Raw genomic sequence first — 57671 nt, forward strand, 5'->3', positions numbered from 1 at the left:
CCGAGCCCGAGACGAGCACCGGGAACGACGGAGACCAGAGGTTCACCACGTAGCAGGCCATTTCCAGGTCGTTGGTGGCGTCCACGATCTCGAACCAGTTGTCGGCCGCGTCGAACCGCGACATCAGCCACCGACAGTCGGTGTCCTCGACGGTCTCCGGACGGACCCGGACATGGGTGGACCTGGGCACGGATTCGATCTGCGACAGACAGTCCCGCTCAATCAACTCGTACAGTCCGTGCAGCACGGCCTCATCAAGACAGTTGCCGCTGGCGAGCCCGTTCGTGGAGGTCTCGAACAGTGGCGGCGCCCATTCCCGGCGGAACTCGTTGGACATCTCGACATACTGCTTCGGAACCGGCACCGGTCGGGCACCGAGCACGGTGTGTCCCTCGACCCAGTCGAACAGAACGGCGTCGGAGACCAGCGAACCGGCGACGAGTTGGAGTTCCCGCAGCCCGTAGGAGCCGTCCAGCACCTCGTGTGCCGGACCCCGGACCGTGGGCAGGGTCACCCGCTCGGCGTGTGCGAACTCGATCATCTCCATCGCCGCCGACACCCGGGCCAGGTCGTGTGTCACACCCTTGCCCTGAGAGACCGCCAGGGTGGCCGAGGCCGGACGAATCGCCTGGTGGACCGGGATACCCAGGTCGTCCAGGTCGGTCACATCCGCGACCCGGGTGATCCCGAACAGCGGCAGCAGGGGACGGATCGCCGCCCATGTCTGCTCCGGCGGCACCAGCCGGTGCGTACCGCGAAGGTGGCCCTTCCTGGCGGTTCCCGCCATCGCCGCGACACCCATCCAGTCCTCCCTGGTTCAGGCTGGTTCCGGCTGGTTCCGGGGGGCTGATGCCCCCCGGAACGTCATGCCAGCCGGCTGCTACTTCGTGGTTCTAGAACGTCACTCGTCCTCGAAGGAGAGCGCCTTCGTGCAGGAGAACGCGAGGATCTCGCCCTGGATCTCGCTCTCGAACAGGTCTTCCACCAGCTCAAGCATCGCCATATGAATCACCTCCCTCGCCACGGACCGGCCACACGTGACCCGCGATCGAGGCGCCATCGATCGATCAACGTGCGACAGTCGAATGGTCGAAGGATGTGAACAGTTGGTTCCGGGAAAGTTCCACAAATTCACCGACGACGAGCCGACCGGGGCCAGACCCGGTGACGAAACCCTCTCCTTCTCCGCTCCCATCAGGGCTTCCTTACCGAATAAACCACCGGGCGGGGCTCGCGACTTTCTCCTACCGGAGCCCTGCTCGTGGTGATCTCCTCCTCCACCGCACCGTCCTGTCCCGTCACGGCCAGGGCCGGACCGGACCTGTGCCGACAGGAACCGGCACGGGTCCTCATCCGACCAACCAGCCAGGAGAAACACAGAATGATCGGACCGAGGACACCCGACGGCTCGCCCCGCCGACCCACCTCGTGCCCCGTCAGCACGGTTCTCCCGACCGGGAGGAGGAGACAGGGTGAGGGCTCTCGGCGGCGACTACCCGGAAGCGTTGGCGGATCTGGTGGACCGGGTCAGGATCATCGCTCAGCAGACCGGGAACAGGCTGCCGCTGTACGCGGATCCAGCGGCCGGCCGGTGGACGACACGCTGCCGGGGTACCTGGTCGGGGGGATTCTGGACAGGCTGGTGGTGGTTACGGGCCACCGCGACCGGCGACCCGGAGGACCGCAGGACCGCACGTCGCTGGAGCAGGGAACTACTCCCCCGCGCAGACCACGACGGCATGACCTGGGCCACGACCACCTGGTACGGGACAGGTATCGCTGATGGCGCCCGCGACCCCGCCACCCGACAACTCGCCCTGGCCGGCGCCGCCGCTCTGGTCGATGCCTTCGACGACCGCTACGGGCTGATACCAGCGGCTGCCGTGCCCCGCTCGGGATTCGGTGCACGGGTGGGGGTCGAGGGGCTCGGATGCACGGTCCGGCTGCTCGGGTTCGCCGCCGACGAGGGACACCACGAGTTCGATGTCTTGGCCGGTTGGCACGTCGACCGCCTCGTGGGTCTCCTGCTCGACCCGGACGGCCGGGCACGACGCGAGGTACGACTGCCTCCGGTGGCGTCCCGGACCTCGACACGCTCCGACGTCGACGCGGGGCCGCACGCCCAGGCGTGGGCCCTGCTGGGTTTGACCGCCGCCGCGAGCCGGTGGGGCCGGTTCGTCCTGCCCGCCCGAAGGGCCGGCCTCTGGTGGCTCGAGCACTTCGGCACCCGGGTACCCGCGGTGCCTCTGAAGGACTCCGCCGGGGCGGTGGACACCTCGGCGGCCGTCGTGGCGGCCGCCGGGCTGCTGGAACTGTTCCAGGTCACCGGCGACCGACAGTGGGACACCGCAGCCCGAGCGCTCGTCGACGACGTGGTTGGCCGGTACCTCGACGGCGGGATACTCCGCGACGGATGGTACGAACCCGGTTCCCCGACCCGGAGCCGGGGCGAGGTGGTGCGGGGGAGCTTCTTTCTGACGGCAGTGCTGATGGTGCTCACCGGAAGGATCCGCCGCCCGCTCTGGTGACCGGTGACGGCCCTGGCGAGGGGACCTATCCGTGCGCCCGCAGCAACTCCTCAACGACCGTCGCGGGAGCGGTGGCCGGCGATCCTGCGTCGTACGGTGGCTGTGGCGCGTACTCCACGAGCAGCTGGATGGTCTGCGCGACCTCGTCTCCGGCGATCAGGCCGGCGAGGGTGAGCGCCATGTCGATGCCGGCCGACACCCCGGCCCCGGTCGCGTAGTGGCCGTCGATGACCACACGCTCGGTCGTCGGGACCGCGCCGAAGCCGGCGAGGTTGTCGAGCGCGGCCCAGTGGGTCGTAGCCCGACGCCCCTTGAGGAGGCCCGCGGCGGCGAGCAGCAGGGAGCCGGTGCAGACCGAGGCGGTCCAGGTGGAGGTCAGGTCAACCGTCCGCAGCCACGAGTGCAACGTGTCGTTGGCCATTTGCTCTGCCTGCCCAGGTCCGCCTCCGACGAGCACCAGGTCCGGAGTCGGCACGTCAGAGATGGTCGCCCCGACGTCGATCGTCAGGCTACCGAGGTCGTTGCCGACCGGACCGGCGTGTTCGGCGACGAAGACCACCTCGGTGTCCGGGAGGCGGCCCAGGACCTCGTATGGTCCGAGGACGTCCAAGGCGGTGAATCGGGGATAGACAACAATCGCGATCTGCATGCACGGGCTCCTTCAGCGTGTCGGTTCCAGGTGCCGGATGCGGCCGCTGTTGCCTGCACGACGACCACCAGATCCGGACGGCCGTCGGCGGCGGACGCCTCGGGAAGCGGTGATGACACCTGGCGTGCGGTGGAGCGCCGGGACACGGCTGAGGAGGATCGGCGTCGCGCGCACAGTCAGTTGGTCGTCACCGGACCGCCATCGGTTCCGCCCGCTCGACCTGGCCCTCTCACCGGGCCGACGCCACACCGCATCCACTCAACAGCAGGGAGTCCCCAGACCGGCTCGGTGGTATCGACGGTCGGCGCAGGATTCCCGAGTCCGGGGCGGATGGCACGAGTGCCGGCGCCCGCTCGTAGAGTCCCAGACGGCAAGACGCTGCGCGCCGCCCGCCTGCGCGAGGGCTGGCAGGTCCATCTGTTGTCCACACTGGTGACATGATGGAGGCCCCATGGCCGCCGATCCCGGCCGTGATCCCGATCGTATCCGGCACCCCGGCGAAAGGATCTTCGCGATGGGCAGACGCTGTCCCGGCCGGGTCCTGCTGGCCGCCGTCGTCGGCGCGGCGATGGCGGCGCTACCGGCCGGTCCCGCGCAGGCACACGTCTCGGTCACGCCCAGCCAGGTCGCGCCCGGCTCGTTCACCACTCTGACCTTCCGGGTACCAAACGAGCGGTCCGACGCCAGCACCGTCGGCCTGCGACTCGTTCTGCCCTCCACGGCACCGGTCAGCTCCGCCGCCGTACACAAGCTCGCCGGATGGCGGGCGGAGGTCGAACGCACGGCACCGGGCACCGACGACACCGCAACGGCCACGAGTGCGGTCTCCGCCGTCACCTGGACGGCGCTGAGCGACGAGGCCGCAGTCGACGGCGACCAGTTCCAGGAGTTCCGGGTGTCGCTGGGCCCACTACCGACCTCCGGTGATCGGATGGTCTTCAAGGCGCTGCAGACATACTCGGACGGCCAGGTCAGTAGGTGGATCGAGGAGCCCGCCGAGGACGGGACGGAGCCGGCCAACCCTGCTGCGGTCGTCTACCTCGACCGGTCCGCCGTGGCGGCGGTCGACGAGCACGGCATGCCGATCCCGGGTGAAGCCTCGTCCGGGGACGGCCGCTCCTCTACCGCTGCCCTGGGCGTCGGGATAGCCGCCCTGGTGGTCGCCGTCGCCGCGCTGCTGCTGGGCCTGCTCAACAGGACACTCACGACCCGCCGGACCCGCTGAACGTCGCTCGTGTCCGGGCGCTTGCCCACCATGGCACCTCCATCGTTGGTCGGGCCACCGGACCACCCGGTTCCCGGCACCGGTGATATGCGCACAGGTCCGCAAAGGAACGTGCGCGCAGCGACCAGGACGCGGATCCGGCTCTAGCGTGGCGGTCAGTCAAGCCTTGGGAGGGCAGACATGGCGCAAGAGAACCTCGTGCACATCCTCACTCTCTGCGGCAACTGCAATTGCGGCTGTCCCGAGCTGTACGTCGACCCGAAGGCACCGGCGGAGCAGCGGGTCGTCATCACCGACGACTTTGGCAACGCCATCCGCCTCAGCGGCGGGCAACTGCGGGACATCGTCGATCTGGCGCGGGCCGGAGCGCTCGACGACGCGGCCAACGCCTGAGCGGCGACAGCCTGGGCGCGACCTCAACGGTGTCCTGGTGGGTACGCACCCACCGACCCGAGCAGGGTGCCGTCGCGACGGCCACGACGGATCGGGTCGTGCGGGACCCGGTACATGGCGCGCCTTGGCTCACCGGTCGGTGGCCACGGCGCGCCCTGCGTCAGGTGGACGTTGGTGGCTTCCGGGTGGTGCTCCTGGGTGTCTGCCCCTTGTCGCAGCGGACCCTGACCGAGCAGATGAACCGCGCCGTTCGTCACTATGATCTGGGTGCGCTGCCCCGGCTGCCGGGCAGCTTCCTGACCTTCGTGCGCACTCCCTACAGCACATACGCTGCCGGTGACGTCACAGGAGTCCAGCGGCTGCATCTGTCCCCCGCCGGCGTGGCCGACTCCCGTCCGGGACAGACCACGACACCACTTGCCGAGGCGACCGGGGCCCACCTGCATGACGACGGGGCGATCCGCGTCGAACCGTACTGGTCACCGCCGTTGCCCCAGGTGCCGGCGACGCTGACCGGTCCCCTGCTGGGTATGCGGCTGCGGATGGCGGTCGCGGCCCGTGCGGACCTGCTCGGCGCGAGCGAGGCAGTCGTCGACGAGGCGGTGGCGGCACTGCTGCGGGACCGGCCGACAACCCTCTCGGGCCCGCGCGGCCGGATCGAGCTCGCGTCTGCCGGCTTCGACGCCCTGTTCCGCGCCCTACCAGCCGCCACCACCCGCCGGTCTTCTCCTCGTCTGTGCCTCGCCCGCGCCGAGGCCGCGCGCCAGGCCGGTGCCGTGTGCACAGCGTCCTGTCTGCGTCTGCCGATGCTGGACGCGCATGTGGTGGCGGCCGCTCTCTCCACCCGCGAGCGGGACATCCGCCGCGGGCGGCTACAGGAGCAGGTCCAGCGGGCACACAGAGCATGACGACTTTGCGCAATATGCGATGAACCGATCGGGGCTTCTGGTCGTACCATGAGCGGGAGCCGGACACGTCCGCCCCTCAGGGTTGCAGCGATCGTCCACCGACGGCACAGGGCAAGTGCCGCCGAGTAGCTTCTCGCCTGCTGTGCGAGCTCATTCACTCGAAAGAGGTTCTTCCGTGCGTTCGACGTATCACGTCCTCGGCATGACCTGCGGTCACTGCGTGCAGTCCGTCACCACCGGCCTGACGGCGCTACCCGGTGTCCTGGCGGTCGAGATCGACCTGGCCACCGCACAGGTGACCATCAGCAGCGACAGCGCCCTGGCCACCGCCGACGTCCGGCACGCCATCGACGAGGCGGGCTTCGATCTCGCGGGAGTCGTCTCGTGACCACCGCGGAACTCGTGCTCACTCGCCTGACGGTCGGTGGAATGACCTGCGCGGCGTGTGCCAATCGGATCGAACGGAAACTGAACCGGATCGACGGGGTGCAGGCAACGGTCAACCTCGCCACTGCCACCGCCTCCGTGACGCACCCACCGTCGCTGCCCGCCTCGGATCTCGTCGCGACGATCGTGGCCATGGGCTACAGCGCCCGCCCGCCACAGGCAGACGGACCGGCCTCGGCGGGCGACCACTCCGATGACGTGCTGCGTCGCCGGCTGGTCGTCGCCGGGCTACTCACCACGCCCGTGCTCATCGTGTCGATGGTGCCGGCATGGCAGTTCACCGGGTGGCAGTGGGTCGTCGCCGTGCTGGCCGGACCGGTCGTCGGGTGGGCCGGCTGGCCGTTCCATCGGGCGGCGCTGCGCAACGCTCGGCACGGTAGCGCCACCATGGACACGCTCGTCTCGCTGGGCGCCCTGGTGTCCTACCTGTGGAGCGGGTGGGCACTCGTCGCGACTCCTGCCGGAGGGCCCGAGGTCCGGATGTCCTTCGCCTTTCTGGGTGGCCACGACCACGCGCTGTACTTCGAGGTGGGCGCGGCGCTGGTGACGTTCCTGCTGACCGGGCGTTGGCTGGAGGCGCGGGCGCGATCGCGGGCCGGGTCGGCGCTACGCGGAATCGCCGAGCTCGCGGCCCGCGACGTCGCCGTCCTCGACACCTCCGGTCACGATCACCGGGTGCCGCTTGCCGACCTCCGGGTCGGGGATCGCTTCGTGGTGCGGCCGGGAGAAAAGGTCGCCACCGACGGAGTGGTGGAGGCCGGTGTCAGCGCAATCGACGCTGCGCTACTCACCGGGGAGAGCATTCCGGTGGAGGTGGGCCCCGGTTCGGGGGTTACTGGTGCGACGGTCAACACTGGGGGTCGGCTCGTGGTCCGCGCGACCAGAGTGGGTGAGGACACCCGGCTGGCGCAGATCGGCAGGTTGGTGGCACAGGCCCAGGCAGGCAAGGCCCGAGTGCAACGCCTCGCGGACGAAGTCGCCGGGGTCTTCGTTCCGTTCGTGCTGGTCTTGGCGCTGGCCACCTTCGCCGGCTGGCTGGCCCTCGCACCGGCGGCCACCGCAGTGGGTGTGGCGGTCGCGGTGCTGATCGTCGCCTGTCCCTGCGCTCTCGGGCTGGCCACCCCGACGGCACTGCTGGTCGGCACCGGGCGCGGGGCGCAGCTCGGCGTTCTGATCCGCGGTGCCGCCGCGCTGGAGTCTGCCCGCCGTATCGACACCGTCGTCTTCGACAAGACCGGCACGCTGACCACTGGGCGGATGCGGGTTAGCGACGTCCATCCGGTCGACGGTGTCAGCCGCGACGAGGTCCTCCGAGCCGCGTCCGCCGTGGAGACGTACGCCGAGCATCCGGTCGCCCAGGCCGTCGTTATCGCCGCCGGACAGCACGGTGGCGCCGCCGTCCCGACCGTGGCCGACTTCCGTGTCGTACCAGGCCGGGGTGCCAGCGGAGTGGTGGACGGCACGCGGATCGTGGTCGGCAACACCCTTCATCTGGCCGATGCGGGCGTCAGCGTGGACACGCCGACGGGGGTGACGGACACCGTCGTCCACGTCGCCCGCGACGGGCGATGGCTGGGCTGGATCGGCGTGTCCGACAGTCTGAGGGACACCGCGGTACCGGCGGTTGCCCGGCTGCGGGCATTGGGCCTGCGCCCCGTCCTGCTTACCGGGGACACCCCTGCCGCCGCCGAGGCGATCGCGAAGCAGATCGGGTCGATCGAGGTCATCGCTGGGGTTACCCCCGAGGTCAAGGCCGCCACCATCCGCCGACTACGCGATGCCGGGCACACTGTGGCGATGATCGGCGACGGCGTCAACGACGCCGCCGCGTTGTCCGAGGCCGATCTGGGCATCGCCGTAGCCACCGGCAGCGACATCGCGATCGAGGCCAGTGACGTGACACTGGTACGCGCCAACGCGGGCACGGTCGACCTGACTGCGGCTGTCGACGCGCTCGCCCTGGCCCGGGCCACTCTGCGCACCATCAAGGTTAATCTCTTCTGGGCCTTCGCCTACAACATACTGATGATCCCGCTGGCGGGGATCGGCCTGGTCAACCCCATGCTCGCCGCAGCCGCGATGGCCTGTTCCAGCCTGCTCGTCGTCCTGAACAGCCTGCGCCTGTCGCGGTGGCGGCCCACCATGCAGGCACCGTCGACGTCGACTGAAGCCATAGGAGCAGCCTGCTGACGCACCCCGAAAGGTCACGATCGCGGGTCGCGAGGATCCGGCAAGGCCGGCTGTTCGCAGCCGCCGGCGCGGTGGTGGTCGCCAGCACCATGCCGGCGACCACCACCGCCCCGGCTGCCTTCAGGGCCGCGACCCCGCGAGCCCTCCTGTCACTCTCCATCTCCCCCGCCCATGCGCGGTGGTACCTGGGGTGGGCTCACCAGGACACCTTACGTACTTCCGGGCAGCTCGCCGCGCAGGACCAGCTCGCGGAACCGCACCCGGGACAGCACGAACCGGGTCGGCACCCCGGGTGGGCGGCCGTCGATCTGGTCCCGTGACCGCAGCCGCACCGGGCTCGAATCCCGGGGCAGCCGGCTGAGCAGGCGGACCGCCTCGGCGCGTACACCCGGGTCGGTGTCCGGATGGGCGACCACCCACTTCAGCTCCGCCCGCACCCCGGCGCGCCTGCCGGTTGACAAGGCTCTTCTTGGCCATCAGCGGGCCTCCTTGAACTCGACGTGCCGACGCACGATCGGGTCGTACTCGCGCGGCACGGATCACCGCCCCCGGGCAAATTAACTTGCAATATCGGCAAAACTGACCGACGACGCCCCCAGACCACCGCCCGTCGCGTCCATCCGGCGCCACCGCTCCATCTACGCCGCACGACCAAGATCAAGAACTCGGGGTGCTGGGTCAGCTACGGATGAGGCTGGGCAGGAGAACCCGCTCGAGCCGGCAGGCAACGCGGCACAGGCCGCCGGCCACGATCAGAGGAGAGCAGCGGCGCTGATGACCATACCGATCGACATCAGCAGATGGCACCCGGACGCGCCAGCTGGACCGAACACCTGACGAGTGGTCGCTCCCGACATGGCGGTAAACAACCGTATGAACCAGCCCCCCGCGGCCAGCCCGAGGAGCAAAACCAGAACAAGCGTCACGATGGTCGGTAACAGGTTCCCGGCCGTGTCACCGCTCGTCACATTGGCCGCCTGGTGGTGGTGAGGTTCGGCGTTCATGCGCAGCAGCATCCAGGCCATTGCACCCATCGCCACCGCCTCGTAAATAGTGGTCCTGCGCAGGCTCCCGCTACCCGAGGCGGCTCCGGAGAGTCCGACCGCCCTGAGCGTGAACCATCCACACAGCAGGACGAACAGCGCCGCCTGGAGGCCCAGCGCGTCCCACCCGGTGCCCCACCATGTCATGGCGACCATCGACACACTCATCGCGACGTGTGCCACATCCGAGATCCAGGTACTGACCGACCTGTCCACCGTCGGTTTCCGCACGTCCACCCAGCATCGGGCCAGGCAGTACCCACCGGCAAGGACGAACAACGACGTCAGCAGCCACCGTGCCCACAGCGCCTCGATCACGGGTTCCCCTTCCCCCAGGGCAGCACTCAGTCATTCGTCGAGTACGCCCCCAAGTGGGGTTCCGCGGTGATGAATATTGTCTCAGTGCACCGCAGACCCTTGACCGTGCTCGGGCCGGAGTTGTCCCGCCTCGGACAACTGGAAGTTCCGCAGCCGCAGACTGTTGGAGACCACGATCAGTGAGGAGAGCGCCATCGCGGCGCTCGACACCAGCGGGCTGAGCAGACCGGCGGCCGCGATGGGAATGGCCGCGACGTTGTAGCCGAAGGCCCAGCCGAGATTGCTGTGAATCGTGGTCAGGGCACGGCGAGCCAGGGTGACAGCGGCCGGAACGGTACGCAGGTCGTCGCGGACGAGGATGATGTCGGCCGCCCCGACGGCCACATCCGTTCCGTTCGCGATCGCCATGCCGAGATTCGCGCGGGCGAGGGCCGGAGCATCGTTCACACCGTCACCGACCATCGCCACCGCCCGGCCGGACGCTCGGAGTCGCTCGATGACCACCGCCTTGTCGCCGGGCATCACCTCGGCGATGACCTCGTCGACGGCTATCTCCCTCGCGACGGCCGCAGCAGCCGCCTTGTTGTCCCCCGTGAGCAGAATCGTGCGCAGGCCGGCTGCCCGTAGCTGGGCGACCGCGAGGGCAGCGGACGGCTTGATGGTGTCGGCCAAGGCCACAGCGCCGGCGACGGTGCCGTCGACCGCCACGACGACGCAGGTACACCCCTTGTTCTCCCACGTGGCGCTCCGTTCCAGGAACTCCTCGGGCAGGGTCAGCCCCGACGCCCGGGCCAGCCGAATCGAACCGACGAGGACCGGCAGTCCGTCGACGACGCCGCAGGCACCGAGGCCGGGCATGGCCTGGAATTCGTCGACCTCCGGCAGTACCCCTATCTCCGCACGGGCGAAGTCGGCAATCGTCCGAGCAATGAGGTGCTCGGCCGCGTGCTCCACGGCGCCCGCCCTCCGCAGCAGGAGACTCCGGTCGACGTCGTCGGCGACCCACAGGTCCGCCACGGTCATCTGACCGGTCGTCACCGTTCCGGTCTTGTCGAGCACGACCGTGTCGATGGCGCGGGCCGACTCGAGAGCCTGGTGTCCCTTGATGAAGATCCCGAGTTGTGCCCCCCGACCCGACGCGGCGAGCAGGGCCGTGGGGGTCGCCAGCCCCAGCGCACACGGACACGCGATGATCAGCACCGCGAGCGCAGCGCCGATGATCCGTTCGGCGGACGCGCCGGAGAGTGCCCACCCCACGCCGGTCAGCAGCGAGATCATGATGACCGACGGCACGAAGACGGCGGAGACCCGGTCGGCGATGCGCTGGACCTTGGCCTTCTCCGCCTGAGCGGCCTCGACCATGCGGACGAGCTGGGCGAACTGGGTGTCGGCCCCCACCCGGACGGCACGTACGATCAGGCGGCCGGTCAGCACCGTGGTGGCACCGATCACCGACTGTCCCTGTCCGACCTCGGCTGGGATGGACTCCCCGGTCATCGCGCTGCTGTCGATCGAGCTGCTCCCGCTGAGCACCACGCCGTCCGTGGCGACCATCTCGCCGGGCCGCACGACGAACTGGTCACCGATCCGCAGCGCGTCGGCGGGAATCCGCTCCTCGACACCGTCGCGTAGCACCGTGGCCTGCTTCGCGCCCAGTCGAGCCAGGGCGCGTAGCGCCTCGCCTGCGGCCCGTTTCGCCTTGGCCTCGAAGAATCGACCGGCGAGGACGAAGATCACCACACCGGCGGCCACTTCCAGGTAGATCGAGCCCTCTGGTTGGAAGAGGAGCCCCCAGCCGCTGGACTCCCACGTCGCCGAGCGACCGTGGACGAAGATGGTGTACAGCGACCAGAGGGTCGCCGAGGCCACCCCCAACGACACCAACGTCTCCATGGAGCTGGTGCGGTGCCGGGCGGCGGCGATGGCCCGACGGTGGATCGGCCAGGCGCACCAGGTGACGACAGGCACGGCGAGACCGAGCAGGACCCACTCCCAACCAGGGAAACGCAGGCCGGGCAGCAGGATGAGGGTGATGGAAAGGTCGGCGAGCGGAACGCCGACGAGCAGGGCCACCACCAGCCGGCGCCACAGGGCGCCGACCGATTCGTCCTCGGTGTCGGCCGATCCGGTCGGCGCGAACGGTGCCGCCTGGTAACCCGCCTTCTCCACCCTCGCAATCAACTCGTCGGTGGGTACCGGTCGGGCCAGGCGTACGGTCGCCCGATCGGTGGCGTAGTTCACCGAGGCATTCACGCCGTCGATCTTGTTGAGCTGTCGCTCGACCCTGCTCGCGCAGGCCGCGCAGGTCATCCCAGTGACCTTGAGTTCGATGGTGGCGGACGCGTCCGCGATGGTTGTCAACGCTGCCTCGGTTCCGACGTGAACGCCATCGACCGGTGACCGACCGTGACAATGGTCGATGGGTACTGGCGCCTGGGTCACTGCCTGTACACAAGAATAATGCTCGGACCGTCGAATACTACCGCGCGTAGTACTCGCTTCGCGTGAAAGGCCGCCACTTTCACCCACCACCAGGGTGCCACACTGACCACCGACCGGCAGTGACCCAAAGTATCGGCCAACCACTCTGAGTGATACGCCGATGATCGGTTATCCACCGTTGACTCGACGTCCGGACTATCCGTCCCGCCCTGACGCACGGGAGGCGTCGCGCTCCGCCATCCGGGCGAGCCATGCGTTGTACGCGTCCAGGGCCGCGTCGTCGTCGTCCAGCCGCCGGCTCAGCGGGGTGTCGCCCCCACCTGTCGTCGCCTGCTGGTACCGGACGACGTTCTGCCGGCGCGCCTCCTCGACCCACCCGATCCGCCCACCGCTCCCGCCGATGTCGCGCACCCAGGGAATCGCGGCGATGATGATGAACACCATCATGATCGCATCGCCACCCACCCACATGATCGCCCCGCCCCAGTGCACGTCGGTGAGCAGGTCGGGCCCCCACCCCGGATAGTTGTCCGCATAGGCGGGCCAGGGTGGGGCGGTGGTCATCATCAACGCGACGCCGGTGAACGTGTCGATCGGCATGGAGAAGAGAATGATCACCATCTTGATCGGGCGGGACAGGCGCCACCGGATCGGCTCGTCACCGAAGCCGGACAGCAGGTAGAGGTACCCGACCACCAGGTACGCCACCTCCTCGGCGGCGTCCACCGCCGGGTTCTGGATGCTCAGCGTATTGAACGAGGTGAGGTGGGTGAACACGACGATGCCCGCATAGGCGGGCACGGCGACCAGCGGACAGGTCAAGGCGGTTACCACCCGCGAGCGGAGGACCCGCTTGATCCTCGTGTGCCACGGGTTGCGGGTGGCGTGCAGCGACAGAATCAACGGGCGGCCGAGGATGAGCAAAACCGGCGCTATCATGATCAACATTAGGTGCTGGATCATGTGGATCCAGAAGAACGCGTCGTCGTAGACGGCGATGGCACTCTGCAGGGCGACGACGATGACGACCAGCCCGCCGTAGAAAGAGGCGGCCCGGGCCAGCGGCCACGGTCGTCTCGGGTGTCGAGCCCGGACCCGCACCACGCCCCACCCGTACAGTGCACCGGCCAGGAGCACCAGCAGCATGGTGATAGGTTCGATGCTCCAGGTGGCGAGCACCTGGGCGATGGTGGGTGCCGAGAATTCCATGGAGTCCCGCCGTCGATGACACACACGTCGTGCCCAGTATGCTCCACCACGCCGTGTGGCACGCAGACCGGCAGTTGACGCCGTTGGTGGGTGCCGGGGTTCGATGGGCCGGCATGCTCGATCACGTGGCGAAGGGTTGCGAACAGCGGATGACGGACACGTCGCGCCACGCTGCGGTTTCCCCCAGAGATCATGATCAACCTGCGACGGTGCCCTCGGCCAGCACCGACCTTCCCGCTCGTCTCGCCCGGGTACCCCGCAGGTTCTGGCTGCTGCTGATCGGGGCGGGACTCGCCGCAGCGGCGATCGGGCTCGGGGTCCAGGCCGCACTGAACGGTCAGCCGTACGCGGTCCTCGGGGTCGGCGACGCGGGCGCAGTGGTGCGGACCGCGACTCCCATTGTCCGGCTGGTGGCGAACGCCGGTGCCACTGTGTGCGTGGGCGCCCTCGTCTTCGCCACGTTCCTCACCCGGCCACAGGCGACCGGCGTCGTCGCGCCGATCGGCTACGCCGCCCTGCGCACCGCAGCGAGGTCGGCGCTGGTGTGGTTCCTGGCCGCGCTGGCCATGGCACCACTGGACGCCGCCGACAAGGCGGGGGTCCCCCTTCGACGCGCCGTTGATCCCGCCGCGTTCGTCACCCTTGTCGACGCCCTCGGCGCCCCGCGGGCCTGGCTCGTCTCGGCCCTGTGCGCGGGGGCCGTCGCGGTGGGGTGTCGGCGGACCCTGCAGTGGCGCACGGGTGCCGGCCTCATCCTGGTGACGTTCGTCGGCCTGGCGGCGCCACACACGGTGGGGCACTCCGCGTCGCAGGAGAACCACGACCTGACCACGGCCGCCATCATCGTCCACGTCACCGCGGCAGCCGTCTGGCTCGGCACCCTGGTCGCGGTGCTGCGTGCCCGCGGCAACGGTCGTGACGCCTACGTGTGGCGTCGTTACCGCCGCCTCGCTGTGGCCTGTGCCGTGCTGGTCGCCGTCTCGGGGCTGGTCGACGCCGTACTGCTGGCCCCCGGGGGCACCCTGCTCACCACCGGGTACGGGATCCTCCTCGGCGCCAAGGCGGTGGTGGTGGTTCTCCTCGTGGTGGTGATGGCGTGGCTCAGCATCAGGGTGGGCCGGTCCGGTGGAACACGCCCGCTGCTGCGGCTGATCGCCGCCGAGTCACTCCTTCTCGTGGGTGCCTACGGGCTCTCGGTCGCCCTGACCCGGATTCCCGCGCCGAAGTTCCTCGCCGGTCGACCGACGGAGCACGAGACCCTGATCGGCTACGACCTGACCGAACCGCTGACCGCGACCGTCGTGGTCACGAACTGGCGGGTCCAGATCATCTTCGCTCCGCTCGCCGTGGTGCTGGCCGGCTGTTACCTCCTCGGTGTACGTCGACTCCGTTCGGGCGGAGCCCGATGGCCCGCCGCCCGTACCGTCGCCTGGTGCACCGGCTGTGCTCTGCTGCTGGTCGGCACCTCTTCCGGGCTCGGCCGGTACGCGCCGGCGATGTTCAGTGCCCAGACGGTGTTGCACATGCTCACGGGCATGCTCGTACCACTGTTGTTGGTGTCGGGCGCGCCCTTCACCCTTGCCGCACTGGCCCTACCGGCCGCTCGTGGTGACCAACTGCCGGGTCCACGCGAGTGGACCGAATCGCTGCGGACCGCCGCGCCGACCCGGCTGCTCACGCACCCGCTGACAGGCACGCTGATCTTCAGCGGGGCCCCGTTCCTGCTCTTCTTCACCGACCTGTTCGGCCTCAGCATCCGCTACCACTGGGCGCACATCCTGGTGCACGGTTGCTTCATGGTCATCGGATTCGCCTTCGCGTGGCTCGTGGCCGGGCCGGATCCGTTGCCACGCCCCACCCCGGCCTTCGCTCGCCTCGGTGCCCTGATGACCGCGATGCCGGTCTGTGTGGTCTTCGCCACGGTCGTCGTCAACAGCGACCGCATCATCGGCAACGGATTCTCGAGCGGGAACATGTACACCGCGCTCGACCTGCCCTGGGCAACCGACTTCACCGCCGACCAGCGCCTCGGCGGTTACCTGGCTCTGGCGATCGGCGAGGCCTGCATGCTGGTACTGCTGGCCTTGCTGCTGCTCGGGTGGGGTCGACGGGAGACGACGCCACCCGACCTCGCCCATCCGGCCTCGGTAGGGCACGATACCGTCGTCCGCCACGGTGGCCCTGGTGCACCGGTCGATCATGCCAGCCGGGGGAGGAACCGGGTAACCAACGGCACCCCGGACGACGACGAGGTCGGGCGCTTCGATCGCGACGTCACCGCCAGCGGTCGCGGCAACACCTGACGCCGGCCTGCGGGGCACCACCGTCGCACGGCACGGGTCCGAACCGGGTAGACCCCGTCGTGACCGCCCGGGCTCGCCCAGAGTCGCGTCAGAGCCAGGGCCTCTGCGAGGTCGACAGCCGGGGTCGTCTGACCCTCGGGCGACGTCTATGCATGATCTCGGCCCGAGTGAGCGCGGCGTACACGCGAACCCTGCGGGTTATCTCGGTGGCCTGATCCAGCCACCGCTGGCAGTCGGAACACAGCACGAGGTGAGCTGTGGCCGGCGTTCGCTCGACCGGCGTCGCCTCGCCATCCATCTGCGCGGACAGTACTTCGCGCCACCCCTCACATGTCACGTCAGGAGTAGTCGGGCACGGAACCTGTGAGGTTCCGACACCGCCACCACATACTACTTCCGGTAGTAAACGATGTCGACTCGCCCTGAACGTCGGATCTCGAGGAACAGACGAGGAACCGGAAGCGCCGCCCTGCCGACCTATGCAGAGCGACGCCCTTCCGAGTCGGCTCACCGGCCACCGGTGGTCGGCTCCGGGACACGTCGTCGAGTACCGAAAGGTGGAGAAGCGGTGACCGACCCGGTCTGGTGGCTGATCATGGCGGCGGCCGCCGTTGTTCTCGGTAGCCGCCGGGGGCGGCTCCAGTCCTCGCCCGGGTCCGACGGGGAGCACAGCCTCGTCAACCAGGAGGACCTGGCGCACGACGAATCCGACGATCAGGTCAGCCGTCCCTGCCGGCCCACCCCGCGACCGGCGAGAGCGCCCGGGACGTCCAGAGGGACCACGGTCGACACGAACGCCACCCGGTATGCGGCGCGTCGCAGCGGTTCCCGGGGGCTCAGGCTCCTACACCACGGCTCGTCGGAGAGGACCACGGTGGGTCACCTCGTCGTCGTGGCGACCCGATCGGATCCCAACACGCCGGCGGCTCCCGCCCCCCGCCCGTACGGTCGTCATCGCCTGCCCCTGCTGGCCGCACTCACGGTTGTCACCCTGACGGCGGTGTGCGTGGTCCTCGTTCCGTTCGGCCAGACTTCCCGCTCCGGGCGCCCCTTCTGCCCCAAGCGTGAGTCGAGGGTGATCAGCGCGGAGGGGCAGACCCTGTGGGTGTGGCTGCGCCGGGAAAATTCGAGTACCTTCGTGAACCTCTGCTGGGTGGGCAGCCCGACGCAGAAGGTCACCGGTTGGTCCGGAGCCGCCGTGGACACCTCGCACGCAGACGCGCAGGTGACCTTCACCGTGCTGGCCCTCACCGCGCACACCGCCCTCGGTCATGCGGAACTGCAGCCGGGGCGAACCTGGCGTGTCACGTTCCGGTTCGACTCCGCCGGGAAACGGCCCTCGCTGTCGACCACGGTTCGGACCTGAACAGACCACCAAGATTCAGGCCCAGTAAAGCGGACAACCAGTGTGATGAGCGACGATCCGACAGGAGATGACCGCGATGTCCAGGAAGACGACGAGTAGCCCCGGTCGCAAGACGGGAACGGCCCCCACCGCGAGGGCCGGGGCGAACAGCTCTCGCAAGCAGGCGTCCAAGGCCGCCAAGGCGATGGCCCAGCCCCGGTTCAGCACGAACCTCAAGGTCACCGTCGGGCTGCTGGCGGTGGTGCTGGTCGGCCTGACCGCCCTCCTGGTCTACGTCCAGCGGGGCACCACCGGGGACGCCGAGCGCATCCTGCGGGCCGACAGCCACCGGCTCTCCACCGCCGCCGACGGCCGGGTCACCCTCGTGGAGTTCCTGGACTACGAGTGCCCCGCCTGCGCCCAGGCCTTCCCCGGAGTGGAGCAGCTCCGCGCCGAGTACGACGGACAGATCACCTACGTGGTCCGCAACTTCCCCCTGCCCAACCACCGCAACGCCGAGAACGCCGCCCGCGCCGCCGAGGCCGCCGCCCGCCAGGACAAGTTCGAGGAGATGTACGTCGCCCTCTTCGAGAACCAGGCCGCGTGGGGCGGCCAGCAGCAGGACCAGAGCGCACTCTTCGAGGGCTACGCCCAGGAGATCGGCCTGGACCTGGCCAGGTACCGCACCGACCTCACCGACCCGGCCCTCACCGACCGGATCAACCGGGACAAGAGTGACGGCAGCGCCGCCGGGGTCGGCGGTACCCCGACCTTCTTCCTCAACGGGGAGCGCTTCGACGGGGAGCCCACCTACGCCGGGCTGAAGGCGGCCGTGGACGCGGCCCTGGCCGGATGAGTCAGCCTCTGACCGCGGTACCAGCCCGGATGGTTGCCCCGGAGGTGCCCTTCGCCGCTCGGGTCCTCGGCTGGGTCCTCACCCTCGGCGGGGGGATCGGCGCCCTGGCCGCCCTGACCCTGATCATCGAACGTTTCAACCTGCTCGTCGACCCCACCTACCGGCCCACGTGCAGCATCAACCCGATCCTGTCCTGCGGTTCGGTGATGACCACCTCCCAGGCCGCCGTGTTCGGGTTCCCCAACCCCCTGATCGGGGTGGTCGGGTTCAGCGTGGTGACCACCATCGGGGTGGCGGCCCTCACCGGGGCCCGGCTGCCCCGCTGGTTCTGGCTGGGTCTCCAGGCCGGGGCCACCTTCGGGGTGGTCTTCGTGCACTGGCTGATCTACCAGAGCCTCTACCGGATCGGGGCCCTCTGCCCGTACTGCATGGTCGTGTGGGTGGTCACCATCGTCATCTTCTGGTACCTCACCCTGCACAACCTGCACCACCGCCACCTGCCCACCCCGGCGGTCCTGCGGGGGGCCGTGACCGGGCTCGTCCGGTACCACACCGTCGGGCTGCTGCTCTGGTTCCTGGTCATCGCAGCCCTGGTCGGTGAGCAGTTCTGGTTCTACTGGCGGACCCTGCTCACCTGAGCCCGGACCTCGGGCCGCGAGAATGCGGCCCGAGGTTCGCGATGTGCGTCGATGCCCCCGGCGGAGAGGGGTTCGGCGCCGGGATCACCCTGCCTGGTCGGCCTCAGCCTCCGAGCTGATGGCCACCCGGACGCTTCCGATGGCCAGTCCGCCCCAGTCGTCGGCGAACCGGAAGGTGGTGTCGATCGAGACCAGGGGTGGCCGGTCGGCCCAGAGCCGGCGGGCGGTGACCCGTTCGAGGGTCAGTTCCCCGACGAAGGACCGGGGGTCGATCGGTCTGCGGAAGTCGTGGGCGCTTCGGACGACGAGGATGTCGGGAAGTCGGCGCCGCCAGTAGTCGTCCATACTCCAGTCGGCCAGCGCCGGTTCGGTGCGGTCCCGGACCGCCATGGCCAGCGTGGTGTAGAGCATCTGGTTGTAGCAGATGGAAACCTCGACGGCGTTCAGGTGCCCGGTGTCGTCGATGTAGCACGAGCTGGGGATCGCGAACCGACCGGTGAGGTGTCGTTCCCCGACGGTGGCGCCGAGCAGGTACCGGCAGTGCGGCTTGTAGCAGGACAACACCTCGGTGAGCAGGTCGGTGGCGACGAGCGCGCTCACTGCGCGGACTGGGGCTCGTCGTACACCGTTACCCGGTAGGAGACAGTCGGCTCGGGGGTGGTGGTGTGCAGGGCCCGGTGCACCATGCTCCAGTTGTCCCAGACCAGGATGTCGCCCTTCTCGAAGGACTGCAGGTGGATCGCCGGATGGGTGCAGCTCTCGTCGAGTTGACCGGTGTGCTCCAGCAGGGCCTGCAGCAGGTCCGGACGGGAGACGCCCTCGGCGTCGGTGACGGACTGGGTGAAGCCCGCGCTGATGTAGAGGATGGTCTCGTCGGTGTGCCGGTGCGGGTACGCCGTGGGGAAGTCGACCGGTGGGGTCTTGGCGTCGACCTCGTCGATGATCTCGGACAGAGGCCGGTACACGTCACTGGGGCGGATCTTGAAGTAGCGGCGGACACTGTGGGTGGCCATGGTGCCCTTGACCGCCAGTTTCAGCTCCTCCGGCAGGGTCTCGTACGCCTTGCAGAGGTCGATGAAGTAGGTGCCCCGGTTCCTGGTCGGTACCACCTGCGGGTAGATGAAGGTGATGTCGAAGGGTCGGGGCATGAACTGGTAGTCGGAGTGCCAGAACTTGCCGGTCTTCGGGACCCCGATCTGCTTCTCCCCGTCGGAGACGTTGGAGGAGACGAACACCTCGGGCACCTCGGGGTGGTGGTAGATCGGCTCGTAGTAGGTGGCGGGTTCGCCGAACCGGCTGCCCAGGGCGAGGAATTCGCGGGGGTCGAGGTCCTGCCCCTTGAGGACCACGATCTTGTCGCGGTAGACCGCGCTCCGGATCTGCCGGACGTCCTCGTCGGAGGTGGGGTCGAAGCCCTCGACGATGACGCCGAGGCCCTCCTGCTGGCTCATCTTCATGGTGGTTCCTTGTCGGTTCAGCGAGCGGTGACGTGGGCGACGAGGTCGCCGACGGTCGTGATCTCGGGTAGGTCGTCGTCCGGAATCTCGATCCCGTGTTCCCGTTCGAGCAGGAACAGGAGATCGACGAAGCTCATCGAGTCCACGCCGATCTCATCGAAGGTGTACTCTGGCTTGAGCGGGGTGATCGGTTCACCGGGGTTGAGGTTCTCGGCGAAGTCACGCACCAGAGCGCGGATCTGTTCCTCGGTCACGGCAGGTCTCCTTTCGTTCGGGCAGCGACAGCCAGCTCGGGCCAGGTGAACGCCGCCGCTCCCCACGTCGTCCCGCCACCGAAAGCGCTGACGAGCACCCGGTCACCCCGGCGCAGGACGCCGGCTGCGGCCGCGTCGGCCAACGCGAGGGGAACCGACGCCGCGACAGTGTTACCTACGTTCGTGATGTTGGAATAGACCCTGTCCGGCGGAATCTCCAGTTCGGCACCGACCGTGGTCAGAATGCGGGCGTTGGCCTGGTGGGCGACCAGCCGGTCGACCTCGTTGGGTTGCCAGCCGGCCACCGCCATGGCCGCCCGGGCGGTCTCCGTCATCCGGAGTACTGCGTGCCGGTAGACCGCCTGACCACGCATGGCGAACCAGCGGTCGGCCTCGTCGGCTTCCCTAGGATCGGGTCGGGCAGAGCCGCCCGCCGCCACGGTGATCAGGTCTGCCTGGTTTCCGTCGGCGCCGAGGTCGAAGCCGAGCAGCGCGCCGGGCTCCCCGGCCTCGCCCGCCCGCAGCACCATGGCGCCCGCTCCGTCGCCGAAGACGGTCGCGGTGGCCCGGTCGCCCGGGTTCAGGATCGTGGTGAAGGCGTCGGCGCCGATGACGAGCACCCGGCGGGCGGTGCCGGCCGCGATCATCCCGTCGGCTACGGAGAGTGCATAGACGAACCCGGAGCATACGGCGGAGAGGTCGAAGGCCGGGATCGTGTCCAGTCCCAACCGGGCGGCGACGAGCGGGGCGGTCGCCGGGCACGGCCGATCCGGGGTCGTGGTGGCCAGGATCACCAGGTCCACCGCCGGTCCGCCCAGGTCAACGGCGGATTCGAGCGCGGCCTGCGCTGCGGCGACCGCGAGGTCCGAGGTCGACTGCCCGGGGGCCACCCGGTAGCGCGTCGAGATGCCGGTACGGCTGACGATCCACTCCTGCGTGGTGTCGAAGCGGCGGCACAGGTCGGCATTGGTGATCACCTGGTCGGGTGTGTACCCACCGATGCCCGCGATGACAGAGGATCTACGCACGGTCCAATGGTCGGCCTCTGAGCAGGGTGAGTTCCCACCTGTGGTGGAACTTTCAACGACTCCTCACCGACTTCCCGATCATGAGGTTGTCTCACCGTCACCCGTGCGCCGGGTGTCATCCCGGCTCTGGACGCTGTGCGTCCGGCGGCTCGACCCCAGGGCAGCCTCGCCTCACACTCCGTGACGACGTCGGGTGTGTTCCGGCACGGAGCCCCCGGCGCCGTCCGGACGAACCGGTGGGGGCACCGGGGGTGATCGATGTCCTACCCGGATAGCCGCCCGCGACCGCCGTACCCGTTGGTCCTCGTCGGCGCGGTGGGGTCGCTGCTGGCCGCGCTCGGGGTGGTGATCGGCCTGGATGGGGTGTCGGCGGGTGCGGCCGTTGCCGCCTTCGCCGGTCTGTTCACGGGCGAGCAGGCGCCGCACGGGGCGGTGGCAGCCACGGGTGGGGGCGTGGTCAGGGTCGTCACGGCGGCGGTGGCCGGTGCCGGGCTCGGGCTGGCGGGGATGTGTCTCCGCTCGCTGTTGCGTGATGCCCTCGCCGACGCGCAGGTGGTGGGGGTGTCCGCCGGGGCGGCCGTCGGGGCGGTGCTGGCCCTGGCCATGGGCGCGACGAGTGCCGTCGTGGTCTCCGGCTCGGCGTTCACCGGCGCGCTGGTGAGCCTGCTCGTCGTCCTGGCCCTCGCTCACGCCCGGCCGGCGACCGGGGTGCTGTTGGCCGGGCTGGGGGTCACGTACGCGGGGTTGGCCCTGGTGGCCGTCGCGCATCCGGCCGTGGCGCCGTCGCGTTCGCCGGGTCTGGTGTTCTGGCTGTGGGGGTCGGGGGCCGGCGGACCGTGGGGAGCCCCGGTGGTGCCCCTGTCGGCGGTCGTGCTGTGCGCGGTGGTGCTGACGACCCAGACGCGGGCGATGAACGCGGTGGCCTCGGAGCCCGGCAGCGGGGCGTTTCGGGTCTCGGCGACCCGGGTGCGTGTGCTGCTCCTGGTGGCGGCGGCGGTGCTCACCGCCGCCGCGGTCAGCAGCGTCGGTGGGGTCGGTTTCGTCGGCCTGCTGGCGGCACACGCCGCCGGGTGGCTGGTCGGGGCGGACCACGGCAGGACGATCCCGGTCGCGCTGCTGGTGGGCGCGGTGGTGCTGGTGGTGGCCGACCAGGTGAGTCGGTGGGTGGGTCCCGTGGCGGATGTGCCGGTGGGGGCCGTGACCGCACTGCTGGGGGCGCCCCTGTTCTGCGCGGTGCTGCGGCGCCGGACCCGGGGGGCGCGGTGAGGGTGGAGGTCCGGTCGGTGACCGTCACGGTCGACGGGGCCCGGCTGGTCGGCGACGCGGGTTTCGTCGCGGAACCGGGGACGGTGACGGGCCTGGTCGGTCCGAACGGCTCCGGCAAGAGCACCCTGTTGCGCTGTGTCTCGCGCGCGGTGCGGCCGACCTCGGGAAGCGTGTTCGTGGGGGCCGAGGACGTGTGGCGCGTGGGCGCGCGGGCGGTGGAACGTCGGGTCGCGGTGGCCGCACAGCACGCCGGTGAGTGCGACGGGTTGTCCGCGGCGGAGTGCGTCGAGATGGGCCGGTACCCGTACCGGGGCTTCCTGACCCGGGGGGTGGCGGACCCGGGCATCGTCCGCTCGGCTCTGTCGGCGGTAGGCATGCTCTGGGCGGCGGACCGGCTCGTCGGCGGGTTGTCCGGGGGTGAACGTCAGCGGGTGGTGCTGGCCCGGGCCCTGGCCCAACGGGCGCCGGTGCTGCTGCTCGACGAGCCGGGCAGTCATCTGGACGTGCGCGCCCGGCTGGAGTTGTTCGACCTGCTCCGCTCGGCGGGGGTGACCACCGTGCTCGCGGTGGGTGACCTGGACGAGGCGGTCGCGCACTGCGACCGGGTGGTCCTGCTTCACCAGGGTGCGGTGATCGCCTCGGGGTCTCCCGGGGAGGTGCTCACCGCCGACCGGGTGGACGAGGTGTTCGGGGTGCGTAGCGCGATCGTCCCGCATCCGTTGACCGGCCGCCCGCACCTGGTCACGGCGGCCCGGCAGTGAGGGTGTCTGCTCTGGCCGGGCTGTGGCGGCGGGTGGCGGCGGTGCGTCCCGGTCGTGGCGGGCACCGGCCGGATGCAGCCGTTCGGCGTCGAGCACACTCGATGCCCTTATTTCTACATCATGTAGTGTTCGGTGCGCCGAACGGGAACGTGGGGAGGCGATCGGCCTTGGTGTCTTGCGTGGTGGTCGAGAGTGAGACGGACGGCTCCGTCGCCGTGAGCGGGCCGAGCCCGTGCGCGACGGTCCAAGAGACCCGCGTCGGCCAGGTGCGGACATGACCGCGGCGACACCCGGCACCCCCCGGGTCTCCGTGATCGTTCCCTCCCTCGACGAGGCCGACAACCTGGAGGAGGTCATCCCCGGGGTGCCCCCCGAGTACGAGCTCGTCGTGGTCGAGGGCGTCCGGTACCGGCGCACCAGCGAGCTGCTCCACCGCATCCGGCCGGACGCGACCGTCGTCGAACAGAACCGCTACGGCAAGGGCAACGCCCTGGCCTGCGGCTTCGCCGCCGCCACCGGCGACATCATCGTCATGTTCGACGCCGACGGCTCCGCCGACAGCGCCGAGATCCCCGCCTTCGTCGACGCGATCGTCCGGGGTGCGGACTTCGCCAAGGGCACCCGCTCCCGGGGCGGCGGCAGTGACGACATCACCGTCCTGCGTTCCCTGGGCAACTGGGGGCTGACCAGACTCACCAACCTGCTGTTCGGCACCCGCTACTCCGACCTGTGCTACGGCTTCAACGCCTTCCGCCGCGAGGTCCTGCCGGTGCTCGACCTCCCGTCACCCGGGTCGAGCCGTGGTCCGATGCGGTGGGGCGAGGGCTTCGAGGTCGAGACCCTGATCAACTGCCGGGTCGCGCGGGCGGGGATCGTCGTGGCCGAGATTCCCAGCCACGAGCGCCGCCGGGTCCACGGTGTCAGCAACCTCAACGCGTGGCGCGACGGCAAACGCGTCCTGCGTACCCTCCTACGGGAACGGCGACGGCCGCCCACCGGCCTTCCGCTCCGCACCCCCCAGCCGGAGCCCGAACCAGCCCTTCAGGAGCGACCCACCGGATGAACGTCCGCAATCCCGTCTCCCTCGGCGTCGTCGTCTGCACCTACACCCAGCGCAGGGAGACAGGGCTACGCCGGCTCGTCGACGCGGTCCGCGCCGAACTCGGCCCGGCCGACCGGCTGCACATCGTGGTCGACCACAACCCCACACTCGCCGCCCGGCTGAGCACGTGGGGCCGACCGGCACCCGGGGCCGTCACCGTCCTGGGCAACACCCACGCCCCCGGACTCTCCGGGGCCCGCAACACCGGCGTCGAGGCGGGCACCGAGGAGGTCCTGGTCTTCTTCGACGACGACGCCGTCCCCCGGCCGGGCTGGGCCACGGCCGTCCGGGAACGCTTCTCCCAGCCCGACACCGACATGGTGGGCGGGGCCGTGGACGCCGACTGGGCCGACCGCACCACGACGCCCCCGTGGTTCCCCCCCGAGTACGGCTGGGTCGTCGGATGCGACTACCCCGGTCTGCCCGACGACGGCGCCCGGATCCGCAACCCCATCGGGGCCTGCATGGCCGTCCGACGCCGAGTGTTCGACCAGGTCGGGCTCTTCACCGAGGGGATCGGCCGCCGCGGCGAGCACCCGGTCGGCTGCGAGGAGACCGAACTCGCCATCCGGTTCGCCGCCGCACGGCCAGAGGCCCGGATCGTGCGGGACACCCGACTGCGGGTGGACCACCTCGTGCCACCAGCACGGCAACGTCCGACGTACCTGGTGCGACGCTGCTTCCACGAGGGGCGGTCCAAGGCCCAACTGGTCCGGCTGGTCGGTCGCTCCGCCCTCTCGGCGGAGCGCGCCCACGTGGCCGGCAGCCTCACCCGGGGTTGGCGCCGCGACGCCCTCCGGTTCCTGCGCGGCGAGCGCGCAGCCGGCGCCCGGTTGGGCCTCAGCATGGCGGGCCTGGCCTGCGCCGGGCTGGGCTACCTGACGGGCTTCACCCCTCGCCGGGGCGGGTCGGCACCCCAGGTTCGCCCCGAAACTGGCGGCACCCCCGGCGGGCTACCCGCCGTCAGCATCGTGCTGTGCACCCTGGGCACCAGCCCGCACCTGCGCGACAGCGTCGAGGCCCTGACCGCCCAGGATCTTCCCGACATCGAGATCCTGGTCGTCGACAACGATCCCCGCTCCGGTGCGACCCGCCGGGTGCTCGCCGGGCTGCACGACGAGCGGCTCCGTATCGTCGAAGAACCCCGGCGTGGCCTGTCGCAGGCACGCAACCGGGGCGTGCGGGCCGCCCGCGCGCAGGTGGTCGCCTTCACCGACGACGACGCCATCGCCGCCCCCACCTGGGCACGGGTCCTGACCGGCGGCTTCGCCCCGCCGGACGACGACGTCGTCTGTGTCACCGGCCGGGTGCTGGCCGCCGCGACCGACACCGACCCGCAACGCTGGTTCGAAGCCGGCGCGGGCTTCGACAAGGGGGCACAGCCCCTGGTGTGGCGGCCCGGACACGAACCGGACCCGGGCGCGGACGCCGGCCCGCGCGGCCCGCTCTACCCCTACGCGGCCGGCGAGTTCGGATCGGGGAACAACATGGCGTTCCTGCGGTCGTTCCTGCTGCGCACCGGCGGGTTCGCCGCCACCCTCGGAGCGGGGGCACCGACCCGGGGCGGCGAGGACCTGGACATGTTCCGGCGGGTCGTGCTCGCCGGGCACGGCCTGCGGTACGAACCGACGGCCGTCGTCCATCACCACCACCGGCCCACCCTCACCGCGCTGCGCACCCAGATGTACGGGTACGGCACCGGGATGGCGGCGAGCGTCACCCGGTACGCGCTGTCCAGCCCGGTCGCGTTCACGCGGATCGTCCGCCGGCTGCCCACGGCCGCGGCGATGCTGCTCAGCCCGACCTCCAGGAAGAACATCCGCAAGGACCCCGGCTACCCCCGGGCGCTCGACCGCGCCGAACGCCTGGGTTACCTCACCGGCCCGGTGCTGTTCGTCGCCGCGGCGGCACGCGACGCCCTGGTGGGAGGGGGTCGGTGACCACGCAGGCCCTGCACCCGACGCCCACCACCATCGTCGACGAGACCCCGGACGGACGGGTCGAGCGCGGGGCGCTCGTGGCGACGGCGGCGCTGGCCCTGATCGTGCCGATCCTGGTCTGGTGGCGGATCCCGCTGCCCGGCCGGGAGGTCCTCGCGGTGCTGTTCGCGCTGACCAGTCCGGGTGTTCCCGTGGCGATCCTGCTGTTCGGCAGGAGTCGACCGATGTGGGTGGCGGCCGCGCCCGCGCTGTCGGTCGCCGCGATCGTGCTGATCACCCTCACCCAGACCCTGACCGTGACCTGGAGTCCATCGGTCGCGGCCTCGATGCTGGCGGTGGCGACCGCCGCGACGACGGTGCCCGCCTGGGGCGCCTGCCCGACCCCGCCCCTACCGTCGCGTACTCCCGTCGACCGGGCGGCGGTGGTGTTCGCGCTCCTGCGATGCTCGGCCCTGGCCGGCGCCACCGTGATGTGGATCTGGGCGGTGCGGGTCGTCGACCTCGACGCGGCGGGCGCCCTCGGCCTGATCCAGGCCCTGCCCTGGCAGTACGTCGTCGCCGTCCTGGTGGTCCTGGCCGTAGCCGCCGGCGCCCTGCACCGGGGACGGACGGCCACGCTGGCCGTCTGCGCGGTCCTCACGATCACCATGACCACCACCTTCGTCTCCTTCGCCGACGGCGGAGCCGTCGTGGGCACCGGGTACGTCCACGTGGGGTTCGCCGACGCCATTGCCCGCTCGGGGGTGCTACTCACCGCGACGGACGCCCGGTTCAGCTGGCCGGGCTTCTTCACGGCGGCCGCCGCGCTCACCGGCTGGGCCGGGCTCGACGACGCCGCCCCGCTACTGCTGGCCTACCCCGCCGTGCTCGGTAGCCTCTACATCGCCCCGGTGTACGTCATCGGGCTGGCCGTCACCCGCGACCGCAGGCTGGCCTGCGCCGGTGTGCTGCTCTTCGCCTGCGGCAACTGGGTCCAGCAGGACTACTTCTCCCCGCAGTCGGTGGCGCTGCTGTTCTTCCTGGTCGTCCTCGCCGTGCTCTTCTGGCAGACCTCCCACGCCCCGGTGCCCCGGGTGACCGGCGGTCCCCTGGCCCGGATGTGGGCGACGGTACGACGGACCCCCGGCCGACCCGTGGGGATGTCCGCGGGCAGGGTGGTGGCCATCGAGGTCACGCTGCTGGTGCTCACGACCGCCCTGGTGGTCACCCACCAACTCACCCCGGTCGCGCTGATCGTCGCACTGGCGCTGTTGGCGCTGACCGGCACGATCCGCTCGCGCACCCTGTGGTTCGCCGTCGGTGTGCTCTTCGCCGCCTGGTTCGCCTTCGGTGCCACCGACTGGTGGACGGGGCACCTGTCGGTCCTGATCAACGGGTTCGGGCAGGTCGAACAGGCGGTGAGCAGCGGAGTGACCGAGCGGGTCCGCGGTGACGGCTCCTACCAGGCCATGCAGCGGCTGAGAATCGGCTGGTCCGCGCTGTTCGCGCTGGCCGGATTCGTCGGCTGGCTGGCCAGCAGACGGCTGTTCCCGATGTCCGCCACCGCCGCCGTCGTCGCCGCGCCCGGGGTCCTCGTCGTCGCCCAGCCCTACGGCGGTGAGGTGGTGCTACGGGTGTTCCTCTACGCGCTGCCCCTGCTCGCCGTACTCGCCGCGGTCGCCCTCGGCGTACTGGTGCGGTCGAGGCGGTGGTGGGCCACCGCCGGGCTCGCCGTCGGACTCGGACTGGCGGGCCTGGGCCTGACCGCCGTACGCGGCGCGAACACCGCCTTCGAACGCAATCCCGCCGACGTGGTGGCGACCGCCTCCCGGGTCCTGGACTCGGCGCCGACCGGCAGCACCATCTGGCCGCTGTTCACCGACGGGACGCTGCGCGCGACACGGGTCGGTGAGGTCTGGCCGGTGGACATCACCGCCGGGGAGGGCACGGCATTCCAGCGGCTGCTACGTGCCGAACCGGACTACGTGGTCCTCACCCAGTCCCGGCAACGCTACGAGCACATCGTCAACGGGGCGCTGCCCACCTGGTTCGACACGGTCGCCAGGCAACTGGTCACCACCGGGCGCTACCGCGTGATCGAACGGTCCGACCACGTGACCGTGCTCGCGCGCACCGACCCGCCCACCGAGCGGAGGCCCCGATGAGCCCACTACAGATGGTGATCGGCCCGGTGGCCGGTGCAGCCGTTGCCACGGCGCTCGCCGTGTACGCCGGGTCGGTCCTGCTCCGGGAGCGGCGCGGCGCCCTGGCCCGGACGACCGACCTGGCGACCTCACGCCCGTACCTGACGGCGCTGTTCGTCGTCGTCGGGTTGGCCGGGCTGGTCCTGCTCACGTTGCGACTGGGGGTGATGTCGTGAGGCGCGCCCTGGTCACCGTCGTGGCGGTGCTGGTGACGATCGCGGTGGCCGCGGGTGGGGCCCTCGCCGGACGGTGGAAGCCGACCCTGTCGGAGCGACGCACCGGCGACGAGGCGTTGCTGGACCGGTCGGCCCGGCTGTTGACCGGCGTACGCCACTCGGCCTCGGTCTGCTACGTCACCGACGACCAGGTGCGCTACGCCCACTTCGGGTCCGACGAACGCCGCCGCTACGAGATCGCCTCCCTGACCAAGACCTTCACCGGGGAACTGCTGGCCGACTCGGTCGCCCGCGAGGAGGTACGCCTCGACACCCCCGTCGGTGACCTGCTGGACCTCGGCGAGGGACCCGTCGCCGACGTCACCCTGCAGGATCTGGCCACCCACCGCTCCGGGCTGGGTGAGTGGGGCGACGACGACCGGGACGACACCCTGCGCCGCTGGTGGGTGGAGGAGGTACGCGGCGACACCGTGCACGACGTCGACCTCGCCGAGGTGCTCGACCGTGCCCGGCGGGATCCGCTGGCCACCCGGGGCCGGTTCGCCTACTCCAACATCGGGATCGCCCTGCTCGGCCACGCCCTCGCGGCGGCGGCGGAGACCGACTACCCCACCCTGCTCCGGCAACGGCTGATCGAACCGCTCGGTCTGCGGGACACCGGGTTGGGATCCGCCGCGAACCACAACCGGCCACGCGGCTACACCGACCAGGGCAGACGCAGCCCACCGTGGAACCTCGGGGCCTACGCCCCCTCGGGATCCGGGATCTCCACGGTCGCCGACATGTGCCGCTACGCCCAGCGGCTGGTCACCGCGGACACCAGGGCTGCGGTGAAGGACGGCAGGCCGGTCGCCCGGCTGGAGGCCGACGACGCCGACGGCAACGGACTCGGCTGGTACATCCGGGCCGGCGAGGACGGGCCGATCGCCTGGAAGACCGGCCGCACCGGCGGGTTCTCCAGCATGATCGCCGTCGCCGGGGACCGGGCCGTGGTCGTGCTGACCGACACCGCGAGCCCCGTCGACGACCTCGTCTGGGACCTGGTCAACCGTGCCCCCTGAACCGTCGGTGACCGTCGTGGTGCCGGTCCGCGACGCCCGGGCCTACCTGCCCGCCGCGCTGCCCCGGCTGGCCGCGCTCCAGGGGGCACCGGAGATCGTCGTCGTCGACGACGGTTCGACCGACGGCGGCACGGAGCTGCTCGCCGAGTTCTGCCGGGACCGGCCCGACCGGCGGCTGGTCCGCATCGCCGAGCCGGTCGGGGCGGCGGCGGCCCGGGACAAAGGCGTCGAGTACGCCAGGGGACGCTACGTCTGGTTCTGCGACGTCGACGACGAGTGGGCACCCGATCTGGTGACCCGGCTGCTGGGCGTCGCCGAGGAGACCGGCGCGGACATCGTGTGCTGCCGCGCCGAACGGGTCGAGGCCGACGGGCGCACCTGGTTGATGGAGGGGTTCCCCACCCCCCGGGTCGTCGACCGGGAGGGCTTCGCCCCGCTGGTGCTGACCGGGACGCTGCGCGGGTACCTGTGGAACAAGCTGTTCCGCGCGACCGTGCTGCGGCCGACCACCCGCAGACGCCTCACCTCCCAGGACGACTTCCTCGTCGTCCTCGACGCACTGGAGCACGCCGAGCGGGTCGCGTTCGTCCCCGAGGCCCTGTACCGCTACCGGGAGCGCCCCGGGTCGGTCAGCACCGGCGACGCCCTACGGCTGGAGAACACGGCGTACTGCTGCGAGGTGGCGTTGTCCCGGTTCGGCCCCCGGCTTCCCGGACGGGAGCGGGCGTCGGCGGAGTCCTACTTCCGGCTCTGGTTCCACGCGGTTCCGTGCGTCACGACGCCCGTGCACCAGGGCTGGGATCCCCGGGTTGCCGCCGAGGTCCGCCGCCGGTTGCGTCGTCACCTCCGGTGGCGTGCCGTGGTCACCGCGGTGCGCCGTGGCCGCCCGGGACTGGCCGCGCACGCACTGCTGATCAAGATCACCGGGCCGCTGTTCCCGCCGCTGTACCGCCTCGCCAGACGGGTCGTGTCGTGACCGCCGGTGGGTCCGACCGGATCGGCGCGGCGGCGACGGCCGCCGTGGTCGGCCTGACCCTGCTGTACGGTCCCGACCCGTCGCGGGCCGCGCTGCCGGCCGACTGCGGACGGGTCGGCGGGGACTGGCCGGTGGTGTTCGCCGACGACTTCGACGGCCCCGCGTTGGGTCCGAACTGGTCCGTGTACACCGGTCAGCCAAGCTCCGACCCGCGCACCCGCTGGCACCGTGACCAGGTCGCGGTACGCGACGGTGCGCTGGTGCTGTCCGGGCGGCCCCGGCTGGACGAGCCGGGGCGCTGGCACACCGGCGGGGTGTCGAACTGGCGGCAGGCACGCACCTACGGCCGCTGGGACATCCGGTTCCGCGCCCCGGCCAGTCCCGTGCTCAGCTACCACTTCCTGCTGTGGCCCTCGTCGGAACGCTGGCCGCCGGAGATCGACATCGCCGAGGGGTTCACCGCGACCCGGCAGCGCGCCGAGGCGTTCGTGCACTGGCGGGACCCGCAGGACGGCGGGCGGCGCAAGACCCAGTTCACCGCCGTGGCCGACTACACCCGGTGGCACACCGTGTCCGTGCTGTGGACCCCCGAGGTGGTGTGCTGGAGCCTCGACGGCACCCCCTTCGGTGCGGTGACCGGCGACGCGGTTCCGCACGAGCCGATGTGGCTGGCCCTGCAGACCGAGACCCAGGTGGGCGGCACGGCCACCGAGGGCGACCACCGGGTCGAGATCGACCAGGTACGGATCAGCGCCCCCTCCCCCACGGATCCGCCGCCACCGACGACCCCCGGGCCGGAACCGGCTCCGGCCGCCCGGCGCCCCGGTCAGCCCTCCCCCGCCGCCGACCCGCCGACCAACCGGTCGTAGAGACCCTCGAGGGCGGCGGTGCGCTCGCGGATGTCGAAAGCCGTGACGGCCCGCGCGCGGCCCGCCGCGCCGAGGCGCTCCGCGAGGGCCGGATCGGACAGCAGCCGCCGCAGCGCCTCGGTCAGCGCGGGCAGCTCCCCCTCGGGGGCGAGCAGGCCGGTCACCCCGTCGACGACGGCTTCCGGAACACCCCCGTGCCGGTAGGACACCACGGGCAGCCCGGCGGCGGCGGCCTCGAGGAAGACCATGCCGAAGCCCTCGGCGTCGCCGTCGGGGGCGGTGCGGGAGGGCCCGAGGAACACCCGGGCGCGGCCCAGGTACCGGCGGACCTCCGCCGGGGGGAGCGCGCCGGGGAATACGGCGTCCAGGCCACGGGCTGCCGCCTCGGCCACGGCAGCGGCGCGCAGCGGGCCGTCGCCGATGAAGACGCAGCGGGGTGCCACCCCCGCCGGGAGGGCGGCGACGGCGGCGATCGCGTCCGCGACGCCCTTCTTGGCCACGAACCGGCCGACGAAGACCACGTCCCACTCGGTCGGGGCCGGTTCCGGCGGCTCGGGCAGCCGGATGCCGATCGGCAGCACGACCGTGCGGGCCGGATCGGCGCCCTGCGCCAGGACCCGGTCCCGGATGAACTCCGAGACCGCTACCACCGCGTCCGCCCGGCCCAGGACCGCCCGCAGACGGCGGCGGGCCCGTCTGCCGCGCCGGCCGGGGGCGGCGGGCAGGGCGGTCACGTCGTAGCCGTGGACGGTGACGACCAGCGGTACCCCGAGCCGACGTACCGCCCGCAGCACCAGCCACGCGTCCTTGCCGAAGTGGGCGTGCACCAGGTCGGGGCGGGTCCTGGCCAGCTCGGCGGTAATCCGCCCCGACCGGCCGGTCAGGTCAGCCAGCGCCAGCCGGACCCGGTCGCCGAACCCCCGTCCGAACACCGCCGTGTCGTCGGCGCGTGACAGCGGCGAGGGGACCCGGAGGCTGCCCAGCAGGGTGGGGGTCCACCGGCGCAGGGCGTCGGCCTGGTCGCGGACGAAGGTTTCCGATCCGGGCAGCAGCTCCAGCCGCCACACGGTCACCCGCCGTCGGGTACTCACCGCCGCTCCCGCAGGGTCACCCGCAGCAGCGCGACCAGCGGGGGTATGGCGGCGGCCAGGACCAGCAGGTCGTGCACGAGGTAGGCCCAGGCCACTGCCATGATCCCCATCGGTTCCAACCAGCGGGCGACCAGAACCACCAGGACGACCGACCCCACCGCCTGCACCACCATCGGGTAGCCGATCCGACGGTGCACCCGCGCCAGGGCCCCGTAGAGGTGGCCGGGCCCCGACAGCAGGTGCACCACCCCCATCACGACCAGCAGGGGTGTCCCCGCCTCGGCGTACTCGGTGCCGTAGAACATCAACGCGACCGGGCCGGCCACCGCGACGCCGAGACCGCGCAGGAGGCAGACCAGGGCCAGGACCCGGATGAACGAGCGGGTCAACCCCGGCAGGTCGGCTCCCGGGCGGGCGGCCGCACTGACGTACGGGCCGGCGATCAGGGAGGTGACCAGCAGGGAGGCGGTGACCACCGTCCAGCCGATGTTGTAGTAGGCGGCCTGGTCGACCCCGGCGATGGAGAGCACGAGCACCGGCACCACCAGACCGGGTACGGCCTGGGCGATCATCCACCCGAAGGAGACCCCGGCGTAGCCCGCCAACTCCCGCGCGGCTGGCAGGGTGTGCGATTCCTGCCGGCCGCCTCGCCGCAGCACCGTCAGCAGCAGCACCTCGATGACCACGACGGCGACGGCGGCGGGCACGATCCACCCGAGCACGATGGTGAATCCGGTGCCCGCGCAGGAGACCAGCACGATCGCGACGAGTTTGGCCACCGCGTGCGCGGTGTTCTTCAGCGCGGCCCACCGCGCCCGGTGGGCGCCGATGAGGACGGCGTCCAGCAGGGAGAAGGCGGCCAGGACCACGACCGCCGCGACGAACGCCAGCGCCTGCGCCCTGCTGGTGACCAGTCCGTCGGCCGAGGTGACGGCGAGGAAGACGGTGCCGAGCACCACCGAGAGGACGGCGGAGAGCACCAGGCCGGCCCCGACCAGCCGCGCCCGCAGGGCACCCGCGGCGGGCAGGAAGCGTTCGTAGAGCGGGCCGAGGCTGAGATTGGCCACGCCGGCCAGGACGGTGGCGGCGTTGACCGCCGTGGTGGCCTGCCCGACCGCCTCCACCGGGTACAGCCGGGTCGCCGCGACCCAGAACACCAGCCCGAGTGCGGAGGTCGCCGCGCTGGACAGGACCAGGCTGGTGGAGTCGCCACGCAGCCGCGCGCCCGCCTGGCGGCGGGCGGCGGTCGAGGCCAACCTCAATTTCATCTACATACTGTAGAGTTCCGCCCGTGGACGCCCTCTCACCACTCCCCTGGGCAGCGCCTGCGACCGATCTCCCGGCACGCTACGGGAACCGCGACGGCACCCCGGCCCCGCCCCGACAGGAACCCCCCGGCCCCGCGCACCAGGAGGCCCCGGCGTGAACCCGGACGAGGTCACCCCACCCCGCACCGCCATGGAACAGGAGGTCGCCCAGGTCTGGTCCGAGGTCCTCGGCCTCGAACCGATCGGCCGCGACGACCGCTTCGCCGACCTCGGCGGGACCTCCCTGGCGGCCGAGAAGGTACTCGCCCACCTCCACGCCCGGCTCGCCGTCCCGACCGACGCCGAACTGCTGGCCGGCGGCCCCACCCTCGCCGACCTCGCCGGACGCATCGACGAACGGCGCAGGGCCCACTTCCGCTCCGGCGCCGCGACCTGCGTGCGCCTCTCCGACCCCACCGACCCGGTCGCCCCGCCGGTCTTCTGCTTCGCCGGGGCGGGTGCCACCGGGGTCGCCTTCCTCGACCTCGCCTCGGCCCTGGGCCCCCGACGGCCGGTCTACGCCCTGCAGGCCCACGGCTACACCGCCCGTGCCCTGCCCTCCTTCACGGTCCGCGGCCACGCCCGCCGCCACCTGCGCGACGTGCTGCGCCACCAGCCCGAAGGCCCGTACTACCTGGTCGGCCACTCCTTCGGCGGACACATCGCCCTGGCCGTGGCGGACCTGCTGGCCGGAAAGGGCCACCAGGTGGCCGCCGTGGTCCTGCTGGACACCGTGCTGAAGGAGACCCCCCACAGCTCCGTGGCCGACTTCCGCACCGGCGGTGCCGCCGCCCCACCGCCGCTACCGGAACGGCTCCGTACCCACCTGCGGGTACTCACCGCTGGCGTCGTCCAGTACGACGCCCCCACCCAGCAGGCGGCCTTCTGGGAACGCGACGTCCGCGCCCAGAACCGCCACCGGGTCGGTGCCGTCCCCGCCAACGCCGTGGTGCTCGTCACCGACCAGAACAAGGACCAGGAAACCCTCTGGAACCAGGTGCCCGGAGTGCGGATCCGGCGGGTCGCCGGGGACCACTACGCCGTACTCAGCGCTCCCGACCCACTTCGCGCGATCGTCCAGGAACTCACCCCGGGGGTCCGACCGACCAATTCTGAGCCATGGGAAAAACAGTGATCCACCATCCGCACCTGACCACCATGACCGAGACCATCGCCTTTCACAGCGAGCGGCACCCCGACCACACTGCGGTGCTGACCAGCTCCGGTCAACGATCCACCTACCGGGATCTGCACCAGGCCAGCGACGCCGTCGCCGCCGGCCTCGCCGCGCTGGGGGTCACCGCCGGTGACCGGGTGGCGTACCTGGGCCGGGAGGGCCCCGCCTACTGGGAGGTGCTCTTCGCCGCCGCCAGGACCGGCGCCGTCCTCGTCCCGGTGAACTGGAAGCTCACCGCCACCGAGGTGGGACACATCCTGGCCGACTGCGACGCCCGGGTCGTCTTCCTCGACGGTGACCACCCCCTGCGGGGTACGACCAGCCGGCACGAGGTGGTCACCGACGGCGACTACCCGCGCTGGCGGGACACGCCCCGCCCGCCGGCACCCCGGCACGAGGCCACCCCGCAGACCCCCCTGGCCCAGCTCTACACCAGCGGCACGACCGGACTGCCCAAGGGCGTCGTCCTGCCGCACCACAGCTTCTTCGCCATCCGCGACGCCCTGGCAGCCGCCGAACTCGACTGGATCGACTGGCGCGACGGGGACGTGGCCCTCATCGGCATCCCCGGCTTCCACATCGGCGGACTCTGGTACGCGACCCAGGCCTTCCACGCCGGCGCCACCGTCTACAGCATGCCGACCTTCGACCCGGCGACCGTCCGCCGCGCGGTCTCCCAGGACGGCGTCACCGTCGCCATCTTCGTACCCGCCATGATGCGCTCCATCCTCGCCAGCGGCGCCGACGCCGCCGAGTTCGCCGGCCTCCGCAAGGTCGTCTACGGCGGCGCGCCGATCTCCGAGGCGCTGCTGGAGGAGTCCGCCCGGGTCTTCGACTGCGACTTCGCCCAGATCTACGGGCTCACCGAGACCGGCAACACCGCGATCTGCCTGCCCCCGGAGCAACACGTCCCGGGCTCCGTCCGGCTGCGGGCAGCGGGCCGACCGTACCCGGGGGTGCAGGTCCGCATCGTCGAAGACGGCGCGGAGGTACCCCAGGGCGGGACCGGCGAGGTCCACCTGCGGACCCCGGCGGCCATGCTGGAGTACTGGAACCTGCCGGAGGCGACCGCCGCCACCCTGGTCGACGGCTGGGTTCGCACCGGCGACGCCGGCTACCTCGACGACGAGGGCTACCTGTACATCCAGGACCGGGTGAAGGACATGATCCTGGTCGGCGGGGAGAACGTCTTCCCCGCCGAGATCGAGAACGCCCTCGCGGCCCACCCGGCGATCGCCGATGTCGCCGTCGTCGGTATCCCCGACGACCACACCGGCGAGGCCGTCCTCGCCCACGTCGTCTTCCGGCCCGACCAGCAGGCCAGCACCCGCCAGTTGATGCTGTTCCTGCGCGGCCGGATCGCCGACTTCAAACTGCCCAGCCGGTACCAGGTCCTCGACGCCGTGCCCCGTAACCCCAGCGGCAAGATCCTCCGCCGGGAACTGCGCGAACCCCACTGGCGCGGGCACCAGAGGCGGGTCAATTGACCCCGCACCGCAGAACCTCCGTCGTCACCGGCGGGGCGGCCCTCGCCGTCGCGGCCTGCCTGGTCGCGCCCCCCGCAGCCGCAGCGGCTCCCCCACCCGCCACCTCCGAGGCGACCTGGACCCTACGGGCGCCGCAGGACGCCCCCCGCCTCGGCGACCTCGTGCTGGTCGCCAACGACCCCGGCGGACGCGCCACCGTCAGACTGACCCTGGACAACGAGGGTCGCCGGGCCGTCACCGTCGCGGTGGCGGCGGCAGCGGTCACCAGCGACGGGGGGACCCTCGAGTACGCCGAGCCCGACAGCGTCCGTGACCCCGCGACCTGGGTCGGCGTTCCCCCGGCACGACGCACGGTCACCGTCGCCGCCGGCAAGTCCCGCACCTTCACCGTGACCATCCGCACCCCCACGGCGACCACCGCAGGCGACTACGCCGCCGCGGTGACCGCCGTCGCCCGGGACACCGAGGAACACCGGGCGGTCCCGCTGCTGGTACGGGTGCCAGGCAGCCGACCCTCCGGCCTGACCCTGCAGGACACCGAACGACCCCGCACCGCCAACGCCGCGACCTGGCCGCTGACCGGTGCGGACCAACCCGTCCGGTACCGGGTGGTCAACACCGGGAAGACCGTCGTGGCGGGTCAGCTCAGCGTGGGACTGGCCACCGTCTTCGACCGGTTCGCCGTCCTCGACGACCTCGGCGAGGTCGTCCTCCTGCCCGGCGACAGCGTCACCGGTGCGACGACCGGACGGGTTCCCGCCTCCGGGCCGGTCACCGTCGAGGCACGGGTCCGGGTCGCCTACACCGTCCCCGACGGCAGCGAGCGGACCTACCTGGTGCGGGCCGCCGGCCCGAGCGTGTTCGCCTTCCCGTGGGGCCTTCTCGCCGGGGCCCTGACCCTCGTCGCGGCGTCGACCGTGGCCTGGGCGGTGGCGCGACGACGCCGGATCCGGACCACGACCGGAGCGCCCCAGCTGCCGACCCACCGACACCGAGCGGAGCAGAACCGATGACACCACCACACCCCGCACGCCGGCCGGTCGCGGCGCTGGCCGCCCTCGGCGTGGCGCTGTCGACCATCCTCCTGGTCACCGGCTCACCCGCGCACGCCCACGCCCAGGTGATCGCGCAGAGCCCCAAAGCCAACGCCAACCTCGCGGAGGCACCGGAAAAGGTCTCCCTGACCTTCTCCGCGAAGCCGCTGGGCCTCGGCGCCGTCGTGACTGTCGTCGACCCGACCGGACGGAGCTGGGCGGCGGGCGAGCCCACGATGACCGGGGCCACCGTCGAACAACCCCTGGCGGGGCCCCTGACCGACGGCAACTACCAGGTGCGCTGGCGGATCGTCTCCGGCGACGGGCACCCGATCAGCCAGAGCTTCCTGTTCTCCGTCGGCGACGTGTCCAACGCACCCGCCTTCCCCAAGCCCTCGCCCGGCGCGGCGGGGGCCACCACCGGACCGGACAACGACAACCAGGGCGAGTTCGCGCTCACCGGTGCCGCCGACACCCCGACATCCGCCCAGGCGGCGGTGCCCCGGGTGGCGCTGTTCGCCGTCGCGGGCGCCGTGGTGGGCCTGCTCCTGTTCACCGTCGGCAGTTTCACCGCGAACCGCCCCCGGCGGCTGCGGCCCCAATCGGAAGGGACGACACCATGATCCGGATGCGCGCCAGGATGGCCGCCGCAGTACTTGCTCTGGGACTACTCGGTGCCGCCGGCTGCTCCCAGGAGGCGGGCACCACCACGCCGACCAGCAGCGAGGGCTCCCGAGCCGCCACCGAACAGGCGGCCGCAGTCAAGATCAACGACGGTTGGGTGAAGGCCGCCGACAAGGGCATGACCGCAGCCTTCGGTGTCCTGGTCAACAGCAGCGGGAAGGAGGTCCGGATCGTCTCGTCCACCTCGAACGCCTCGCCGGTCATGGAACTGCACGAGACCATCGAGAACGCCGACGGCGAGATGGTCATGCAGGAGAAGGAGAGCGGCTTCGTCATCCCGGCCAACTCCCAGTACGTGCTCCAGCCCGGTGCCAACCACCTGATGCTCATGGATGTCGTCCAGCCCATCAAGGCCGGCGACACGGTCAAGCTCGCCCTGGAGTTCGAGGACGGCTCCGCCTACGAGTTCGACGCACCGGTCAAGGACTACACGGGCGCCAACGAAAGGTACGTCGACGATGAGTGAGACCCCCGCCGCCGACCCCACCCCCGAGTCGCCTCCGCAGAAGGTCGAGGAGCGCAGCCGTCGGGCGGTACTCCTCGGCGGGGTGGCCGCCGCCGGAATCGGCGCGGCGAGCGCAGTCGGCCTGGAGTCGTTCGTCAGCGGACGGGAGGCCCAGGCCCGCGACGCCGCCCGGGGCGAGGCCGACACCGCCAACGGCCTGCGGAAGGTGCCCTTCCACGGCGAACACCAGGCCGGGGTGGAGATGCTGCCCCAGGCCCACCAGAGCCTGGTCTCCCTGGCCCTGCGTCCGGAGGCGGACCGCGACACCATCCGCCGGCTGCTCGTCACCCTCACCGACGACGCCGCACGCCTCACGGCCGGTAACTACGCCCTCGCCGACTCCGAACCGGAACTGGCTCTCGTGCCCGCCCGACTGACGATCACCTTCGGGTTCGGGCGGGGCCTGGTCGACCGGGTCGCCCCCGGCGCGGCACCCACCTGGCTCACCGACCTGCCCCCCTTCGGAGTGGATCGGTTGCAGGACCGCTGGAACGGCGGCGACCTGGTACTCCAGATCGCCGCCGACGACCCCCTCACCGTCGCCCACGCCCAACGCATGCTGCTCAAGGACAGCCGCACCGCCACCACCGTGAAGTGGATCCAGACCGGGTTCCTGCGCGCCTATGGGTCCGAGCGGGCCGGCCGCACCCCCCGCAACCTGCTCGGGCAGGTGGACGGCACCAAGAACGTGACCCCCGGTACCCCGGACTACACGAACGTGGTGTGGCAGGGCTCCACCACCAACCCCGACTGGCTCGCCGGCGGTACCGGCTTCGTCGTGCGGCGCATCGAGATGCTGCTGGACAAGTGGGACCGGCTCGACCGCAGCGGACGGGAACTGTCGGTGGGCAGGCGGATGGACTCCGGGGCACCGCTGACCGGGAAGCGCGAGGACGACGAACCGGACTTCTCGGCCACCACCCCGCTCGGCTTCCCCGTCATCGCCGAGTTCGCCCACATCCGGCGGGCCCGCACCGACGACCCCCGCCAGCGCATCTTCCGCCGGGCCTACAACTACGACCTGACTCCCGAGGGGGACCAGGTCTCCAACTCCGGGATGATCTTCACCAGTTTCCAGCACGACGTGACCGCCCAGTTCCTGCCGATCCAGCGGCGCATCGACGAGGTCGACCTGCTCAACGAGTGGGTGGTGCCGATCGGCTCCGCGGTGTTCGCGATCCCGCCCGGGTGCGCGGAGGGCGGATTCATCGGCGAGACCCTGTTCGCGGGATGACCCGGTCCCACCCGCTCTCCCCCGCCGCACCGCCGGTGCCCCTCGTGAGGGGCACCGGCGCACCGCTGGTGACTGCCTTCGACCGGTTCCTCGGAACACCCCTTCGACGGACACTCCACTCAGACCAATCGACGAGGCGAACCCACCCGGGGTATGTTGGACCCGTGCGGGGTATTCGGACGCGTGCTCCTGGCCAACTCGAAGCCGAGGTGCTGCGCGTCCTGAGAGAGCACGCCGAGGCGATGAACGCCAAGGAGATCCAGGAAGTCGTCACCGGCCGTACCCCCGCCTACACCACCCTGTTGACCGCCCTGGACCGGCTGCACAAGAAGGGTCAGGTCGAACGGGTCGGCGAATCCCCGCGCAAGATGCGGTTCCGCCCGGTGCTCTCCGGTGAGGAGCACGCCAGCACCACCATGCTGTCGGCGCTGGACGACGCTACCGACCGGCACGCCGCGCTACTGAGATTCGCCGGCAACCTCAACCCCGACGACCTGGCCATGCTCCGCCGCGCGATCAGCCCCGACACCGCCACCAGGTAGGTCGTGTTCGCCGCCGCTGTCTGCCTGCTCGTCGCGGTGACCTCGGCGGCGGCCGCCCCCGTCGTCCTGCGGACGGGAACCTGGCAGGTCAGGTCCCCAAAAACCGCACTCACGGTGTGGCTGACGATGCTCCTCGTCGGTGCCGGGTCGGCCGCCTTCGCGCTGGCCGACCTCGTCCGGATCACCGCCTCCCCCCACCCGGTCCTGGGCACCGGTCTCGCGGCACACCTGGTGGCCTGGACCGCCCTGGCCCTGCTGGCCACAACCGCGCTGCTCGTCGGAGTCCATGCCACCACCCTCGCCGCACGCCATCAGGACGAGGTCGCGGACAACGCACCGGACGTGATCCGCCGAGAGAAGCGCGGGAAAATCACCATCGTCGAATTCCGATCCGACACCCTCACCGCCTACGCGGCACCCGGCCGTGACCCGAGGATCCTGTACTCCTGCGCCCTGGAGGCGGTGCTGACGGCCGACCAGATGCAGGCCGTCCTGGCCCACGAGTACGCACACCTGCGGTATCGCCACGACTGGCTGGTACGCATCGCGGACCTCAACGCCCTGCTCCTGCCGCGCTCGTGGGCAGCGGGGATGTCGATGCGCCGCGCCGTGGGCCTGCTCGTGGAGTTGGTCGCCGACGACACCGCAGCCAAACAGGCGGGTGCCGCGCACCTCGCCGATGCCCTCGTCCGCATCGGCGAACCCGGGATGCAGTTACGGGCAGAACGCCTCGGCCTACGCCCGTGGCCGCCGAGCCGACCCCACCGGCTGCCAGCAGCCATCCGTCTTCCTGGTTGATCCGAGCGCCCCGAGCCGGTGCAGACCGGGGCACCGAAACCCGAGCCAGGGCACACTCCCACAGCTGCTGCCTCCCCGAGAGGTTGCAGGTGTACCTGGAGGACAGGATCAACCGGCGGCGTGTTCGGTGCCGAGGTGGCGCAACTCCACGACCTGGGCGTCGAATGGGATGTCCCCGGTGTTGCGGATGGTGTGGGTCTCGCCGGGGCACAGGTAGTGCACACCATCCCGGGAGTCGGTGTCGGTACCCCCGGCCAGGTTCACCAGGACCACGGGGACCGCCCCGGCCCGCCAGACCTGCGCGGTGGCCGGTGGGACGGTGAACCGGCGTACGCGTACCTCCTCGGTGTCCAGCGCGGTGATCAGGGCGGGCACCTCGGGGGTCGTCCCGGGCAGGGGGGTGGGGTCACCGGGGGTGAACGGCTCCCCCGAGGCCTCCTCCCCCAGGTCGAGGAGTTCGATGATGCGGTTTCGGTACGGGCTGTCGCCCTGGTTGGTGAGCATGTGTACCGGGGAGACCGGCCGGTAGATCGCCCCGCCGACCTCTTCCTGCAGATGTCGGGAGGGGCTGCCGTCGAGCCAGTCCATCCGGCAGGCCGAGGTGTCGAGGCAGAGCACGACGTACGGGTTGTGGTGCAGGTGCCAGGGTTGGCTCTCCCCCGGTGCGAGGGCCACCTCCCAGACCCGTACCCGGGTGTTGACCAGGAGGACCCGCTGGCCGATCTCGCCGAGGACGACCTCGGTGTGGTCGGGGGTGTGGACGACGGTGCCTGCGGTCATGGGGTTCCTGTCCGGGTCGGTGGCGGGTGGACCCGCCCGCACGGGTGGTGGGGCTGTCAATCGGCGGTGGTGAGGGCGGCGATGCGCAGGGAGAGGCCGATTCGGGGGTCATGTCGGGCGGATCAGGTTCCGGAGCCGGTCGAGCAGGTCGGTGGGGTTCCCGCCGGCCTTGCCCTGGGCGGAGGCGGTGTTCCCGCCGCCCTTGCCGGCGAGCAGTTCCTTGATCAGGGTGTTCGCGGCCAGTCCGCGTTCGGTGCCGGCGGGGGTGAGGGTGACCACGATGCTCGTGCCGGCGACGACGGCGACGACGCCGGGGCGGCGGCCGAGGCGGTCGCGGATCCTCTCGGCGAGGCGGCGGGCGTCGACGGTGGTGGTGACCCCGACGTAGGCGACGCCGTGGATGTCGACGGCGTTGCTCGCGTGGGTGTCGGCGTCGAGGTCGACGAGTCGACCCCGGAGGTCGTCGCCGTCGCGTTCGAGCTGCTTCATCCGGGCGAGCAGGGCGCTGACCCGGTCGGGTAGTTCCTCGGGGCGGGCCTTGAGTTGTGCGGCGAGCTGCTGCACGAGGTCCCGTTCGCGGGCCAGGTACCGGAAGGCCTCGATCCCGGTGACCGCTTCGACGCGGCGTTGCCCGGCGCCGACCGAGGACTCCCCGGTGAGGGCGAGGGAGCCGATCTGCGCGGCGTGCGCGACGTGGGTGCCGCCGCACAGCTCGCGGGACCACTCCCCGCCGATCTCGACCACCCGGACGGTCTCGTCGTAGGTCTCGCCGAACAGGGCGAGGGCGCCTTCGGCGCGGGCCTGTTCCAGCGACACGTACCGGACCCCGACCGGGAGGTCCCGGCGGATGGCGAGGTTGGCGACCTCCTCGATCTCGCTGCGGGTCGCCTCGGTCAGCCCCCCGCGCCAGGCGAAGTCCAGCCGCAGGTACCCGGGCCGGTTGTAGGAGCCGGACTGCAACGCGGTCGGCCCGAGGACCTGCCGGAGGGCGGCGTGGACGACGTGGGTACCGGAGTGGGCCTGCCGGGCTCCGGTCCGCCACTCGGGGTCGACGGCGGCGTGCAGGTCGTCGCCGACCGTGAGGCCGCCGTCGAGGACCCGGACGGTGTGCGCGACCAGCCCCCGTACCGGCCGTTGCACGTCGACGACCTCGGCCCGCAGGTTCGGGCCGGTGAGGGTGCCGGCGTCGGCGTGCTGGCCGCCGCTCTCGGCGTAGAAGGGGGTCCGGTCCAGGGCGACGGTGACGATGTCGCCCGTCGTGGCGGTGTCGACGGGGCGGCCGGCGACCCAGATCGCGAGGACTCGGGAGCGGGTGTCGAGGGTCTCGTAGGCCAGCCAGTCGGTGGGGCCGTGGGCGTCGAGCACCGTCCGATACGCCGTCAGGTCGGCGTGGCCGGTCTTGCGGGCCTTCGCGTCGGCCTTGGCCCGGGCGCGTTGCTCGGACATCAACGCCCGGAACCCGTCGGCGTCGACCTGGAGGCCCTGCTCGTCGGCGATCTCCAGGGTGAGGTCGATGGGGAAGCCGTAGGTGTCGTGCAGTTGGAACGCCTTGTCGGCCGGCAGCGCGGAGCGTCCGGCCCGCTTGGTCTCCGCGATGGCCGTGTCCAGGATGGTGGTCCCGGCGCGCAGGGTGCCGAGGAAGGTCTCCTCCTCGGCGTAGGCGACGGTGGCGATCCGGTCGAACCCGTCGGCGAGTTCCGGGTACGAGGGGGCCATGCAGTCCAGGGCGACGGGCAGCAGCTCGGGCAGCGCCCGGTCCTGCCAGCCGAGCAGGCGCATGGCGCGAACGGCCCGCCGCACGATCCGGCGCAGCACGTACCCCCGGCCCTCGTTGCCGGGGGTGACCCCGTCGCCGATCAGCATCAATGCGGTGCGGACGTGGTCGGCGACGACCCGTAGGCGTACGTCGTCGGGGTGGGACTGGCTGGCGGCCGGCCCCGAGTGGGTCCCGTACCGGCGGCCGGTCAGCTCGGCGGCCCGGGTCAGGATGGGTCGTACCTCGTCGATCTCGTACAGGTTGTCGACCCCCTGCAGGATCGAGGCCATCCGTTCCAGCCCCATGCCGGTGTCGATGTTCTTGCGGGGCAGCTCGCCGACGATGCGGAAGTCCTCCTTCGAGGCCACGTCGGCGATCTCGTACTGCATGAACACGAGGTTCCAGAACTCCAGGTACCGGTCCTCGTCGACCTCCGGGCCGCCCTCGGCGCCGTAGGCGGGGCCCCGGTCGTAGTACAGCTCGGAGCAGGGGCCGGCGGGGCCGGGGATGCCCATGGACCAGAAGTTGTCCTTCTTCCCCCGCCGCACGATCCGCTCCGCCGGCACCCCGGTGGCGATCCACAGGTCGTACGCCTCGTCGTCGTCGAGGTAGACCGTCGCCCAGATCCGCTGCGGGTCCAGCCCGAAGCGGGAGCACCGCGTCTTAGCAGTCGGCGAGGTGTTGTCCCGTCGGCAGCATGGTGATCACCGCGTCGGCGCTGCGGAGACGCTGTCGGTCACGGTGACGCCCGGGCGGTCGCCTGGTCGGCGGCGGGTGCGGGGTCGTATCCGATCACGTGGTGGCCTGCGGCGACGAGGTTGGCTGCCATCGGGGCGCCCATGTTGCCCAGTCCCAGAAACGCGATGGTCACAGTGCCTCCACGGTCAGGTCCGGCGGGTTGTCCAGTGGACGGAAACAGGCGTCCACGAGATGTGGTGGCACGCCGGCGAGCGTCGACGGCTGCCAGCGGGGGCAGCGGTCCTTGTCGATGATCTGGGCGCGGATGCCTTCGGCCAGGTCGGGCAGCCGCAGCATCGCGGCGGACAGCCGATACTCCTGTGCCAGGGCCGCCGGCAGGTCGGGCAGGGTTGCGGCGCTGCGCAGCGAGCGGAGCGTGACGGACAACGCGGTGGGTGACCGGCTGTCGAGCATCGTGGCGGCGGCACGTGCGTCGGGTGCGTGGTGACGGATGAGTCGTTCGATGATCTTCTCGACCGATCCACCGGCGTAGCAGTCGTCGATCCAGTCTTGGGCGGCGGCGAGGGTGGCCGGGGGCGGGGTGGTGACGAACGAGGCGACGGCGCCGGCGGCGTCGCGGCGGGCCAGCGCGGACCTCAGGTACGGAAGCCTCGCGGTGGGGATGTAGTGATCGGCCAGGCCGACGGCGATGGCGTCGGCGGCACCGATGGGCGTGCCGGTCAGGGCGAGGTGGGTGCCGAGTTGGCCTGGGGCGTGGGAGAGCAGCCACGATCCGCCGACGTCGGGGTGGAAACCGATGCCCACCTCCGGCATCGCCAGCCGGGAACGTTCGGTCACCACCCGCAGCGACGCGTGGCCGGAGATGCCGATCCCACCGCCCATGACCAGCCCGTCCATCCAGGCGACGATGGGTTTGGGATAGGCGGCGATGGTGGCGTTGAGTCGGTACTCGTCGGCCCAGAAGTCCAGTGAGGCGGTTCCTCCGGACACCGCGTCGGCGTGGATGGCTCGGATGTCGCCGCCGGCGCACAGGCCACGGTCACCGGCGCCGGTGATCAGGACGGTGCGGACCCGATCGGAGGCGGCCCACAGGGCCAGGGTGCGGCGGATGATGGTCACCATCTGAGCGGTCAGGGCGTTGATGGCGGCCGGCCGATTCAGGGTCAGGTGCCCGAGATGGCCGGTCAGCCGGGCGATGACCGGTGGCGCGCTCACGCGGCGCTCCGTTCGTCGAGCATGCTGCGGGCGATGATCAGCCCCATGATCTCGTTGGTCCCTTCAAAGATCTGGAATTCGACCACCTCCGCCCCCCGCTGGTTGTCGCCGTGTGCGTCGCCGAATCGGCCGGTGCTGCCGGCGACGCGTCTGCCGGCGATGAAGTGGGTGAGCTGGTCCATGGCGTCTCCTGATGGGAAACGGACGGCCTGGTCCTGGTGGGACGGCGGGCGTCGGGGCTTCTGGGTGGTTGGCGGTGCAGGTCAGGCCGGCACGGGGCGCTGTTGCGGGCCGGTGTAGGCGCTCAGCGGGCGGATGAGCACGTTGGCGGTGAGCTGCTCGACGATGTGCGCGGTCCAGCCGGTGATGCGGCTCATCACGAAGATCGGTGTGAAGGTGGGGGTGTCGAAACCCATCACGTGGTACGCCAGCGCGGAGGGGTAGTCGAGGTTGGGGTGGATCCCCTTGCGCTGGAGCATGGCGGTCTGGAGCCTGGTGTACACCTCGGCGAGCCGGCGGATGCGGTCCTCGGCGTGGGAGGCGATCAGGTTGTCCAGGGCGTCCTGCATGATCGGTACGCGGGAGTCGCCGTTCTTGTAGACCCGGTGCCCGAATCCCATGATCTTCTGCTTGGTGGCGAGAGCGTCGTCCAGCCAGGACTCCACCCGGTCCGGGTCGTCGATGGCGACGAGCATGTGCATGACCGCTTCGTTGGCGCCTCCGTGCAGCGGGCCCTTGAGCGCGCCGATCGCGCCGGTGATGGCACTGTACAGGTCGGACAGCGTTGAGGTGATCACCCGGGCGGCGAAGGTGGAGGCGTTGAAGCTGTGCTCGGCGTACAGGATCATCGTGGTCTCGAAGGCGCGGACCATGTCGGTGGACGGTACCTCGCCGAAGCACATGTGGAAGAAGTTCTCGGCGTAGCCGAGCGTCGGGTCCGGTGGGATCGGGTCCTGTCCCCGACGTCGGCGCAGGTCCAGGGCGACGACGGTGGGCAGCTTCGCGAACAGTGACAGGGCCTTGGCCTGGTTGGCCGCGCGGTCGGCGAGGTCCTCGGTCGGGTCCTGGGCACCGAGGTAGGACACTGCGGTGCGCAGCACGTCCATCGGATGGCAGGTCTCGGGAAGCTTGCGCAGCAGTTCCTGCCCGGTGCGGTCCAGGGACCGCTGGGCGGCTTCGGCGGCGCGGAAGTCGGCGAGTTGGGTCGCGTGGGGTAGGTCGCCGTGCCACAGCAGGTGGGCGACCTCTTCCCAACTGCGGGAGGCGGCGAGGTCCTGCACGGCGTAGCCGCCGTAGGTAAGCGAGTTGGTCTCGCTGATCACGGTGGAGATGGCGGTGGTGTCGACCACCACGCCGGTCAGGCCACGGCGGATGTCGGTGCTCATCGGTGTCGTTCCTCCGGGATGTCGGGACGCGCCGCGCCCGCGTGGTGGTCAGGCGTCGGGTGGCAGGGTGAAACCGGCGACATCGGCGTCGAAGCGGCTGTACTGGTCGTATTCGATGACCTCGTAGAGCCGGGAACGGGTCATCATCGTGTCGAGCAGCCCGGTGGCGGTGCCGTCGGCGGCGAGTCGACGCAGACCGGACTCGACCGCGCCCATCGCCAGTCGCAGCGTGGTGACCGGATAGATGACGAGGTTGTAGCCGAGGTCGCGGAGTTGGTCGACGGTGAGGCTCGGGCCCTTGCCGAACTCGGTCATGTTCGCCAGCAGCGGCACGTCGACGGCGGCCCGGAACGCGGCGAACTCCGCCTCGTCGGCCAGCGCCTCCGGGAAGATCGCGTCCGCTCCGGCGTCGACGTACGCCTGTGCCCGGGCGATCGCACCGTCCAGGCCCTCGACCGCACGCGCGTCGGTGCGAGCCATGATCAGGAAACCGGGGTCCCGGCGCGCGGCCACGGCAGCCCGCAGGCGACGCACCATGTCCTGCGGCGTGATCAGTGTCTTGCCGTCCAGGTGTCCGCAGCGTTTCGGGTTTACCTGGTCTTCCAGGTGGCAGCCGGCCAGTCCGGCGTCCTCCAACCGTTGCACGGTGCGGGCCGCGTTCAGCGGTTCACCGAAGCCGGTGTCGGCGTCGACGAGCGCCGGCAGGTCGGTGCTGGCGGCGATGTCCGCGGCCCAGCCGGCGACCTCGGTCAGTGTGGTCAGGCCGATGTCGGGCAGCCCGGCTGCGGCCGACAACGCACCGCCGGAGACGTACACCCCGTCGAAGCCGGTCTGCTGCACGATCCGGGCGGTCAACGGGTTGAAGGCGCCCGGTAGCCGCAGCAGTTCGCCGCTGGCCAGGCCGGTGCGCAGCGCCGCGCGTTTGGCGGCGGCGCTGGTGCGCGCGTACAGGTAGGTCATCGGAAGATTCCTCCTGGCAGGGCGGCGTCGGCGTGCGTGATCGCCGCGTGGTCGACCGTGGGGAACAACGCCGGAAGTTCCTCACCGGTGAGGTCGGCGAGCCGGGCGGCGGCGTCGAGGAACTCCCGCTGGGCGTCGGCGGGGACCACGCCCTCGGCGAGGGTGGTGAACTTGCGGACATAGGCGGGGCGGTCGAAGGGACGCGCGCCGTCCGGGTGGGCGTCGGCCAGGGCGAGGGAGTCCGCCAGGACGGTGCCGTCGGTGAGGGTGATCTCCAGGCGTCCACCGAACGCCTTCTGCGTCGGGTCCGGGCTGTGGTAGCGGCGGGTCCACTCCGGATCCTCGACCGTGGTGATCTTGTGCCAGAGGGCGACGGTGTCGGGGCGACCGGCCCGGTGCGGGTCGTACGAGCCGACGTGGTGCCAGGCGCCGTCCTGCAACGCCACGGCCAGGATGTAGGGGATGGAGTGGTCCAGCGTCTCCCGGCTCGCGGTCGGGTCGTACTTCTGTGGGTCGTTGGCCCCCGAGCCGATCACGTGGTGGGTGTGGTGGCTGGTGTGCAGGACGATCGAGTGGATCCGGTCCACCCCTGCGGCGGTGTCGATGCCGGGCAGCTTGTCGCGCATCGCGCGGGCGAGGTCGATGAGCGCCTGAGCCTGGTACTCGGCGGAGTGTTCCTTGGTGTAGGTGCGCAGGATGCCGCGCAGCGGATCCCCGCCGGGAGCCGGTAGCGGCACGGTGTAGGTGGCGTCCGGGCCGTCGAGCAGCCAGGCGATGAATCCGTCCTCCCCCTCGTAGATGGGTGCCGGGGCACCCTCGCCGCGCATCGCGCGGTCGACCGCCTCGATCGCGGCCTTGCCGGCGAACGCGGGGGCGAACGCCTTCCACGAGGAGATCTCACCCTTGCGGGACTGGCGGGTGGCGGTGGTGGTGTGCACCGCCTGACCGATTGCCTGGTAGACCACCTCGGTGGGCAGACGCAGCAGCGCGCCCAGCCCGCAGGCCGTCGCCGCGCTCAGATGCGCCACGTGGTCGATCTTGTGCTTGTGCAGACAGATCCCGGTCACCAGGGCCACGTGCACCTCGTAGGCGACCAGCAGACCGCGCAGCAGGTCCGCACCGCCGGCACCGACGTGCTGGGCGACGGCGAGCAACGGCGGGATGTTGTCCCCCGGGTGGGAGTAGTCCGCCGCGAGGTAGGTGTCGTGGAAGTCCAACTCCCGTACGGCCGTGCCGTTGGCCCAGGCCGCCCACTCCGGCGACACCCGCAGCGCCGGGTCGGCGCCGAACACCGACGCCCCCGGGGCCGTTCGATGCGGTCGGGCCTGTGCCCGGGCCACCGCGACCGGACGCCGGGACAGCGAGGCCATCGCCACCGCGGCGTTGTCGATCACCCGGTTGGCCACCATCGCCGCCGCGTCGGCATCCAGCGGAGCGGGCGCGGTGGCCACCTCGGCCAGCGCCCAGGCCAGTTGCCGGTCGCGGGGCAGCCGTTCCGCACTGGGCGATACGCGTACGACATGCTCGATCAACGGGGTCTCCTCAGGCTCGGCGGTCACCCTGTCAGGCTCACCGACCGACAGGGCCGGCGTCGAGGCCCGGAAGATGCGTACTTTCCACTGCGGGAGCAGCAAAACCGCAACGTTTGCGAACTTTGCAAGTGTTATATTCGCAGCTCCGGGGGCACCGCGAGGAGGTGACGAGTGACGGCGGACAAGAAGCTCTACGCGTACGCCAAACTGCGCCGGCTCCGCCGCGAGCAGGGCCTCACCCAGGCCGAACTCGCCCGCCGCCTGGACATCTCCACCAGCTACCTCAACCAGATCGAGAACAGCCAACGCACGCTCACCGCGCCCATCCTGTTGCGCCTGGCCAAGGTCCTCGGCGTCGATCCGGAACACTTCGCCGACACCGATGCCGAGCGACTCGGTGCCGACGTGCGCACCGCGCTGGCCGACGAGGCGAGCGGCGTGAACATCGACCCGGTCGAGGTCGTCGAACTCGTCCGCGACTATCCGGCTGCCGCGCGCGCCCTGGTCGCCCTGCACCAGCGCTACCAGGACGCCGCCGGACGGGTCGCCGCCCTCGCCGGACCCACCGGCAACCCGCCACTGCTCGGTGAGCCGCACGACGCGGTACGCGACTTCTTCTACGAGCACTACAACCACTTCGACCCGCTGGACACCGCCGCCGAGCAGCTCGCCGGCCGACTACGACTGACGCCCGCCCGGGCAACCGAGACGCTCGGCCGACACCTGCGCGACCAACACGGCGTCGGAGTGGTCGTCACGGCTCCCACCGCCGAGTCACGCCGGTACGACCCCGACAGTCGCGTGCTCCACCTGGCCGCCGACCACACCGACGGCCAACGCGCCTTCCAGATGGCCACGCAGCTGGCATTCCTCGAACACGGCGACCGGATCGGCGAGCTGGCGGCCGGCCTCACCTCGCCGCCGGCAAACGCGCTGGCCCGCATCGGCCTCGGCAACTACTACGCGGGCGCACTGCTGATGCCCTACACCGACATCCACCGCCAGGCCGAACAACTGCGCTACGACGTCGAGCTGCTAGGCTGTGTTTCGTAGTGCGCGGAGCCATTGGTTGATGGCGGCGATGGTGAGGGTGGCTTCGTAGCGCACGGCGAGTTTGTCGTATCTGGTGGCCATGGCGCGGTGGTGTTTGAGCTGGTTGATGCCGCACTCCACGGCGTGACGCAGGCGGTAGACCTCGGGGTCGAAGGCGGGTGGACGTCCGCCTTTGGACCCTTTGGCCTTGCGGTGCGCGTCCTGGTCGGCCTTGCTCGGGATGCACGCTCGGATGCCCCGGGATCGTAGGTGGGCTCGGTTGGCTTTGGACGTGTACGCCTTGTCGGCCAGCACCATGTCGGGGCGGGTCCGGGGCCGGCCGCCACCGGCGCGGGGGACACGTAGTTTGGCCAGTACGGGGATGAACTGTGGGCTGTCGCCGTGTTGTCCGGCGGTCACCACCATGGCCATCAGTTTGCGGCCCTGCTCGCAGGCCAGATGGGTCTTGGTGGTCCAGCCGCCCCTTGACCGGCCGAGGCCGTGATCTGCCGGCTCGGTCTGCACACCACCGGGTGGCTCCTTCTGCGCCTGCCCGTCACGGCGGGCCCCAGCGGCGTGCTGGTGGGCACGGCTGATGGTCGAGTCCACGCTCACCGTCCAGCCGATCAACCCCGCCGCGTCCGCCATGGCCTGCAACGAGGTGAGGATCTGCGCCCAGACGCCGTCGCGCTGCCAGCGCCGGAACCACCGGTACAAGGTCTGCCACGGCGGGTAGGACGCGGGCACGTCCCGCCATGGTGATCCGGTCCGGACCCGCCACCGGATCCCGTCGATGATCACTCTCATGGTCCATCTGCGCGGCCGAGCATGACCCGTTCCCGCAGGCAGCAACGGCTCGAGGACCGCCCACTGCACGTCGGTCAGGTCATGTCGCCTCGCTGCCGCTACGCTCGGCACGAGGTCTCCGGTGTGAAGTTCCAGCTTGGTCGCTGAACCAACTACCGGAGACCTCTCCCATTAGCGACCACCGCCACGCCCCAACAACGCCGCCCTACGAAACACGGCCTAGCCGGCCAGTACGGCGTCAGCTTCGAAACCGTCTGCCACCGGCTCAGCACCCTGCAACGACCGACCCGCCGTGGAGTGCCGTTCTCCTTCCTGCGCGTCGACCGCGCCGGGAACATCTCGAAACGACAGTCCGCGACCGACTTCCACTTCTCCCGCTTCGGCGGCACCTGCCCCCTGTGGATCATCTACGAGGCGTTCGCCGCCCCCGGACGGATCCTCACCCAGGTCGCCGAGATGCCCGACGGTAAACGCTACTTCTGGATCGCCCGCACCGTCACCCACGGCGGGCGCGGACACCACAGCCCGCGCAGCACCTTCGCCGTCGCCCTCGGCTGCGAACTACGCCACGCCCACCGGCTCGTCTACAGCGACGGCATCACCCTCGACGACCCCCGCACCGCCACCCCGATCGGCCTCGGCTGCCGCATCTGCGAACGCCGCGACTGCGCCCAACGCGCGCGACCCCCCGCCGCCGGCGGCCTACTCATCGACGAGAACCGACGCACCGTCATCCCCTACGCGGTGGACCGCAGATAGCAGGCTGCCGCCGTCTCCCCGAAGCGACCGTCCGCTACCCGGTGCGCTCCGGCCACAACAGTTCCACGACTGGCCCGTACCCGGCCTGAAGGAAGTCGCGGCCGTGACCCGACAGGGTGCGATCATCCAGATCGTGCCGGGACAAGGAGAACAGACACGATGAGCATCAGCTACCGGCTGACGCTGGCAGGCGACATCCCCCTGCAACAGGTGGCGGACCTCGCCGCCCCCCACGCCACCGAAACAACCGCACCAGCCGGCAACCGCCTCCTCAGCGCCGACCTCTACGCCGAACTCGGATACCTGATCAGCATCACCTCCGGACACCACGGCTACTACGACGCCGAAGACGACAACGACACCTACTGGGAATGGGAACCCGAGCAGTACACCGACATCAGCTTCGACATGCGCACCGACGACCTCGCCGACAAGGGCATCCGCAACATGGCAGCAGCCGTGGCCCGGATCCTGACCAGACGGACCGAGGACGCGGCCCTCGTCCAAGACGGCAACCACCTACTCTTGACCCGAACCGCCGGCACAATCCGCAAACACCGACCAAGCTGGTGGCACCACTACCACCTCCACCACCACATCACCTGACCACCCGCGACCACTACACACTCGGCGGCAACACGCCTCTCCAGTAGATGTCCGCTCAGCCAGTCCCTACCCGCTCAAGGGGTGCTCGGGGGGTAAACGGGGCAGGGCCCTGGCAACGCCGTGACTGTGTCCGATTCGCGAGGCTGAAGTTAGAAGCGCCGATGGTGACCGGCTGCGGGGGTCACCGCGACCGCATCGTCCACGGCGACGCGGGACACATCGTAGGCGGCTGCGGCCTCGCGGGTCGCCAGCGTTGTTCAACCGCCCCAACGGCGTGGGTCGGCGGTCATCAGCGGGGGCTGAAAACCGAGCCCAGCTTGGACAGCCGAGCGTTGTCCAGCTCCCACTGCAGCACGGTATCGAGCGTGTCGAGTGCCCGCCCCTCGACCGTGGCCTTTGTACTCTGCAGGCCGTCAACTACCTCGGGCAGGGCCGCCACCACCGCTGCGGTGGCGCTCCGGATGGGCTCTTCGGCGCCGTCGGCCACGGCCCGGATCAGGTTCACCACCGGGATGCGAGCGGTGCCCGCGTACCGCCCGGCGATCCGCTCCAGGCCGGCCGGCATTCCGGCCCCCGCCTCCCGCGTGGCCGCGGACAGCCCGGCGAGGAGGAACTCGGCCAGTTCGCTGCGGCCCACTGCGAGACCGGGCAGCGCCGCCGCGACGGCGGCCCGGGTCGCCGTCTCCGCGGGCGTCTCGGTGCCGCCGTCTTCCGGGGCGTCCGCTTGATGGGCCAGCCGCCGCCGACCCGCGGTGCTCATCTGGAACAGCACCATGAGCGCCATCGCCCGGTAGAAGTCGCTCACCCCGTCGGCACCCGACAACGCGGCCAGCCGCGGCACCGCCCCCGGGGCGGCGGGCACCACCGAGCCCTGCGGGAACGCGTCGTCCACGATCGCCGCGATCAGGTCGCCCACACCGTCGAAGGTGCGGCCCTCGAAAGGCACCACCTCGGCGGCCGCACGAAGATCAGCGGCAGGACGACGGAAACCACCGCACTTGAGTCCGGCAGGCGCGGGCAGAGACGGCGCGGCAGCTGTCTGCACGCCGACGAGCTCCGCGCGGATCCGGTCGGCCTCGGCCCGGTCGAGCTCGTGCGCCAGGCCCTCCCGGGAGAAGCGCTCGATCGCCTTGTCCGGAAACTGGCCGCACGCCGAGTTGACCTGCCCGCCGTACTTCCAGGCAATGGCCGTAATGGCCTTCTTCTCGGCCGGTGAGACCTCCAGCGGACCCTCGTAGGGCGGGTCCACGGCCAGCGAGTGGACTCGCCACCAACCGGCGAAGCGACCCTCCAGCGGGTTGGTCGGCACCTCCCGTACCGCGACCAGCAGGTGGCCGCGCTCGGCCAGCTTTTCGGCGACGGCAAAGGCCGAAACCTCATCCGGCACCGACACGACGAAGCGCATCTCACGAATCACGGCGGCATCCTATCGACGATGGGTCGGCTGCCCGGCAACGCAAGCACCGGGCAGCCCAGGGCTCAGAGCAGCGTCGAAGTTGACCGCTTCTTCCTCCCATCCAGCACGCCGGACGCCGTTCGGGCGAGATGCTCGACGATGCCGTCCGGCATGGCGGTGGGCAGACGCAGCGGTGCCCATCTGCTGATCCCCGTATCGGAGGCTCGTCCGGACACAGGAAATTCATCACGGGCAGATGGAGGCCGTCCACCAATACGGCCAACCATAGCTGCATTCGACCCTGACTGATACGTGCCCGAGCAGCAGAAACATGCCGTCAGGAACCCCGCCTACGACGTCTGCACTTGGATCACGAAGCGACTGCCAGCTAATGTGGACGGCACCAAGCGCCGTGGGATCACGACACCCGCATCCCATTCCGGCGATATACGTGCCCGGTTGACCGAACTCGTTCTACGACATGAGGTGAAACATGACCTTCCATATGCTTCTCGAGGCCGAAGGCAGCTTGAAATCGGCGGACTCATCGACGCTTGCGGGCTCGACGTGGGCCTGATGCCTGAGCCCTGCTGATGAGGCTTCGCGTGATGCGTGATGCCACAGGGCGAATCGTGGCGGGACAGATTCCTTCCAACTTCCACAAATAACGATGGACTGAACCTATGCTGGCCACGGCATCGTCCGCACATATTCAAGCGCTCCTCGGTCGGCCAGGTGGGGGTGACCTGTGACGGCCAAGTCGTGGCTCTGACCGCCACAGGCAAGACCCCTAGCACCCCGGCGCGACGACGAGGTTTTAGCGAACTAGAACGGAGACGCTGTTATTCGCTAATACTGAACACCGCAGTCAGCAGGTGATGTTCACGGTCGCCGACTAGGCGACTTGACCAACACCCTTGTACAGAGTCGCCCTCCATGTCCCGGAGCTGCATTTGATGCCCACTGACGATCCCCCACCGGAGTAGAACGGCGAGGAGGACACCTTCGTGCTCCACTGGAGAAGTTCCTTCTTCTCCAAGGCCACTACGTAGCCTCCCGGGGCGCAATCCATGCTCACATTGGCCCCGGCGGAGATCGACCCGTACGACAACCACGGCTTGGCGACGTTCAGCGAGCACGTCGCCGCAAAAGCTGGCTGCGAAACGGTCATCCCGGCCATCAATGCCGCAAACTGCAGTGCTAAGCAACAGCTACTAGCAGCTTGCTTCGTAGATTCCTCGCCCTTGGGGCAGGATCGTGCCGATGTACTCGTCCGTCTCAGTGGCATAGGCCGCAACGCTCTTCAGCGGGTCGCCGACACCAGGCACATCAACCCGGTAGCACTTCTTCGAGCCACAGGAGTTGCGCACAGTGACAGTCCGCCACACACCACTTGTGCCCCAGCGGACGAAGTGGACGCAAGCCGCCTCTGCAGAAACTGCGGCCTCACTCATGCGGATGTTCGCCGAGGCAGGAACGGTGAAACTCAAAGGAGCCACTAACATGATCGAGAACACGACTCCTAGGCCGTGTTTCGTAGTGCGCGGAGCCATTGGTTGATGGCGGCGATGGTGAGGGTGGCTTCGTAGCGCACGGCGAGTTTGTCGTATCTGGTGGCCATGGCGCGGTGTTGTTTGAGCTGGTTGATGCCGCACTCCACGGCGTGACGCAGGCGGTAGACCTCGGGGTCGAAGGCGGGTGGACGTCCGCCTTTGGACCCTTTGGCCTTGCGGTGCGCGTCCTGGTCGGCCTTGCTCGGGATGCACGCTCGGATGCCCCGGGATCGTAGGTGGGCTCGGTTGGCTTTGGACGTGTACGCCTTGTCGGCCAGCACCATGTCGGGGCGGGTCCGGGGCCGGGCGCCACCGGCGCGGGGGACACGTAGTTTGGCCAGTACGGGGATGAACTGTGGGCTGTCGCCGTGTTGTCCGGCGGTCACCACCATGGCCATCAGTTTGCGGCCCTGCTCGCAGGCCAGATGGGTCTTGGTGGTCCAGCCGCCCCTTGACCGGCCGAGGCCGTGATCTGCCGGCTCGGTCTGCACACCACCGGGTGGCTCCTTCTGCGCCTGCCCGTCACGGCGGGCCCCAGCGGCGTGCTGGTGGGCGCGGCTGATGGTCGAGTCCACGCTCACCGTCCAGCCGATCAACCCCGCCGCGTCCGCCATGGCCTGCAACGAGGTGAGGATCTGCGCCCAGACGCCGTCGCGCTGCCAGCGCCGGAACCACCGGTACAAGGTCTGCCACGGCGGGTAGGACGCGGGCACGTCCCGCCATGGTGATCCGGTCCGGACCCGCCAGCGGATCCCGTCGATGATCAGTCTCATGGTCCATCTGCGCGGCCGAGCATGACCCGTTCCCGCAGGCAGCAACGGCTCGAGGACCGCCCACTGCACGTCGGTCAGGTCATGTCGCCTCGCTGCCGCTACGCTCGGCACGAGGTCTCCGGTGTGAAGTTCCAGCTTGGTCGCTGAACCAACTACCGGAGACCTCTCCCATTAGCGACCACCGCCACGCCCCAACAACGCCGCCCTACGAAACACGACCTAGTCGCCTAACTCTGGAACGCAACCTCACCAGAAACCCCTCACCCGTCGAAGTAATCACTTCCACAAGACACGAGACGCCAGACTCGATAACACCTATGACCGCACTAGAAAGTGCAGAAGTCCAAGCGCCTACCGTGCACCCCCTCGCCCCCTGATCAGTTGATCATTTTCAATCCCTTCAGAAGTTTTTCCGGGAGCTTGTCTCGTTTATAAATCTTTAGCCAAAGAAGCTGCCCTGTCGTTAGCTCTGGACGCACGGCTGTACGCAGGGAGTGCACATCGACGGATAGCTCGCTACGCTGGATCCACGTTGGGGGGGCGGGGGCCATGATCAATGTGTTCGACAGTGCCACGATTCCGGTCCGGGAGCGCCTGGATGCCTGGTGGGACGTCGCCGACGGTTCCCTGATGCCGACGACGATCCACAGCCCCGACCCGGAGGCCTTCACCGCCCGCCTCAGCGTCCTGCCCCTCGGCCAGGCGCAGGTGGCCTCGATGGTCTACGCCTCGCTGTCGTCACGGCGCTCACCCAAGGACATCCGCCGGTCCGACCCGGAGTCCTACCAGTTCGCTCTCATCCGGGCCGGTCGGCAGGGCATCGAGCAGAACGGCACCAGCGCCGTGTTCCAGCGCGGGGACCTCGTCATCTACGACAGCTCCCGGCCCTTCGAAGCCGTCGTCAGCGCCACCACCCCGGCCCAGACGGTGCTCCTGCAGTTCCCCAGGAGAATGCTCCCCCTGCCCGCCGACCAGGTCGCCGCCCTCTGCGG

54 protein-coding genes and 2 pseudogenes (2 of these 56 only partly in view) are annotated in these 57671 nt (G+C 70.6%); 31 read left to right on the forward strand and 25 right to left on the reverse strand.

Annotation, left to right across the window (positions count from 1 at the left end; translation table 11 throughout):
• Positions 1–802 carry the 5' portion of a YcaO-like family protein gene (locus ACN28G_RS14380; protein WP_421479357.1) on the reverse strand. Its footprint begins 377 nt before the window's first position, so only the first 802 of its 1179 coding nucleotides appear in the window; its start codon is at positions 800–802; the stop codon falls past the left edge of the window.
• Positions 803–1739: 937 nt separating this feature from the next.
• Between ACN28G_RS14380 and ACN28G_RS14385 the strand changes: the two genes are divergently transcribed.
• Positions 1740–2528: a hypothetical protein gene (locus tag ACN28G_RS14385; protein ID WP_421479358.1), complete on the forward strand. Its 789-nt coding sequence runs from the start codon at positions 1740–1742 to the stop codon at positions 2526–2528.
• A gap of 25 nt (positions 2529–2553) precedes the next feature.
• Here the strand turns inward: ACN28G_RS14385 and ACN28G_RS14390 are convergent, their stop codons facing one another.
• The gene (locus tag ACN28G_RS14390; RefSeq protein ID WP_421479359.1) at positions 2554–3177 is read right to left on the reverse strand and encodes a DJ-1/PfpI family protein; all 624 of its coding nucleotides are present in this window, start codon (positions 3175–3177) and stop codon (positions 2554–2556) included.
• 514 nt (positions 3178–3691) lie between these two features.
• Here ACN28G_RS14390 and ACN28G_RS14395 point away from each other — a divergent pair.
• The 5 genes from ACN28G_RS14395 (at position 3692) to ACN28G_RS14415 (ending at position 8340) form a co-directional block, all read left to right on the forward strand.
• On the forward strand, positions 3692–4402 hold the full coding sequence (locus tag ACN28G_RS14395) for a YcnI family protein (protein ID WP_421479360.1): 711 nt from the start codon (positions 3692–3694) through the stop codon (positions 4400–4402).
• A 180-nt stretch (positions 4403–4582) separates the two neighbouring features.
• A complete protein-coding gene (locus tag ACN28G_RS14400; RefSeq protein WP_421479361.1) occupies positions 4583–4795 on the forward strand; it encodes a hypothetical protein in 213 nt (70 codons plus the stop codon).
• Between the two features lie 164 nt (positions 4796–4959).
• Positions 4960–5703 carry a hypothetical protein gene (locus ACN28G_RS14405; RefSeq protein ID WP_421479362.1) on the forward strand — a complete coding sequence of 248 codons (744 nt, stop codon included), beginning with the start codon at positions 4960–4962 and terminating at the stop codon, positions 5701–5703.
• 202 nt (positions 5704–5905) lie between these two features.
• Positions 5906–6091, forward strand: a complete 186-nt coding sequence (locus tag ACN28G_RS14410; protein WP_421480908.1) for a heavy-metal-associated domain-containing protein — start codon at positions 5906–5908, stop codon at positions 6089–6091.
• A complete protein-coding gene (locus tag ACN28G_RS14415; protein ID WP_421479363.1) occupies positions 6088–8340 on the forward strand; it encodes a heavy metal translocating P-type ATPase in 2253 nt (750 codons plus the stop codon). The genes ACN28G_RS14410 and ACN28G_RS14415 overlap by 4 nt, the downstream gene beginning before the upstream one ends.
• Positions 8341–8536: 196 nt before the next feature.
• On the opposite strand, the pseudogene rpsN reads toward ACN28G_RS14415, so the two are convergent.
• The 4 genes and pseudogenes from rpsN to ACN28G_RS14435 form a co-directional block, all read right to left on the reverse strand.
• Positions 8537–8817 (reverse strand): annotated as a pseudogene (rpsN, locus tag ACN28G_RS14420) (30S ribosomal protein S14).
• Positions 8818–9092: 275 nt separating this feature from the next.
• The gene (locus tag ACN28G_RS14425; protein ID WP_421479364.1) at positions 9093–9701 is read right to left on the reverse strand and encodes a DUF5134 domain-containing protein; all 609 of its coding nucleotides are present in this window, start codon (positions 9699–9701) and stop codon (positions 9093–9095) included.
• Positions 9702–9782: 81 nt separating this feature from the next.
• On the reverse strand, positions 9783–12062 hold the full coding sequence (locus ACN28G_RS14430) for a heavy metal translocating P-type ATPase (RefSeq protein WP_421479365.1): 2280 nt from the start codon (positions 12060–12062) through the stop codon (positions 9783–9785).
• Between the two features lie 276 nt (positions 12063–12338).
• Complete coding sequence (locus ACN28G_RS14435; RefSeq protein WP_421479366.1) at positions 12339–13352, reverse strand: cytochrome c oxidase assembly protein; 1014 nt, start codon at positions 13350–13352, stop codon at positions 12339–12341.
• Positions 13353–13561: 209 nt separating this feature from the next.
• Between ACN28G_RS14435 and ACN28G_RS14440 the strand changes: the two genes are divergently transcribed.
• A complete protein-coding gene (locus ACN28G_RS14440; RefSeq protein ID WP_421479367.1) occupies positions 13562–15655 on the forward strand; it encodes a cytochrome c oxidase assembly protein in 2094 nt (697 codons plus the stop codon).
• 88 nt (positions 15656–15743) lie between these two features.
• On the opposite strand, the gene ACN28G_RS14445 is transcribed toward ACN28G_RS14440, so the two are convergent.
• A complete protein-coding gene (locus tag ACN28G_RS14445) occupies positions 15744–16325 on the reverse strand; it encodes a zf-HC2 domain-containing protein (RefSeq protein ID WP_421480909.1) in 582 nt (193 codons plus the stop codon).
• On the opposite strand from ACN28G_RS14445, the gene ACN28G_RS14450 reads away from it, so the two are divergent.
• The 3 genes from ACN28G_RS14450 to ACN28G_RS14460 all read left to right on the forward strand — a co-directional run bounded on the left by ACN28G_RS14450 (position 16224) and on the right by ACN28G_RS14460 (position 18494).
• Positions 16224–17021, forward strand: coding sequence for a hypothetical protein (locus tag ACN28G_RS14450; protein ID WP_421481003.1), 798 nt, complete (start codon positions 16224–16226; stop codon positions 17019–17021). The two genes, ACN28G_RS14445 and ACN28G_RS14450, sit on opposite strands and share 102 nt — an antisense overlap.
• Before the next feature lie 184 nt (positions 17022–17205).
• Positions 17206–17856, forward strand: coding sequence for a DsbA family protein (locus ACN28G_RS14455; RefSeq protein ID WP_091440063.1), 651 nt, complete (start codon positions 17206–17208; stop codon positions 17854–17856).
• 29 nt (positions 17857–17885) lie between these two features.
• A complete protein-coding gene (locus tag ACN28G_RS14460) occupies positions 17886–18494 on the forward strand; it encodes a vitamin K epoxide reductase family protein (protein ID WP_421480910.1) in 609 nt (202 codons plus the stop codon).
• Positions 18495–18578: 84 nt separating this feature from the next.
• Here the strand turns inward: ACN28G_RS14460 and ACN28G_RS14465 are convergent, their stop codons facing one another.
• The 4 genes from ACN28G_RS14465 to ACN28G_RS14480 are packed head-to-tail and all read right to left on the reverse strand — an operon-like array spanning position 18579 to position 21233.
• Positions 18579–19094 carry an FcoT family thioesterase gene (locus ACN28G_RS14465; protein WP_421479368.1) on the reverse strand — a complete coding sequence of 172 codons (516 nt, stop codon included), beginning with the start codon at positions 19092–19094 and terminating at the stop codon, positions 18579–18581.
• Positions 19091–19945, reverse strand: coding sequence for a (3R)-3-[(carboxymethyl)amino]fatty acid oxygenase/decarboxylase (gene scoE, locus ACN28G_RS14470; RefSeq protein WP_421479369.1), 855 nt, complete (start codon positions 19943–19945; stop codon positions 19091–19093). The genes ACN28G_RS14465 and scoE overlap by 4 nt, the downstream gene beginning before the upstream one ends.
• A 23-nt stretch (positions 19946–19968) precedes the next feature.
• Positions 19969–20205 (reverse strand): acyl carrier protein, encoded by a 237-nt coding sequence (locus ACN28G_RS14475; RefSeq protein WP_175440582.1) that lies wholly within the window; start codon positions 20203–20205, stop codon positions 19969–19971.
• Positions 20202–21233 carry a beta-ketoacyl-ACP synthase III gene (locus ACN28G_RS14480; RefSeq protein WP_421479370.1) on the reverse strand — a complete coding sequence of 344 codons (1032 nt, stop codon included), beginning with the start codon at positions 21231–21233 and terminating at the stop codon, positions 20202–20204. Before ACN28G_RS14480 ends, ACN28G_RS14475 begins: the two co-directional genes overlap by 4 nt.
• Before the next feature lie 258 nt (positions 21234–21491).
• Here ACN28G_RS14480 and ACN28G_RS14485 point away from each other — a divergent pair, with 258 nt between their 5' ends.
• The 9 genes from ACN28G_RS14485 (at position 21492) to ACN28G_RS14525 (ending at position 31567) form a co-directional block, all read left to right on the forward strand.
• The gene (locus tag ACN28G_RS14485) at positions 21492–22499 is read left to right on the forward strand and encodes an iron chelate uptake ABC transporter family permease subunit (protein ID WP_091440084.1); all 1008 of its coding nucleotides are present in this window, start codon (positions 21492–21494) and stop codon (positions 22497–22499) included.
• A gap of 17 nt (positions 22500–22516) precedes the next feature.
• Entirely contained in the window at positions 22517–23260 is a 744-nt protein-coding gene (locus tag ACN28G_RS14490; RefSeq protein ID WP_421479371.1) for an ABC transporter ATP-binding protein, read from the forward strand.
• Between the two features lie 274 nt (positions 23261–23534).
• On the forward strand, positions 23535–24323 hold the full coding sequence (locus ACN28G_RS14495; RefSeq protein WP_421479372.1) for a glycosyltransferase family 2 protein: 789 nt from the start codon (positions 23535–23537) through the stop codon (positions 24321–24323).
• Positions 24320–26302 (forward strand): glycosyltransferase, encoded by a 1983-nt coding sequence (locus ACN28G_RS14500; RefSeq protein ID WP_421479373.1) that lies wholly within the window; start codon positions 24320–24322, stop codon positions 26300–26302. Before ACN28G_RS14495 ends, ACN28G_RS14500 begins: the two co-directional genes overlap by 4 nt.
• The gene (locus ACN28G_RS14505; protein WP_421479374.1) at positions 26299–28446 is read left to right on the forward strand and encodes a hypothetical protein; all 2148 of its coding nucleotides are present in this window, start codon (positions 26299–26301) and stop codon (positions 28444–28446) included. Before ACN28G_RS14500 ends, ACN28G_RS14505 begins: the two co-directional genes overlap by 4 nt.
• Positions 28443–28661 carry a hypothetical protein gene (locus ACN28G_RS14510; protein WP_421479375.1) on the forward strand — a complete coding sequence of 73 codons (219 nt, stop codon included), beginning with the start codon at positions 28443–28445 and terminating at the stop codon, positions 28659–28661. The genes ACN28G_RS14505 and ACN28G_RS14510 overlap by 4 nt, the downstream gene beginning before the upstream one ends.
• The gene (locus tag ACN28G_RS14515) at positions 28658–29722 is read left to right on the forward strand and encodes a serine hydrolase domain-containing protein (protein ID WP_421479376.1); all 1065 of its coding nucleotides are present in this window, start codon (positions 28658–28660) and stop codon (positions 29720–29722) included. Before ACN28G_RS14510 ends, ACN28G_RS14515 begins: the two co-directional genes overlap by 4 nt.
• Positions 29712–30698 carry a glycosyltransferase family 2 protein gene (locus ACN28G_RS14520; protein WP_091440105.1) on the forward strand — a complete coding sequence of 329 codons (987 nt, stop codon included), beginning with the start codon at positions 29712–29714 and terminating at the stop codon, positions 30696–30698. The genes ACN28G_RS14515 and ACN28G_RS14520 overlap by 11 nt, the downstream gene beginning before the upstream one ends.
• Positions 30695–31567, forward strand: a complete 873-nt coding sequence (locus ACN28G_RS14525) for a glycoside hydrolase family 16 protein (RefSeq protein ID WP_175440583.1) — start codon at positions 30695–30697, stop codon at positions 31565–31567. The genes ACN28G_RS14520 and ACN28G_RS14525 overlap by 4 nt, the downstream gene beginning before the upstream one ends.
• Here ACN28G_RS14525 and ACN28G_RS14530 read toward each other — a convergent pair.
• Together ACN28G_RS14530 and ACN28G_RS14535 are read right to left on the reverse strand one after the other, a co-directional pair.
• The gene (locus ACN28G_RS14530; protein WP_421479377.1) at positions 31525–32658 is read right to left on the reverse strand and encodes a glycosyltransferase; all 1134 of its coding nucleotides are present in this window, start codon (positions 32656–32658) and stop codon (positions 31525–31527) included. The genes ACN28G_RS14525 and ACN28G_RS14530 overlap by 43 nt on opposite strands.
• Positions 32655–33926 carry a lipopolysaccharide biosynthesis protein gene (locus ACN28G_RS14535; protein ID WP_421479378.1) on the reverse strand — a complete coding sequence of 424 codons (1272 nt, stop codon included), beginning with the start codon at positions 33924–33926 and terminating at the stop codon, positions 32655–32657. The genes ACN28G_RS14530 and ACN28G_RS14535 overlap by 4 nt, the downstream gene beginning before the upstream one ends.
• 154 nt (positions 33927–34080) lie before the next feature.
• Here ACN28G_RS14535 and ACN28G_RS14540 point away from each other — a divergent pair, with 154 nt between their 5' ends.
• From ACN28G_RS14540 to ACN28G_RS14575, 8 genes are all read left to right on the forward strand, one after another.
• The gene (locus tag ACN28G_RS14540) at positions 34081–35100 is read left to right on the forward strand and encodes an alpha/beta fold hydrolase (RefSeq protein ID WP_091440113.1); all 1020 of its coding nucleotides are present in this window, start codon (positions 34081–34083) and stop codon (positions 35098–35100) included.
• On the forward strand, positions 35085–36629 hold the full coding sequence (locus ACN28G_RS14545; protein WP_421479379.1) for a long-chain-fatty-acid--CoA ligase: 1545 nt from the start codon (positions 35085–35087) through the stop codon (positions 36627–36629). The genes ACN28G_RS14540 and ACN28G_RS14545 overlap by 16 nt, the downstream gene beginning before the upstream one ends.
• Complete coding sequence (locus ACN28G_RS14550; protein WP_421479380.1) at positions 36626–37642, forward strand: WxL protein peptidoglycan domain-containing protein; 1017 nt, start codon at positions 36626–36628, stop codon at positions 37640–37642. Before ACN28G_RS14545 ends, ACN28G_RS14550 begins: the two co-directional genes overlap by 4 nt.
• Positions 37639–38286, forward strand: coding sequence for a copper resistance CopC family protein (locus ACN28G_RS14555; protein ID WP_091440122.1), 648 nt, complete (start codon positions 37639–37641; stop codon positions 38284–38286). The genes ACN28G_RS14550 and ACN28G_RS14555 overlap by 4 nt, the downstream gene beginning before the upstream one ends.
• A 5-nt stretch (positions 38287–38291) precedes the next feature.
• The gene (locus ACN28G_RS14560; protein WP_217628848.1) at positions 38292–38813 is read left to right on the forward strand and encodes a copper chaperone PCu(A)C; all 522 of its coding nucleotides are present in this window, start codon (positions 38292–38294) and stop codon (positions 38811–38813) included.
• Positions 38806–40086: a Dyp-type peroxidase gene (locus ACN28G_RS14565; protein ID WP_091440129.1), complete on the forward strand. Its 1281-nt coding sequence runs from the start codon at positions 38806–38808 to the stop codon at positions 40084–40086. Before ACN28G_RS14560 ends, ACN28G_RS14565 begins: the two co-directional genes overlap by 8 nt.
• Before the next feature lie 164 nt (positions 40087–40250).
• Positions 40251–40628 (forward strand): BlaI/MecI/CopY family transcriptional regulator, encoded by a 378-nt coding sequence (locus ACN28G_RS14570; RefSeq protein ID WP_091440133.1) that lies wholly within the window; start codon positions 40251–40253, stop codon positions 40626–40628.
• 3 nt (positions 40629–40631) lie between these two features.
• Positions 40632–41426, forward strand: coding sequence for a M56 family metallopeptidase (locus ACN28G_RS14575; RefSeq protein WP_091440137.1), 795 nt, complete (start codon positions 40632–40634; stop codon positions 41424–41426).
• A 108-nt stretch (positions 41427–41534) separates the two neighbouring features.
• Here the strand turns inward: ACN28G_RS14575 and ACN28G_RS14580 are convergent, their stop codons facing one another.
• From ACN28G_RS14580 to ACN28G_RS14615, 8 genes and pseudogenes are all read right to left on the reverse strand, one after another.
• A complete protein-coding gene (locus ACN28G_RS14580) occupies positions 41535–42206 on the reverse strand; it encodes a hypothetical protein (RefSeq protein ID WP_421479381.1) in 672 nt (223 codons plus the stop codon).
• 108 nt (positions 42207–42314) lie between these two features.
• Positions 42315–44645: pseudogene (alaS, locus tag ACN28G_RS14585) on the reverse strand (alanine--tRNA ligase); the annotation flags it as partial.
• 53 nt (positions 44646–44698) lie between these two features.
• Complete coding sequence (locus ACN28G_RS14590; protein ID WP_217628849.1) at positions 44699–44833, reverse strand: NAD(P)-binding domain-containing protein; 135 nt, start codon at positions 44831–44833, stop codon at positions 44699–44701.
• A complete protein-coding gene (locus tag ACN28G_RS14595) occupies positions 44830–45876 on the reverse strand; it encodes an enoyl-CoA hydratase/isomerase family protein (protein WP_421479382.1) in 1047 nt (348 codons plus the stop codon). Before ACN28G_RS14595 ends, ACN28G_RS14590 begins: the two co-directional genes overlap by 4 nt.
• Positions 45873–46058 (reverse strand): hypothetical protein, encoded by a 186-nt coding sequence (locus ACN28G_RS14600; RefSeq protein WP_091440162.1) that lies wholly within the window; start codon positions 46056–46058, stop codon positions 45873–45875. Before ACN28G_RS14600 ends, ACN28G_RS14595 begins: the two co-directional genes overlap by 4 nt.
• Before the next feature lie 81 nt (positions 46059–46139).
• Positions 46140–47261 (reverse strand): bifunctional 2-methylcitrate synthase/citrate synthase, encoded by a 1122-nt coding sequence (locus tag ACN28G_RS14605; protein ID WP_091440165.1) that lies wholly within the window; start codon positions 47259–47261, stop codon positions 46140–46142.
• Between the two features lie 48 nt (positions 47262–47309).
• Positions 47310–48221, reverse strand: a complete 912-nt coding sequence (gene prpB, locus ACN28G_RS14610) for a methylisocitrate lyase (protein ID WP_091440168.1) — start codon at positions 48219–48221, stop codon at positions 47310–47312.
• Entirely contained in the window at positions 48218–49780 is a 1563-nt protein-coding gene (locus ACN28G_RS14615) for an MmgE/PrpD family protein (protein ID WP_421479383.1), read from the reverse strand. The genes prpB and ACN28G_RS14615 overlap by 4 nt, the downstream gene beginning before the upstream one ends.
• Positions 49781–49924: 144 nt before the next feature.
• On the opposite strand from ACN28G_RS14615, the gene ACN28G_RS14620 reads away from it, so the two are divergent.
• Positions 49925–50806 (forward strand): helix-turn-helix domain-containing protein, encoded by an 882-nt coding sequence (locus tag ACN28G_RS14620; protein ID WP_421479384.1) that lies wholly within the window; start codon positions 49925–49927, stop codon positions 50804–50806.
• Here the strand turns inward: ACN28G_RS14620 and ACN28G_RS14625 are convergent.
• The gene (locus ACN28G_RS14625) at positions 50789–51703 is read right to left on the reverse strand and encodes an IS5 family transposase (protein ID WP_421478084.1); all 915 of its coding nucleotides are present in this window, start codon (positions 51701–51703) and stop codon (positions 50789–50791) included. The genes ACN28G_RS14620 and ACN28G_RS14625 overlap by 18 nt on opposite strands.
• Positions 51704–51889: 186 nt before the next feature.
• Between ACN28G_RS14625 and ACN28G_RS14630 the strand changes: the two genes are divergently transcribed.
• Together ACN28G_RS14630 and ACN28G_RS14635 are read left to right on the forward strand one after the other, a co-directional pair.
• The gene (locus tag ACN28G_RS14630; protein ID WP_421479385.1) at positions 51890–52351 is read left to right on the forward strand and encodes a DUF2083 domain-containing protein; all 462 of its coding nucleotides are present in this window, start codon (positions 51890–51892) and stop codon (positions 52349–52351) included.
• 159 nt (positions 52352–52510) lie between these two features.
• Complete coding sequence (locus ACN28G_RS14635; protein ID WP_421479386.1) at positions 52511–52957, forward strand: SitI3 family protein; 447 nt, start codon at positions 52511–52513, stop codon at positions 52955–52957.
• Positions 52958–53246: 289 nt separating this feature from the next.
• On the opposite strand, the gene ACN28G_RS14640 is transcribed toward ACN28G_RS14635, so the two are convergent.
• The 3 genes from ACN28G_RS14640 to ACN28G_RS14650 all read right to left on the reverse strand — a co-directional run bounded on the left by ACN28G_RS14640 (position 53247) and on the right by ACN28G_RS14650 (position 56790).
• Positions 53247–54374: a hypothetical protein gene (locus tag ACN28G_RS14640; protein ID WP_421479387.1), complete on the reverse strand. Its 1128-nt coding sequence runs from the start codon at positions 54372–54374 to the stop codon at positions 53247–53249.
• 1193 nt (positions 54375–55567) lie between these two features.
• Positions 55568–55870, reverse strand: coding sequence for a hypothetical protein (locus tag ACN28G_RS14645; RefSeq protein ID WP_421479388.1), 303 nt, complete (start codon positions 55868–55870; stop codon positions 55568–55570).
• A gap of 5 nt (positions 55871–55875) precedes the next feature.
• A complete protein-coding gene (locus ACN28G_RS14650) occupies positions 55876–56790 on the reverse strand; it encodes an IS5 family transposase (protein WP_421479389.1) in 915 nt (304 codons plus the stop codon).
• Between the two features lie 438 nt (positions 56791–57228).
• On the opposite strand from ACN28G_RS14650, the gene ACN28G_RS14655 reads away from it, so the two are divergent.
• Positions 57229–57671 carry the start of a helix-turn-helix domain-containing protein gene (locus ACN28G_RS14655; protein ID WP_421479390.1) on the forward strand. It continues 517 nt past the right edge of the window, so the window shows 443 of its 960 coding nt (coding positions 1–443); it begins with the start codon at positions 57229–57231; its stop codon lies off the right edge, out of view.

Source organism: Micromonospora sp. WMMA1923 (assembly GCF_049179195.1).
GTDB lineage: Bacteria > Actinomycetota > Actinomycetes > Mycobacteriales > Micromonosporaceae > Micromonospora > Micromonospora yangpuensis.

Coding starts and splice junctions, on each gene's coding strand:
- ACN28G_RS14500 (WP_421479373.1), top strand. CDS start 24,320: ATGAACGTCCGCAATCCCGTCTCCCTCGGCGTCGTCGTCTGCACCTAC.
- ACN28G_RS14510 (WP_421479375.1), top strand. CDS start 28,443: ATGAGCCCACTACAGATGGTGATCGGCCCGGTGGCCGGTGCAGCCGTT.
- ACN28G_RS14390 (WP_421479359.1), bottom strand. CDS start 3,177: ATGCAGATCGCGATTGTTGTCTATCCCCGATTCACCGCCTTGGACGTC.
- ACN28G_RS14535 (WP_421479378.1), bottom strand. CDS start 33,926: ATGAAATTGAGGTTGGCCTCGACCGCCGCCCGCCGCCAGGCGGGCGCG.
- ACN28G_RS14555 (WP_091440122.1), top strand. CDS start 37,639: ATGACACCACCACACCCCGCACGCCGGCCGGTCGCGGCGCTGGCCGCC.
- ACN28G_RS14565 (WP_091440129.1), top strand. CDS start 38,806: ATGAGTGAGACCCCCGCCGCCGACCCCACCCCCGAGTCGCCTCCGCAG.
- ACN28G_RS14605 (WP_091440165.1), bottom strand. CDS start 47,261: ATGAGCACCGACATCCGCCGTGGCCTGACCGGCGTGGTGGTCGACACC.
- ACN28G_RS14635 (WP_421479386.1), top strand. CDS start 52,511: ATGAGCATCAGCTACCGGCTGACGCTGGCAGGCGACATCCCCCTGCAA.
- ACN28G_RS14545 (WP_421479379.1), top strand. CDS start 35,085: ATGGGAAAAACAGTGATCCACCATCCGCACCTGACCACCATGACCGAG.
- ACN28G_RS14385 (WP_421479358.1), top strand. CDS start 1,740: ATGACCTGGGCCACGACCACCTGGTACGGGACAGGTATCGCTGATGGC.
- ACN28G_RS14600 (WP_091440162.1), bottom strand. CDS start 46,058: ATGGACCAGCTCACCCACTTCATCGCCGGCAGACGCGTCGCCGGCAGC.
- ACN28G_RS14400 (WP_421479361.1), top strand. CDS start 4,583: ATGGCGCAAGAGAACCTCGTGCACATCCTCACTCTCTGCGGCAACTGC.
- ACN28G_RS14560 (WP_217628848.1), top strand. CDS start 38,292: ATGCGCGCCAGGATGGCCGCCGCAGTACTTGCTCTGGGACTACTCGGT.
- ACN28G_RS14410 (WP_421480908.1), top strand. CDS start 5,906: ATGACCTGCGGTCACTGCGTGCAGTCCGTCACCACCGGCCTGACGGCG.
- scoE (WP_421479369.1), bottom strand. CDS start 19,945: ATGAGCCAGCAGGAGGGCCTCGGCGTCATCGTCGAGGGCTTCGACCCC.
- ACN28G_RS14580 (WP_421479381.1), bottom strand. CDS start 42,206: ATGACCGCAGGCACCGTCGTCCACACCCCCGACCACACCGAGGTCGTC.
- ACN28G_RS14485 (WP_091440084.1), top strand. CDS start 21,492: ATGTCCTACCCGGATAGCCGCCCGCGACCGCCGTACCCGTTGGTCCTC.
- ACN28G_RS14455 (WP_091440063.1), top strand. CDS start 17,206: ATGGCCCAGCCCCGGTTCAGCACGAACCTCAAGGTCACCGTCGGGCTG.
- prpB (WP_091440168.1), bottom strand. CDS start 48,221: ATGACCTACCTGTACGCGCGCACCAGCGCCGCCGCCAAACGCGCGGCG.
- ACN28G_RS14460 (WP_421480910.1), top strand. CDS start 17,886: ATGGTTGCCCCGGAGGTGCCCTTCGCCGCTCGGGTCCTCGGCTGGGTC.
- ACN28G_RS14435 (WP_421479366.1), bottom strand. CDS start 13,352: ATGGAATTCTCGGCACCCACCATCGCCCAGGTGCTCGCCACCTGGAGC.
- ACN28G_RS14395 (WP_421479360.1), top strand. CDS start 3,692: ATGGGCAGACGCTGTCCCGGCCGGGTCCTGCTGGCCGCCGTCGTCGGC.
- ACN28G_RS14495 (WP_421479372.1), top strand. CDS start 23,535: ATGACCGCGGCGACACCCGGCACCCCCCGGGTCTCCGTGATCGTTCCC.